This window comes from Rhodoferax sp. (genome assembly GCF_028689305.1).
In the GTDB taxonomy this organism is placed as follows: Bacteria; Pseudomonadota; Gammaproteobacteria; order Burkholderiales; family Burkholderiaceae_C; genus Rhodoferax.
Map to the genome: position 1 here is coordinate 1 of NZ_JAQTWM010000009.1, position 49,752 is coordinate 49,752.

Annotated in this window: 58 protein-coding genes and 1 tRNA gene; 39 read left to right on the forward strand and 20 right to left on the reverse strand. The window is 60.4% G+C overall.

Going from position 1 to position 49,752, the window contains the following annotated elements; genetic code table 11:
* The first annotated feature begins 44 nt into the window (after nt 1–44).
* Genes PHW99_RS03285 through PHW99_RS03300 form a run of 4 tightly spaced genes read left to right on the forward strand, consistent with a single transcriptional unit; the run spans nt 45 to nt 3,179 of the window.
* Complete coding sequence (locus PHW99_RS03285) at nt 45–1,082, forward strand: RluA family pseudouridine synthase (RefSeq protein WP_300173779.1); 1,038 nt, start codon at nt 45–47, stop codon at nt 1,080–1,082.
* A 6-nt stretch (nt 1,083–1,088) separates the two neighbouring features.
* Complete coding sequence (locus PHW99_RS03290) at nt 1,089–1,748, forward strand: HAD-IA family hydrolase (RefSeq protein ID WP_300173781.1); 660 nt, start codon at nt 1,089–1,091, stop codon at nt 1,746–1,748.
* A gap of 10 nt (nt 1,749–1,758) precedes the next feature.
* The gene (locus PHW99_RS03295; RefSeq protein WP_300173887.1) at nt 1,759–2,127 is read left to right on the forward strand and encodes a Rieske 2Fe-2S domain-containing protein; all 369 of its coding nucleotides are present in this window, start codon (nt 1,759–1,761) and stop codon (nt 2,125–2,127) included.
* Complete coding sequence (locus PHW99_RS03300) at nt 2,124–3,179, forward strand: S49 family peptidase (RefSeq protein ID WP_300173783.1); 1,056 nt, start codon at nt 2,124–2,126, stop codon at nt 3,177–3,179. Before PHW99_RS03295 ends, PHW99_RS03300 begins: the two co-directional genes overlap by 4 nt.
* A gap of 30 nt (nt 3,180–3,209) precedes the next feature.
* Here the strand turns inward: PHW99_RS03300 and PHW99_RS03305 are convergent, their stop codons facing one another.
* Nucleotides 3,210–3,992, reverse strand: a complete 783-nt coding sequence (locus tag PHW99_RS03305) for an SAM-dependent methyltransferase (protein WP_300173785.1) — start codon at nt 3,990–3,992, stop codon at nt 3,210–3,212.
* Nucleotides 3,989–4,582 carry a Maf family nucleotide pyrophosphatase gene (locus PHW99_RS03310; protein ID WP_300173787.1) on the reverse strand — a complete coding sequence of 198 codons (594 nt, stop codon included), beginning with the start codon at nt 4,580–4,582 and terminating at the stop codon, nt 3,989–3,991. Before PHW99_RS03310 ends, PHW99_RS03305 begins: the two co-directional genes overlap by 4 nt.
* Nucleotides 4,583–4,608: 26 nt before the next feature.
* On the opposite strand from PHW99_RS03310, the gene PHW99_RS03315 reads away from it, so the two are divergent.
* From PHW99_RS03315 to nagZ, 23 genes are all read left to right on the forward strand, one after another.
* Nucleotides 4,609–5,157: a YceD family protein gene (locus tag PHW99_RS03315; protein ID WP_300173789.1), complete on the forward strand. Its 549-nt coding sequence runs from the start codon at nt 4,609–4,611 to the stop codon at nt 5,155–5,157.
* A 115-nt stretch (nt 5,158–5,272) separates the two neighbouring features.
* Nucleotides 5,273–5,455, forward strand: a complete 183-nt coding sequence (rpmF, locus tag PHW99_RS03320) for a 50S ribosomal protein L32 (protein WP_105259923.1) — start codon at nt 5,273–5,275, stop codon at nt 5,453–5,455.
* 115 nt (nt 5,456–5,570) lie between these two features.
* Nucleotides 5,571–6,620 (forward strand): phosphate acyltransferase PlsX, encoded by a 1,050-nt coding sequence (plsX, locus tag PHW99_RS03325; RefSeq protein ID WP_300173790.1) that lies wholly within the window; start codon nt 5,571–5,573, stop codon nt 6,618–6,620.
* A 3-nt stretch (nt 6,621–6,623) separates the two neighbouring features.
* Entirely contained in the window at nt 6,624–7,601 is a 978-nt protein-coding gene (locus PHW99_RS03330; protein WP_300173791.1) for a beta-ketoacyl-ACP synthase III, read from the forward strand.
* A gap of 72 nt (nt 7,602–7,673) precedes the next feature.
* Complete coding sequence (fabD, locus tag PHW99_RS03335) at nt 7,674–8,630, forward strand: ACP S-malonyltransferase (RefSeq protein WP_300173792.1); 957 nt, start codon at nt 7,674–7,676, stop codon at nt 8,628–8,630.
* A gap of 5 nt (nt 8,631–8,635) precedes the next feature.
* Nucleotides 8,636–9,385: a 3-oxoacyl-ACP reductase FabG gene (fabG, locus tag PHW99_RS03340; protein WP_300173793.1), complete on the forward strand. Its 750-nt coding sequence runs from the start codon at nt 8,636–8,638 to the stop codon at nt 9,383–9,385.
* A 115-nt stretch (nt 9,386–9,500) separates the two neighbouring features.
* Nucleotides 9,501–9,740 carry an acyl carrier protein gene (gene acpP / locus PHW99_RS03345; RefSeq protein ID WP_300087285.1) on the forward strand — a complete coding sequence of 80 codons (240 nt, stop codon included), beginning with the start codon at nt 9,501–9,503 and terminating at the stop codon, nt 9,738–9,740.
* A 151-nt stretch (nt 9,741–9,891) separates the two neighbouring features.
* Nucleotides 9,892–11,139, forward strand: a complete 1,248-nt coding sequence (fabF, locus tag PHW99_RS03350; RefSeq protein ID WP_300173794.1) for a beta-ketoacyl-ACP synthase II — start codon at nt 9,892–9,894, stop codon at nt 11,137–11,139.
* A 46-nt stretch (nt 11,140–11,185) separates the two neighbouring features.
* A complete protein-coding gene (locus PHW99_RS03355) occupies nt 11,186–11,641 on the forward strand; it encodes a hypothetical protein (RefSeq protein ID WP_300173795.1) in 456 nt (151 codons plus the stop codon).
* Nucleotides 11,638–12,282, forward strand: a complete 645-nt coding sequence (gene rpoE / locus PHW99_RS03360) for an RNA polymerase sigma factor RpoE (protein WP_300173796.1) — start codon at nt 11,638–11,640, stop codon at nt 12,280–12,282. Before PHW99_RS03355 ends, rpoE begins: the two co-directional genes overlap by 4 nt.
* Before the next feature lie 64 nt (nt 12,283–12,346).
* Nucleotides 12,347–12,961 (forward strand): sigma-E factor negative regulatory protein, encoded by a 615-nt coding sequence (locus PHW99_RS03365; protein WP_300173797.1) that lies wholly within the window; start codon nt 12,347–12,349, stop codon nt 12,959–12,961.
* Nucleotides 12,958–13,965 (forward strand): MucB/RseB C-terminal domain-containing protein, encoded by a 1,008-nt coding sequence (locus PHW99_RS03370; protein ID WP_300173798.1) that lies wholly within the window; start codon nt 12,958–12,960, stop codon nt 13,963–13,965. Before PHW99_RS03365 ends, PHW99_RS03370 begins: the two co-directional genes overlap by 4 nt.
* Before the next feature lie 39 nt (nt 13,966–14,004).
* Nucleotides 14,005–15,471 carry a DegQ family serine endoprotease gene (locus tag PHW99_RS03375; protein ID WP_300173800.1) on the forward strand — a complete coding sequence of 489 codons (1,467 nt, stop codon included), beginning with the start codon at nt 14,005–14,007 and terminating at the stop codon, nt 15,469–15,471.
* 224 nt (nt 15,472–15,695) lie between these two features.
* The gene (lepA, locus tag PHW99_RS03380) at nt 15,696–17,507 is read left to right on the forward strand and encodes a translation elongation factor 4 (protein ID WP_300173802.1); all 1,812 of its coding nucleotides are present in this window, start codon (nt 15,696–15,698) and stop codon (nt 17,505–17,507) included.
* Nucleotides 17,507–18,472, forward strand: coding sequence for a signal peptidase I (gene lepB / locus PHW99_RS03385; protein ID WP_300173804.1), 966 nt, complete (start codon nt 17,507–17,509; stop codon nt 18,470–18,472). The genes lepA and lepB overlap by 1 nt, the downstream gene beginning before the upstream one ends.
* A 14-nt stretch (nt 18,473–18,486) precedes the next feature.
* Nucleotides 18,487–18,840: a DUF4845 domain-containing protein gene (locus PHW99_RS03390; RefSeq protein ID WP_300173806.1), complete on the forward strand. Its 354-nt coding sequence runs from the start codon at nt 18,487–18,489 to the stop codon at nt 18,838–18,840.
* Nucleotides 18,841–18,861: 21 nt separating this feature from the next.
* Nucleotides 18,862–19,548, forward strand: coding sequence for a ribonuclease III (rnc, locus tag PHW99_RS03395; RefSeq protein ID WP_300173808.1), 687 nt, complete (start codon nt 18,862–18,864; stop codon nt 19,546–19,548).
* 89 nt (nt 19,549–19,637) lie between these two features.
* Complete coding sequence (era, locus tag PHW99_RS03400) at nt 19,638–20,573, forward strand: GTPase Era (RefSeq protein ID WP_300173889.1); 936 nt, start codon at nt 19,638–19,640, stop codon at nt 20,571–20,573.
* Nucleotides 20,574–20,613: 40 nt separating this feature from the next.
* Nucleotides 20,614–21,126 (forward strand): N-acetyltransferase, encoded by a 513-nt coding sequence (locus PHW99_RS03405; protein WP_366912973.1) that lies wholly within the window; start codon nt 20,614–20,616, stop codon nt 21,124–21,126.
* Nucleotides 21,127–21,203: 77 nt separating this feature from the next.
* Nucleotides 21,204–21,953 carry a DNA repair protein RecO gene (gene recO, locus PHW99_RS03410; protein WP_300173812.1) on the forward strand — a complete coding sequence of 250 codons (750 nt, stop codon included), beginning with the start codon at nt 21,204–21,206 and terminating at the stop codon, nt 21,951–21,953.
* A complete protein-coding gene (locus tag PHW99_RS03415; RefSeq protein ID WP_300173814.1) occupies nt 21,950–22,723 on the forward strand; it encodes a pyridoxine 5'-phosphate synthase in 774 nt (257 codons plus the stop codon). The genes recO and PHW99_RS03415 overlap by 4 nt, the downstream gene beginning before the upstream one ends.
* 25 nt (nt 22,724–22,748) lie before the next feature.
* Nucleotides 22,749–23,156, forward strand: coding sequence for a holo-ACP synthase (gene acpS / locus PHW99_RS03420; RefSeq protein ID WP_300173816.1), 408 nt, complete (start codon nt 22,749–22,751; stop codon nt 23,154–23,156).
* A gap of 47 nt (nt 23,157–23,203) precedes the next feature.
* Nucleotides 23,204–24,286: a beta-N-acetylhexosaminidase gene (nagZ, locus tag PHW99_RS03425; protein WP_300173818.1), complete on the forward strand. Its 1,083-nt coding sequence runs from the start codon at nt 23,204–23,206 to the stop codon at nt 24,284–24,286.
* Nucleotides 24,287–24,298: 12 nt separating this feature from the next.
* On the opposite strand, the gene PHW99_RS03430 is transcribed toward nagZ, so the two are convergent.
* Complete coding sequence (locus PHW99_RS03430; protein ID WP_300173820.1) at nt 24,299–24,526, reverse strand: hypothetical protein; 228 nt, start codon at nt 24,524–24,526, stop codon at nt 24,299–24,301.
* A 94-nt stretch (nt 24,527–24,620) separates the two neighbouring features.
* Nucleotides 24,621–25,739: a GGDEF domain-containing protein gene (locus PHW99_RS03435; protein ID WP_300173822.1), complete on the reverse strand. Its 1,119-nt coding sequence runs from the start codon at nt 25,737–25,739 to the stop codon at nt 24,621–24,623.
* A gap of 78 nt (nt 25,740–25,817) precedes the next feature.
* Between PHW99_RS03435 and PHW99_RS03440 the strand changes: the two genes are divergently transcribed.
* Together PHW99_RS03440 and PHW99_RS03445 are read left to right on the forward strand one after the other, a co-directional pair.
* Entirely contained in the window at nt 25,818–26,120 is a 303-nt protein-coding gene (locus PHW99_RS03440) for a VF530 family protein (RefSeq protein WP_300173824.1), read from the forward strand.
* Nucleotides 26,121–26,188: 68 nt separating this feature from the next.
* A complete protein-coding gene (locus PHW99_RS03445) occupies nt 26,189–27,610 on the forward strand; it encodes a coniferyl aldehyde dehydrogenase (RefSeq protein ID WP_300173826.1) in 1,422 nt (473 codons plus the stop codon).
* Nucleotides 27,611–27,614: 4 nt separating this feature from the next.
* On the opposite strand, the gene PHW99_RS03450 is transcribed toward PHW99_RS03445, so the two are convergent.
* Nucleotides 27,615–28,571: an HDOD domain-containing protein gene (locus PHW99_RS03450; RefSeq protein ID WP_300173828.1), complete on the reverse strand. Its 957-nt coding sequence runs from the start codon at nt 28,569–28,571 to the stop codon at nt 27,615–27,617.
* 168 nt (nt 28,572–28,739) lie between these two features.
* Between PHW99_RS03450 and selD the strand changes: the two genes are divergently transcribed.
* Complete coding sequence (gene selD, locus PHW99_RS03455; RefSeq protein WP_300173891.1) at nt 28,740–29,813, forward strand: selenide, water dikinase SelD; 1,074 nt, start codon at nt 28,740–28,742, stop codon at nt 29,811–29,813.
* On the opposite strand, the gene PHW99_RS03460 is transcribed toward selD, so the two are convergent.
* Complete coding sequence (locus PHW99_RS03460; protein WP_300173830.1) at nt 29,814–30,926, reverse strand: FAD-dependent oxidoreductase; 1,113 nt, start codon at nt 30,924–30,926, stop codon at nt 29,814–29,816.
* A 188-nt stretch (nt 30,927–31,114) separates the two neighbouring features.
* On the opposite strand from PHW99_RS03460, the gene PHW99_RS03465 reads away from it, so the two are divergent.
* Complete coding sequence (locus tag PHW99_RS03465) at nt 31,115–31,336, forward strand: zinc ribbon domain-containing protein (RefSeq protein ID WP_300173832.1); 222 nt, start codon at nt 31,115–31,117, stop codon at nt 31,334–31,336.
* A gap of 93 nt (nt 31,337–31,429) precedes the next feature.
* Here PHW99_RS03465 and PHW99_RS03470 read toward each other — a convergent pair.
* Together PHW99_RS03470 and PHW99_RS03475 are read right to left on the reverse strand one after the other, a co-directional pair.
* Nucleotides 31,430–31,506, reverse strand: a tRNA-Pro gene (locus tag PHW99_RS03470).
* A gap of 23 nt (nt 31,507–31,529) precedes the next feature.
* Entirely contained in the window at nt 31,530–32,459 is a 930-nt protein-coding gene (locus tag PHW99_RS03475) for a polyprenyl synthetase family protein (protein ID WP_300173893.1), read from the reverse strand.
* A gap of 226 nt (nt 32,460–32,685) precedes the next feature.
* Here PHW99_RS03475 and rplU point away from each other — a divergent pair, with 226 nt between their 5' ends.
* The 4 genes from rplU to proB all read left to right on the forward strand — a co-directional run bounded on the left by rplU (nt 32,686) and on the right by proB (nt 35,599).
* Nucleotides 32,686–32,997, forward strand: coding sequence for a 50S ribosomal protein L21 (gene rplU / locus PHW99_RS03480; RefSeq protein ID WP_300173834.1), 312 nt, complete (start codon nt 32,686–32,688; stop codon nt 32,995–32,997).
* A gap of 12 nt (nt 32,998–33,009) precedes the next feature.
* On the forward strand, nt 33,010–33,267 hold the full coding sequence (gene rpmA / locus PHW99_RS03485) for a 50S ribosomal protein L27 (protein ID WP_300173836.1): 258 nt from the start codon (nt 33,010–33,012) through the stop codon (nt 33,265–33,267).
* A 66-nt stretch (nt 33,268–33,333) separates the two neighbouring features.
* Nucleotides 33,334–34,416, forward strand: a complete 1,083-nt coding sequence (cgtA, locus tag PHW99_RS03490) for an Obg family GTPase CgtA (protein ID WP_300173838.1) — start codon at nt 33,334–33,336, stop codon at nt 34,414–34,416.
* A 46-nt stretch (nt 34,417–34,462) separates the two neighbouring features.
* Complete coding sequence (gene proB / locus PHW99_RS03495) at nt 34,463–35,599, forward strand: glutamate 5-kinase (protein WP_300173840.1); 1,137 nt, start codon at nt 34,463–34,465, stop codon at nt 35,597–35,599.
* A 56-nt stretch (nt 35,600–35,655) separates the two neighbouring features.
* Here proB and PHW99_RS03500 read toward each other — a convergent pair whose 3' ends face one another.
* Nucleotides 35,656–36,168, reverse strand: coding sequence for a CNP1-like family protein (locus PHW99_RS03500; RefSeq protein ID WP_300173842.1), 513 nt, complete (start codon nt 36,166–36,168; stop codon nt 35,656–35,658).
* Nucleotides 36,161–36,778, reverse strand: a complete 618-nt coding sequence (locus tag PHW99_RS03505) for an RNA pyrophosphohydrolase (RefSeq protein WP_300173895.1) — start codon at nt 36,776–36,778, stop codon at nt 36,161–36,163. The genes PHW99_RS03500 and PHW99_RS03505 overlap by 8 nt, the downstream gene beginning before the upstream one ends.
* A gap of 101 nt (nt 36,779–36,879) precedes the next feature.
* On the opposite strand from PHW99_RS03505, the gene PHW99_RS03510 reads away from it, so the two are divergent.
* Together PHW99_RS03510 and PHW99_RS03515 are read left to right on the forward strand one after the other, a co-directional pair.
* A complete protein-coding gene (locus PHW99_RS03510; RefSeq protein WP_300173844.1) occupies nt 36,880–38,622 on the forward strand; it encodes a proline--tRNA ligase in 1,743 nt (580 codons plus the stop codon).
* A 98-nt stretch (nt 38,623–38,720) separates the two neighbouring features.
* A complete protein-coding gene (locus tag PHW99_RS03515) occupies nt 38,721–39,284 on the forward strand; it encodes a lytic transglycosylase domain-containing protein (protein ID WP_300173845.1) in 564 nt (187 codons plus the stop codon).
* A gap of 7 nt (nt 39,285–39,291) precedes the next feature.
* Here the strand turns inward: PHW99_RS03515 and grxD are convergent, their stop codons facing one another.
* The 5 genes from grxD to hemA form a co-directional block, all read right to left on the reverse strand.
* Nucleotides 39,292–39,615 carry a Grx4 family monothiol glutaredoxin gene (gene grxD / locus PHW99_RS03520; RefSeq protein WP_300173846.1) on the reverse strand — a complete coding sequence of 108 codons (324 nt, stop codon included), beginning with the start codon at nt 39,613–39,615 and terminating at the stop codon, nt 39,292–39,294.
* Between the two features lie 112 nt (nt 39,616–39,727).
* Nucleotides 39,728–39,946, reverse strand: a complete 219-nt coding sequence (locus PHW99_RS03525) for a SlyX family protein (RefSeq protein WP_300173847.1) — start codon at nt 39,944–39,946, stop codon at nt 39,728–39,730.
* Complete coding sequence (gene prmC, locus PHW99_RS03530; RefSeq protein WP_300173849.1) at nt 39,943–40,803, reverse strand: peptide chain release factor N(5)-glutamine methyltransferase; 861 nt, start codon at nt 40,801–40,803, stop codon at nt 39,943–39,945. Before prmC ends, PHW99_RS03525 begins: the two co-directional genes overlap by 4 nt.
* A 74-nt stretch (nt 40,804–40,877) precedes the next feature.
* Nucleotides 40,878–41,972 (reverse strand): peptide chain release factor 1, encoded by a 1,095-nt coding sequence (gene prfA / locus PHW99_RS03535; protein WP_300173851.1) that lies wholly within the window; start codon nt 41,970–41,972, stop codon nt 40,878–40,880.
* 139 nt (nt 41,973–42,111) lie between these two features.
* Complete coding sequence (hemA, locus tag PHW99_RS03540; RefSeq protein ID WP_300173853.1) at nt 42,112–43,371, reverse strand: glutamyl-tRNA reductase; 1,260 nt, start codon at nt 43,369–43,371, stop codon at nt 42,112–42,114.
* 133 nt (nt 43,372–43,504) lie between these two features.
* Between hemA and PHW99_RS03545 the strand changes: the two genes are divergently transcribed.
* The gene (locus tag PHW99_RS03545; protein ID WP_366912966.1) at nt 43,505–43,711 is read left to right on the forward strand and encodes a hypothetical protein; all 207 of its coding nucleotides are present in this window, start codon (nt 43,505–43,507) and stop codon (nt 43,709–43,711) included.
* Here PHW99_RS03545 and ugpQ read toward each other — a convergent pair.
* The 5 genes from ugpQ to ugpB form a co-directional block, all read right to left on the reverse strand.
* Complete coding sequence (gene ugpQ, locus PHW99_RS03550; protein WP_300173857.1) at nt 43,700–44,470, reverse strand: glycerophosphodiester phosphodiesterase; 771 nt, start codon at nt 44,468–44,470, stop codon at nt 43,700–43,702. The genes PHW99_RS03545 and ugpQ overlap by 12 nt on opposite strands.
* Nucleotides 44,467–45,495, reverse strand: a complete 1,029-nt coding sequence (locus tag PHW99_RS03555) for a sn-glycerol-3-phosphate import ATP-binding protein UgpC (RefSeq protein WP_300173859.1) — start codon at nt 45,493–45,495, stop codon at nt 44,467–44,469. The genes ugpQ and PHW99_RS03555 overlap by 4 nt, the downstream gene beginning before the upstream one ends.
* Before the next feature lie 71 nt (nt 45,496–45,566).
* Nucleotides 45,567–46,418, reverse strand: a complete 852-nt coding sequence (gene ugpE / locus PHW99_RS03560) for a sn-glycerol-3-phosphate ABC transporter permease UgpE (protein ID WP_300173861.1) — start codon at nt 46,416–46,418, stop codon at nt 45,567–45,569.
* Between the two features lie 15 nt (nt 46,419–46,433).
* Nucleotides 46,434–47,315 (reverse strand): sn-glycerol-3-phosphate ABC transporter permease UgpA, encoded by an 882-nt coding sequence (gene ugpA / locus PHW99_RS03565; protein WP_300173863.1) that lies wholly within the window; start codon nt 47,313–47,315, stop codon nt 46,434–46,436.
* A gap of 9 nt (nt 47,316–47,324) precedes the next feature.
* Nucleotides 47,325–48,632, reverse strand: a complete 1,308-nt coding sequence (ugpB, locus tag PHW99_RS03570; protein WP_300173865.1) for a sn-glycerol-3-phosphate ABC transporter substrate-binding protein UgpB — start codon at nt 48,630–48,632, stop codon at nt 47,325–47,327.
* Between the two features lie 256 nt (nt 48,633–48,888).
* Between ugpB and PHW99_RS03575 the strand changes: the two genes are divergently transcribed.
* On the forward strand, nt 48,889–49,752 hold an 864-nt coding region (locus PHW99_RS03575; RefSeq protein ID WP_300173867.1), incomplete at its 3' end, for a DUF3683 domain-containing protein.

The window sequence follows — 49,752 nt, forward strand, 5'->3', positions numbered from 1 at the left end:
AATCAACTTTCAGTTAAATCAACCACTTAACAAGCGCATCACCAGTGAAAGTCATTATAGGGGGCAAACCCGCTCCAGCCACCCCCGAGGTGAAAACCGTTTGTGTTGATGAGGATTCGGCCGGGCAGCGTGTCGACAATTTTCTGATGCGTCAGTTCAAGGGGGTCCCCAAAACCCACATTTACCGCATGATCCGTAGTGGAGAGGTGCGGGTCAACAAAGGCCGGGTTGCGGCCGATACCCGTCTCGAAACTGGGGATTTGGTGCGGCTGCCGCCGGTGCGTCTGTCCGAGCGGGTTGCTGAGAAAGAGCAGGCGATGGCTGACCGGGTGGCGCGCGGGGTCCCGGCGCGGGACTTCACGGTGTTGCTGGAAGACGAGTACCTGATGGCCTTGAACAAGCCGGCCGGAGTGGCCGTGCACGGTGGCTCGGGCGTGAGTTTTGGCGTGATTGAACAGCTGCGTATGGCGCGTCCCGCGGCCAAATTTCTGGAATTGGTGCACCGACTGGATCGGGAAACCAGCGGAATCTTGCTGGTGGCCAAAAAACGCAGTGCCCTGAAAGCCCTGCAGGACCAATTCCGTGAACGCCAGACCGGCAAAACCTACCTCGCGATGGTGCGCGGCCAATGGCCGGCCCGGCTCAAGGTCCTGGACAAGCCGCTGCACAAGTATTTGCTTGATGGCAACGAGGCCCAGGCCGGTGAGCGCCGGGTCAAGGTCGTGAGCCGGGATGATCCGAATGGCATGCCCTCGGTCACGCTGGTCAAGGTGTTGGCCTCTTCGCCGGATTATTCGCTGCTGGAGGTCACCATCAAGACTGGCCGCACGCACCAGATCCGGGTGCACTTGGCCAGTGAGGATCATCCGATCCTGGGGGACGACAAATACGGAGACTTTGAACTCAACAGGGCGCTGGCGCGTGCCGGTGCCCAGCCTGCTCTCAAACGCATGTTTTTGCATGCCTGGCGTCTGCAGCTCAATCACCCGGTGACCGGTGCGCGGCTGGAACTGCTGGCAGACCTGCCGCCGGAGCTGGCGCAATTTTCCGCGGCGGCCTTGCCGCAGCAACCTTCTGCCTGATACACCATGACCCGACGCCGCTTTGACCTGATTGCTTTTGACTGGGATGGCACCCTGTTTGACTCCACCGCCATCATTGCCCGCTGTATCCAGGCGGCGGTGCGCGATGTGGGTGGCCAAGAACCCACCTACGAGGCAGCTTCTTACGTGATTGGCATGGGCCTGATGCAGGCTCTGGCGCATGCCGCCCCCGATGTGCCTCAGGACCGCTACCCGTTGTTGGCGGATCGGTATCGACACCATTATTTTGCCATTCAGCATGAAATCAGCCTGTTTGACGGGGTGTTGCCCCTGTTGGCTGACCTGAAGGCGCGCGGTCACTTGCTGGCCGTGGCTACCGGCAAAAGTCGGCGTGGCTTGAATGAAGTTTTGAGCACGGTGGCGCTGGCGGGTGTGTTTGATGGCTCACGCACCGCCGATCAGACCGCTGGCAAGCCGGACCCCTTGATGTTGCGGGAACTGATGGCCGAATTTGATGTGCTGCCAGAGCGGGTGCTGATGATTGGCGACACCACCCATGATTTGCAGATGGCACGCAATGCCGGCTGCGCCAGTGTGGCGGTCAGTTATGGTGCTCATGAGCGTGAGGTGTTTGATGCCTTGCAACCCCGGTTTGTGGCCCATTCGGTCAGGCAGCTGCATGACTGGCTGCTGGTGAATGCCTGAATGGTCAGCCATGTCCGAGGCGGTTTTCCTTTGTGAGTCGGGTCAATTGCTGGACAGTGGCCGTGCCGTGCCATTTGAGGTGCGCTATTTCGGGCAGAGTTGCGCCGCCTTTGCCATCCGTTATCGGGGGCAGGTGTACGCTTATCTCAACCGCTGCTCACATGTGCCCATGGAGATGGATTACCAGCCCAATCAGTTTTTTGACACCAGCGGGCACTGGCTGATTTGTGCCACCCATGGTGCCATGTATGCGCCGCAGACGGGGCAATGCCGCATGGGGCCGTGTCGTGGCGCGCTGGTCCGTATTGAAGTCACGGAAGCCGGTGGCGCGGTGCACTGGCATACTTCCGATAAATTTCAACCCGACAACACTTTATGACCACGCCGCTCAATACCGATGATGACAGCCGGAAAACCTCTGAAAATGAGCCATCAAATCAGGGTCAGGCCCAGGTAGATCAAAAGAATGTTGCTCCTGAAAATATAGCTAACGGAGCACCTGGCAGCACCAGCTGGGAGCGGGTGACGCTGGAAAAGCTGGCGTTTGCAACGCTGCATGAACAACGTCTGGCGCGGCGCTGGCGGACGGCGTTCCGACTGGCTTGGCTGGGGGTGTTTGTGGCGCTGATCTGGCTGGGCTTCAGTGAAGGCGCTGGCAACAAGAATGTGACATCGCCGCACACGGCGGTGGTGGAAATCAAGGGCGAAATTGCTTCGGGGGCAGAAGCCAGTGCCGAGCTGGTGTTGTCGGCGGTGCGTGCAGCGTTGGAAGACTCTGGTGCCCAGGCCCTGGTGCTGCTGATCAATTCCCCGGGGGGCAGTCCGGTGCAGGCGGGCATCATCAACGACGAAATCCGGCGGCTGAAGGCCCTGCATCACAAACCGGTGTACGCCGTGGTGGAGGAATCCTGTGCTTCAGCAGCCTACTACATCGCCGTGTCGGCCGACAAGATCTTTGTTGACAAGGCCAGCATTGTGGGCAGCATTGGCGTGCTGATGGATGGTTTTGGTTTCACTGGCCTGATGGACAAACTCGGGGTGGAACGGCGGCTGATGACGGCGGGTGAAAACAAGGGTTTCCTGGACCCGTTCAGTCCGCAGACCGAGGCGCAGCGCGTCTACGCCCAATCCATGCTCAATCAGATTCACCGGCAGTTTATCGATGTGGTCAAGGCCGGACGTGGTCAGCGCCTGAAAGAGTCCCCGGAGATGTTCAGCGGCCTGTTCTGGACAGGTCAGCAGGCGGTTGAGATGGGGCTGGCTGACCAGTTGGGCAGCCTGGACTTTGTCGCGCGTGAGGTGGTCAAGGCCGAGGAACTCATTGACTACACCCGGCGTGACAACGTGGCGGAACGCCTGGTCAAGCGTTTTGGCGCGGCGATCGGCTCTGGTGCGGTGCAGGCGACCAAGTCTGCGGTGGTGCTGCGGTAAGGGCGGCGAGGTCAGGCCGCAGCAGGCGGCTCAGCGGCCAATGGCAAACACCGTGGGTGTGGCGTTGTCCAGCGGGTTGGGCTGGCGTTTCCAGTCTTTCACGCTGTGGCAGGCCAGCTGAGCACGTGTCAGGGTCAGCCCGCTGCTCAGGGACAGGCGGGTGTTGGGCTGCAGTGTCAGCAGCAGGGTTTGCAGCATGGCCAGATTGCGGTAGGGGGTTTCAATGAACAGTTGGGTTTGGCCACTGCGCTGGGCCAGGGTTTCCAGCTCACGAACGCGTTGGGCTCGCTCGGCCGGGTCCTGTGGCAGATAACCGACGAACGCAAAATTCTGGCCATTGAGGCCACTGGCCGCCAGCGCCAGCAACAATGACACCGGCCCGACCAGCGGCACCACGGCGATACCCAAATCGTGGGCGGCGCGCACCACCGACGAGCCTGGATCGGCCACCGCTGGCATACCGGCTTCACTGATCAGGCCCAGATCGTGTCCGTCGAGTGCGGCTTGCAGCAATGCTTGGGCATTGAAGGTGCCATGATGGTCGCCTTTTTTATGCACTTCGCGTGGCAATTCCACCAGTGACTGGGTCTGGATGCTTTGACTCAGGGGGACAATGTCATGAATCCGCTTGAGGTAGGCACGGGTGGATTTGGCGTTTTCACACACCCAGTGGGTCAGGCGGGCGGCCACCTGAAGTGTGCCCATGGGCAGCGTGGCCTGCAGATCCAAGGTTTCATCGCAACCAAAATCCAGCGGTGCCGGCACCAGGTAGAGCTTGCCTTTGGTGTGCTGTGGGGACGGACGCATGGTCATAAGACCCGAATGCCGGCGGCTTCGATCAGCCGGCAAGTGCGGATCAGTGGCAATCCCACCAGCGCCGTCGGGTCATCGTTGTCAATACGCTCCAGCAGGGCAATGCCCAGTCCTTCGCTTTTGGCGCTGCCGGCGCAGTCGTAGGGTCGCTCAGCCAGCAGGTAGGCTTCAATCTGGGCGTCGCTGAGATCACGGAACTTCACTTTCACCTGCGCCAGCTCGGTCTGGGTAAAGCCTGTTGCCAGGCAGACCACGGCCATGGCGGTCTGGAACACCACGGTTTTACCGCGCATGGCCTGCAATTGGGCGACGGCGCGGGTATGGGTGCCGGGTTTGCCCAGGGCCTGTCCGTCAAGATCGGCGACCTGGTCGGAGCCGATGACGACGGCGTTGGGGTACCGTTCGGCCACCGACCTGGCTTTGGCCAGTGCCAGTCGGCAGGCGATGTATTCCGGGGTCTCATTCGGCAGTGGGGTTTCGTCAACGTCGGAGGCCACGACGCTGAACGGCAAATGCAGCCGCTCCAGCAGTTGGCGCCGATAGGCCGAGGTGGAAGCCAGGATCAGGGGGCGTTGTTGCAATTGGGTCATATGGCGATTCTCTTACACTGCTCCCCATGAGTGAACATAAATCCCCCCCGAAACTGGATGTCAGGCATGCGGCCCAATCGTCGCTGCGTATGGAAGGTTATGATTTGCTATCAAATTATGAGCGATTGATGCAGGAAACACATGGGCTAGGTGGCGAAAATGTTGTCAATTGGACGGCGATGACCGAATGGCGCCCGAATCCATCTGGTCAACCGTTTGCCTGGCTTCACCTGACGGTGCAGACCTGTTTCCCACAGGTTTGCCAACGGTGCCTGACGCCGGTGGACATCACGGTGCAGATTGACCGGGAATTCCGTTTTGTCGAGAGCGAGGCGGTAGCTGAACAGCAGGATGACGAGTCCGAGGAAGATTTGCTGGTGGCGAGCCGTGAGTTTGATCTGGCGGGCCTGATTGAAGATGAGATCCTGATGGGCCTGCCGTTGGTGCCGCGGCACGACAACTGTCCGGTGAGGGTCAAATTGACGGCGGTGGACGAGCAGTTCGACCAAGCCGCTCAAAAACCGAATCCCTTCTCGGTCTTGTCGCAGCTCAAGGATAAGGATTCAGCCGAGTAGACGATCTATCGCCCGATCAGTTATACTCTGCAGTCTTTGCGCACAGCTGCTGTGTGCAGCTTCACAAACCCAATTTGCCGCGAACAAGGCGGCTCACAGTCTTTAGGAGCGGAACATGGCCGTCCAGCAAAACAAAAAGTCACCTTCGAAACGCGGTATGCACCGTTCACACAACGCTCTGGTTGTGCCAGGCATCGCCGTGGAATCCACCACCGGTGAAACGCATTTGCGTCACCACATCAGCCCGACCGGTTTTTACCGCGGTCGCAAAGTGCTCAAGACCAAGTCTGAAGCCTAAATCAGCTTAAGCATCCGGGCCCGAGGCTACCTTTGTGTGTAGCCTCGGGCCTTTGCTTTTGTGAGTCTCTTTTTGTCGTTTCTGTCCTTGATGCCTGCTGGTTGATTGCTTATTCATGATCACTATTGCTGTTGATTGCATGGGGGGTGACCATGGTCCCCGTGTTACCTTGCCTGCCTGTACGCACTTTCTGGATCAACATCCCGATGCGCGGCTGATCGTGGTGGGGCTGCCGGAAAGCATGCAGGCCTATAGCCATCCGCGTGCCACTGTGGTGTTGGCCAGCGAGGTAGTCACCATGGAAGATCCGCTTGAAGTGGCCTTGCGCCGTAAAAAAGACTCCTCAATGCGGGTGGCGATTGCCCAGGTCAAAGAGGGTGCCGCTCAAGCTGCTGTATCTGCTGGTAATACGGGTGCTTTGATGGCGATTTCGCGCTATCTTTTGAAAACACTCGACGGAATTGACCGCCCGGCGATTGCCGCGCAAATTCCGAATGCCAAAGGACTAGGGACCACGGTGCTGGACATGGGGGCCAATGTCGATTGCACCGCCGAACATCTGGTGCAGTTTGCGGTGATGGGCTCGGCACTGGTGTCGGTGCTGAGTGGCGATGAAAATCCGACGGTTGGCCTGCTCAATATCGGAGAAGAAGCTATCAAAGGCAACGAAGTCATCAAAAAAGCAGGTGAACTGCTGCGTATTGCTTCTAAAACAGGTGACCTCAATTTTTATGGCAATGTCGAGGGAAATGATATTTTCAAAGGCACGGCCGATATTGTGGTGTGTGATGGCTTTGTTGGCAATGTGGCACTCAAGGCCAGTGAAGGTCTGGCGAAGATGATTGTGGATTTCTTGAAAAAAGAATTTTCTTCGAATATTTTGACGAAATTGTCGGCAGTTATTGCTTATCCGGTTTTATCTGCGCTTAAAAAGCGGATGGATCATCGGCGTTACAACGGTGGCGCATTGTTGGGCCTGCGTGGTCTGGTGTTCAAGAGCCATGGTTCGGCGGATGAGCTGGCTTTTGGGGTGGCTTTGGCCCGGGCGTATGATGCGGCCCGAAATGATTTGTTGGAGCGGGTCCGGGTGCGTATCGCCCATGCGGCGCCGCTATTGGCTGCAGCCGATAGCCCGGTGTCACCTGAAGTCGCCGTATTGGGTTGAATGATGAATAAATATGCACGTATCACCGGCACCGGCAGTTACCTGCCGCCGCGCCGTCTCACCAATGCTGATCTGGTGAGTCAACTGGCCGCACAGGGTATCGAGACCAGCGATGAATGGATTGTCGAGCGCACGGGTATTCGGGCACGGCATTTTGCTGACGCGGGTATGACCAGCAGCGACATGGCTTTGGAGGCCGCCCAAAAGGCCTTGCAGGCCGCCGGGGTGGATGCGGCAGAAATCGACTTGATCATTGTGGGGACGTCCACACCGGACATGGTGTTCCCGTCCACGGCCACCATCCTGCAGGGCAAGCTGGGTACGCGGGGTGGCGCGGCGTTTGACGTGCAGGCTGTGTGCAGCGGGTTTATTTATGCACTGACCATTGCCGACGCCTTGATCAAGGCCGGGTCTGCCAGCAAGGCGCTGGTGATCGGCTCCGAGGTGTTTTCCCGCATTCTGGATTTCAAGGACCGCACCACCTGTGTGCTGTTTGGCGATGGTGCCGGCGCCGTGGTGCTGGAAGCCTCTGCCGAACCAGGCATTCTGGCCACGGATATTCACGCCGATGGCAAATACACCGACATTCTGTGTGTGCCAGGCCATGTGAATGGTGGTCAGATTCTGGGTCTGCCCCTGCTGCGCATGGACGGCCAGGCGGTGTTCAAGCTGGCGGTGGGGGTGCTGGACGAAACCGCTCGCACTGTATTGGCCAAGGCGGGCAAGACCGAGGCTGACATTGATTGGCTGATTCCCCATCAGGCCAACATCCGTATCATGCAAAGCACGGCGCGCAAGCTCAAACTGCCGATGGATAAAGTGGTCATCACGGTGGATCAGCATGGCAATACGTCAGCGGCGTCGATTCCGCTGGCGCTGGACGCGGCAGTGCGCAGCGGTCAGGTCAAGCCCGGCCACACCTTGCTGCTTGAGGGGGTTGGGGGGGGCTTTACCTGGGGGTCTGTACTTCTGAAAATGTAGCAATAATTGCTTGTTTTATGTGGGCTAGAGTCTTGTTTTGTCTATAAATATTCCAACATTCCATACCAAGAGATGAAACCGTTTGCTTTTGTATTTCCGGGTCAGGGGTCGCAATCCGTCGGCATGCTTGACGGTTGGGGTGATCATCCTCAGGTGCGTGCTGCCGTGGCCGAAGCGTCCGATGCGCTGGGCGAAGATGTGGGTCTGCTGATCAAGGAGGGGCCCAAGGAGGCGTTGGCCTTGACGACCAACACCCAGCCGGTGATGCTGGTGGCCGGCGTGGCGGCTTACCGGGTCTGGATGGCCGAGACCGGGGTGGCGCCGCAGGCGCTGGCCGGGCATTCTCTCGGTGAATATTCTGCGCTGGTGGCTGCCGGTGTGTTGACACTGTCGCAGGCTGCGCCGCTGGTGCGTTTCCGGGCCCAGGCGATGCAGGACGCGGTGCCGGTCGGACAGGGCGCCATGGCCGCCATCCTGGGCATGGAGGCCGCCAAGGTCACGGCAATTTGTGCTGAAGTGACGGCTACTTTTGGCCCGGATTCGCGCGAGGTGGTGGAGGCGGTCAACTTCAACGACCCTGGCCAGACGGTGATTGCCGGCTCCAAGGCCGCGGTGGAGCAGGCCTGTGCGGCACTCAAGGCGCAAGGTGCCAAGCGGGCCCTGCCGTTACCGGTGTCGGCACCGTTTCACTCCAGCCTGATGCAGCCGGCTGCGCTCAAACTCAAGGACAAGCTTGACGCCACCGAATTTGCCGCACCGAAAATCCCGGTCATCAACAACATCGATGTGGCGGTGGAGCAGGATCCGGCGCGTTTGCGTGATGCGTTGGTGCGCCAGGCATTTGGTCCGGTGCGCTGGGTGGAGTGTGTACAGGCGCTGGGTGTGCGGGGATTGTCGACGCTGGTCGAATGTGGCCCGGGCAAGGTGCTGGTCGGCATGACCAAACGTATTGCCCCCGAGATGCAGGGCCTGGCCCTGTATGACACGACCAGTCTGGCTGAAGTCAAGACCTACATTCTGGAGGCCTGAGCGACATGGGTGAAATCAAATTTGAAGGACAGGTGGCATTGGTGACCGGCGCCTCGCGCGGCATTGGTGCCGCCATTGCGCTGGAGTTGGCGCGTCGGGGCCTCAAGGTCATCGGCACCGCCACCACGGACGATGGCGCCGCCAAAATCAGCCAGAACCTGGCCGCTTTTGCCGGCTGCAGTGGCCGAACCCTGAACGTCAATGACGCGGCCGGGGCTGAAGCCCTGATTGACGGCGTTGTCAAGGAGTGTGGCGGCTTGCAGGTGCTGGTCAACAATGCGGGCATCACGCGTGACAACCTGGCCATGCGGATGAAAGACGATGAATGGGACGCGGTGCTGGACACCAACCTGAAGGCCGTGTTCCGGATGAGCCGCGCCGTCATGCGGACCATGATGAAACAGCGGTATGGCCGCATCATCAACATCACCTCGGTGGTCGGTGCTTCCGGCAACCCCGGGCAGGCCAATTACGCTGCAGCCAAGGCCGGCGTGGCGGGCATGACGCGGGCGCTGGCCCGTGAACTGGGATCGCGCAACATCACGGTCAACTGCGTGGCGCCAGGTTTCATTGAAACCGACATGACCGCCCAGTTGGCCGATGATCAGCAAAAAGCTTTGCTTGGCCAGATTCCGTTGGGGCATCTGGGCAAACCATCCGACATCGCCCACGCGGTGGCCTATCTGGCCTCGCCGCAGGCCGCCTATGTCACCGGTCAGGAACTGCACGTCAATGGCGGTATGTTCATGGCGTGATCGGTGTTTAAATCACTGGAATCAAGCCGCAGTGTCCGTTCGGCAGCCGGGTTGAAGAGACTTTTTCAAGCCCGGCTAAAATCACGGATCTTTTTACAACCCTTTGAGGGATCTCATGAGCGATATTGAAGCACGCGTTAAAAAAATCATTGCCGAACAACTCGGTGTTGAAGAGTCACAAGTGACCAATGAAAAGGCCTTTGTGGCTGATCTGGGCGCTGATTCCCTCGACACAGTTGAATTGGTGATGGCACTTGAAGACGAGTTTGGTATTGAAATCCCGGACGAAGATGCTGAAAAAATCACCACGGTGCAAAACGCTGTGGACTACGCCAATACGCACAAAAAGGCGTAAGGGTTGCAGGGCCGCTCCACCGAGCTGCCCGGCCTGATCAGGGGGCATGGTTTATGGACCACCATGAAGACCTGCTCACGGCACCACATTTCAAGATGGCGTCCCCTGGTGGGGCTGCTCTCTCCAGATTAATCACTGATTGTTCATCACCATGTCCCGTCGCCGCGTAGTTGTCACCGGTTTAGGTTGTATCAGTCCCGTTGGAAACTCGGTCGACGTGACCTGGGCCAATCTTTTGGCTGGTCAGGCCGGTGTTGGTCTGATCACCAAATTTGATGCCTCCTCTTTCAATTGCAAAATTGCGGGTGAGGTCAAGAATTTTGACGTGGAGGCCTATATGAGCGCCAAAGAAGCGCGCTCGATGGATGTCTTCATTCACTATGGTATTGCCGCTGCGGCACAGGCGGTGGCCGATGCCGGTTTATCCACTGGTGAGGCACTTGGTGAGGAAGAGGCGACCCGCATCGGTTGTGTGATTGGTTCCGGCATTGGTGGCCTGCCGATGATCGAGAGCACTTATGCTGAATACATGCAACGCGGCGCCCGACGGATTTCACCGTTTTTTGTCCCCTCAACCATCATCAACATGATCTCCGGTCATGTGTCTATCCGTTATGGTTTCAAAGGGCCGAATCTGGCGGTGGTCACGGCTTGCACCACGGGTTTGCACTGTATTGGCCAGGCTGGCCGGATGATCGAGTATGGTGACGCCGACGTGGTGGTCGCTGGTGGCGCCGAAGCCTCCGTGTCGGCCTTGGGGATTGGTGGTTTTGCCGCCATGCGGGCACTGAGTACCCGCAATGATGATCCCGCCACTGCCTCACGCCCGTGGGACAAAGACCGTGACGGGTTTGTACTGGGTGAAGGTGCGGGTGTCATGGTGCTGGAAGAATACGAACACGCCAAGGCCCGTGGCGCCAAAATCTATGCGGAACTTGCCGGTTTTGGCATGAGCGCCGACGCCGGTCACATGACGGCACCCAACATGGACGGCCCGCGCCGCGCCATCGTGAGCGCACTGCGCAATGCCGGCGTCAATGCCGATCAGGTGGACTATGTGAATGCCCACGGTACCTCCACACCGCTGGGTGACATCAATGAAACCAATGCGATCAAGGCCGCCCTGGGTGATCAGGCCAGGAAGGTTGTGGTCAATTCCACCAAGTCCATGACCGGCCACCTGCTCGGTGGTGCCGGCGGTCTGGAGTCGGTGGTGACGGTGCTGGCGCTGCATCATCAAAAGAGTCCGCCAACCACCAACATCTTCAACCAGGATCCCGAATGTGACCTGGATTACTGTGCCAACACGGCACGTGACATGAAGATAGACGTGGCCGTCAAGAACAACTTCGGCTTTGGTGGAACCAATGGTTCACTGGTTTTCAAACGGCTCTCCTGAGCCTGTCTGAAAACGGGTCAGTCCCGTTGCCATCGTTGCCCCAGTCATGCACCACGCCCCAGCGGTCAGTTATCCGGTGGGGCGTTCGCGCTTTCATGGCTTGCTGGTATGGGCTGTGATCATGGCGCTGGTTGCTGCGCTGACTGCCTGGACTCTCCAGGCCGACGCGGTGCTGGCGCGCCATGTCGTGGCGGCGGTGCTGGGGCTGCTGACAGCGGCCGGGGCGTTGCGGCAGTGGTGGCTCACACCGGTGGGCAACTTGACCTGGGATGGTCAGGACTGGCGCTGGACCTCCGGTGGTGACCCGCAGGTGGTTGATGTGGCAGTGGTGCTGGATGGTCAGAGCGCGCTGTTGTTGTGTTTGCGAACACCGCGCCAGCAACTCAGTCTGGTGTGGCCGGAGCGCCGGATGGCGCCACCGCGTTGGCTGGCTTTGCGCCGCGCCGTATTTGCCCGCCAATCCGCCCATTCGGGACGCGATGGCGAGCCGATGCCATCATGACGATTCTCCCCCCCTCTTCCGGCTTGGCCGAGACGCCGCCGCCCGATAGCGATACTTTGCTGGTGGAGCGCACGGTTGCCGGTGACCAACGTGCCTTTGAACTGCTGGTGATCAAGTACCAGCGCCGGGTCGAGCGGCTGATTGGCCGCATGGTGCGGGATGTGGATCTGGTGGAAGACATTGCCCAAGAGACCTTCATCCGTGCCTATCGGGCGCTGCACCAGTTTCGCGGCGATGCCCAGTTCTACACCTGGCTGTACCGCATTGCCGTCAATACCGCCAAGAAGTTTTTGCTGGAACTCAAGCGTGATCCAACGGTTTCTGACAGCGCTTTGGCGTCCAAAGACGATGACGATGAAACTTTCCGGCCCAGAAACGAACCAAGCACAGACGAGTCACCCGAGACCGTGATGGCCGCCAAGGAGATCGGGCAGGCGGTGAATGCCGCGCTGGCCGCCCTGCCGGAGGATTTGCGCCAGGCCATTACCCTGCGCGAGATTGACGGCTTGAGTTATGAGGACATTGCCGAGGTCATGAATTGCCCGATTGGTACGGTCAGGTCGCGGATCTTTCGGGCGCGCGAGGCGGTGTCGGCCAAAGTCCGCCCCTTGCTGGATAAACAGACGGGCAAACGTTGGTGAGGTGGGTGGTTCGTGGGGACATCAATGAAATGTTGGATGGAATGTGATGGAGGCAAAGTGGACCATGTCTGACAAGCTGCAGCCTAACGCCGAGCTGGTTTCCGCGTTGCTGGATGGTGAACTGCATGGGCAGGAGTTCGTTCGTGCGGTGGATTATCTGGGTGACTCCGAGGCGGCTCAGGCTGACTGGGATACCTACCATCTGGTGGGTGAACTGATGCGTGCCCCAAGCACCCCGGCGCAATCCCATGACCCGGTGTTCCTCCAGCGGCTACGTCGCGAGATAAACTCATTTGCTATTGAAAGTATAGCTAATGAGGCATATGGAAAGCGGGATGAAGGTCAAAATCGTTCACAAGAGCCAGCCGCCAACGATGCCTGGTGGCGACGTGTGGCGGGCCTGGCTTCGGTGGCGCTGGTGGGGGTGCTGGCGTGGCAGGGCTATGTTTTGCTGGCTGCTGATGGCGTCACGGGCAGTGGTGCCCAATTGGCGCAACGTCCGGTTCAGCCGCTGGTTGAGACCGCGCAACTGGCCCAGGGTGATGCGTCAGCCGTGATGATCCGTGACCCGCAACTTGACGCCTTGCTGGCAGCACACCGTCAGCTCGGGGGGGCCACGGCCCTGCAGACCCCCTCGGGTTTTTTGCGCAATGCCACTTTTAATGAGGGTGGCCGTTGAAGCGCACGATTAGCTTGGTGCTGCTGGTGCTGGGGGCACTGGCCAATGGCCTCGCCGCAGCCGAATCATCCAGCCTACCCGGTGGGGTCGCCGCCAGTGTGGAGCAATGGCTGATGCGCGGGCACGAGGCTGCCTGCCAGCGTGCCTACGTTGGCACTTTTGTGGTGACGACCGGGAACTACATGTCGTCCTCGCGCATCTGGCATGCAGGGGAAGGGCAGCAACAGATGGAGCGGGTGGATGCCCTGACTGGTCCACCGCGGTCCACGTTTCGGCACAACGACGAAGTGGTCACCTTCCTGCCTGATCGCCGCATCGTGGTTCAGGAGACACGGGAGGCGCTTGGGCTGTTTCCCAATTTGTTGAACCGGGCTGACGCGGCGGTGGCCCGGTTTTACCGTTTGAGCGCCGTTGGCCAGGGGCGTGTGGCTGGACTGGAGGCTGACATCGTTCAGTTGACTCCGGTTGACGCTTTGCGTTTTGGTTACCAAATCTGGTCGGAGCAAAAAACCGGCCTGGTGCTCAAGCTGCAGACCCTGGATGGCAACGGCCGGATACTGGAGCAGGCGGCTTTTTCTGAGTTGCAGCTGGATGCGCCGGTAAACATGGCCGATTTGAAAGCTTCCATGGGTAACACCCAGGGATATCGGGTGCGCACCCCGAACCTGGTGCGCACCACGGTAGAGCAGGAAGGCTGGACCTGGAGCGCCAGTGTGCCTGGTTTTCAGCCCCTGCGTTGTTACAAGCGTGTGCAGGGCGCCGCGCCGGCGGCAGGGCAGCTCCCTTTGCAATGCATCTTCTCGGATGGACTGGCTTCGGTGTCCCTATTTGTTGAACCATTTGACCCATCCCGGCATCTCAGGCTGGTCACTCACGGGCAACAGCCCATGGGCGCCACCCACATGCGGGTGCGCCAGCTTGGCAACTGGTGGCTGACCGCAGTGGGTGAGGTGCCGCCACAGACGCTGACAGCGTTTGTGCAGGCTCTTGAGAGAAAGAAATGAAACGCCATATGGCTTTTTTTGTTGACTGAAAGGTTGAACATGATTCGATTCAATTGGAAACGCTGGTCTGCTGTTACCCTCAGTGGGGTACTGCTGGGCACGGCTGTGACCACCCTGGTGCCAACCTCTGCTGCCTGGGCTCAGGCGCGTGCCTTGCCTGACTTTGCCGACCTGGTGGAGCAGGCCAGTCCCTCGGTGGTGAATATCCGTACCCTGGAAAAAATCAGCCCCAGACAGGGGCCGGGTGGTCAGATGGACCCTGACATGTTGGAGTTTTTCCGGCGCTTTGGCCTGCCCATGCCCAATGTCCCGCGCCAGACGCCACCGCGCAATCATGGCCAGCCGCAGGACGAAGAGCAGCCGCGTGGTGTGGGTTCGGGTTTTATCCTGACCGCAGACGGCATGATCATGACCAATGCCCATGTGGTGGACGGCGCGGATGAAGTGATCGTCACGCTGACGGACAAACGCGAATTCAAGGCCAAGATCATCGGCGCTGACAAGCGCAGCGATGTGGCGGTGGTCAAGATCGAAGCCACCGGCCTGCCGGCCGTCAAGGTGGGTGATGTTGGTCGCCTGCGCGTTGGTGAATGGGTCGTCGCCATTGGCTCGCCGTTTGGCCTGGAGAACACCGTCACCGCTGGTATCGTGAGCGCCAAACAGCGTGACACCGGGGACTACCTGCCGTTCATCCAGACCGATGTAGCCATCAATCCGGGTAACTCGGGGGGACCGCTGCTCAACATGCGTGGAGAAGTGGTCGGTATCAACAGCCAGATTTACTCGCGTTCGGGGGGCTCCATGGGCATCTCGTTTGCCATCCCGATGGATGAAGCCGTCCGGGTGAGCGAGCAGCTGCGTGCCAATGGCCGCGTGACGCGTGGCCGCATCGGTGTGCAGATTGACCAGGTGACCAAGGAGGTGGCCGAATCGATTGGTCTGGGTAAACCTCAAGGGGCGCTGGTGCGGGCGGTGGAGGCGGGTGCGCCTGCGGACAAGGCCGGGGTCGAAGCGGGTGACATCATCATCAAGTTTGATGGCAAGCCAGTTGAAAAATCGTCTGATCTGCCGCGCATGGTGGGCAGCACCAAACCCGGGACCAAGAGCAAGTTGACGGTCTTCCGCCGCGGCTCGACCAAGGAGCTCAATGTGGTGATCGCCGAGATCGAGCCCGACAAACCTCTGGTGAAAACCACGGACAAACCCGGCAAATCGCCCAAAACCAGTGCGGCGCAAAGTATCGGCCTGGTGGTCAGTGACCTGAATGAGACTGCGCGCAAGGAACTCCAGGTCAAAGGCGGCGTGCAGGTCGACAGTGCGGCCGATGCCGCCGCGCGTGCTGGCCTGCGCGAGGGGGATGTCATCATGGCGGTGGCCAATACCGCAGTGGCCAACGTCAAGGACTTTGAAACCGTGGTGGCCGGCCTGGACAAGAGCAAACCGATCAATGTGCTGTTTCGGCGTGGTGAATGGTCGCAATACACGGTGATTCGCCCCAGCAAATGAGGGGTGCTCCGGTGAACAATTGTGGATAAGTTGTGTAAAAAATCGCTCTCCATGATGGCTTGATGGGTGTAAATTGGGCTGGTAGCGGCTTGTGAGTCCTTTTTACTTACAATACGTCCCCAGCTTTCGCAGTTGCCAAAAGAGAGTTGGTTCAGGGCGCGTTTGACAGGATCGCGCCCTTTTTTCTGCTCCGCAGCTTTCACACACTTTGTCGGTTTCTCCGAATGAATCACATCCGAAACTTTTCGATCATTGCCCATATTGACCACGGCAAGTCGACCTTGGCCGATCGCCTGATCCAGCGCTGTGGTGGCTTGCAAGAGCGTGAGATGGAAGCCCAGGTGCTCGACTCGATGGACATCGAGAAGGAGCGTGGCATCACCATCAAGGCCCAGACCGCCGCCTTGCAATACAAAGCGAAGGATGGCAAGGTCTACAACCTGAACCTGATCGATACCCCTGGCCACGTGGACTTCTCTTATGAGGTCAGCCGGTCCCTGTCGGCTTGTGAAGGCGCCCTGCTGGTGGTGGATGCCAGTCAGGGGGTTGAGGCGCAGACGGTCGCCAACTGTTACACGGCGCTGGATCTCGGGGTGGAAGTGGTACCGGTGCTCAACAAGATGGACCTGCCCAATGCCGACCCGGACAACGCCAAAAGTGAAATTGAAGACGTGATTGGTATCGACGCTTCCGATGCCATCCCCTGTTCGGCCAAAAGCGGCATGGGGGTGGAGGATATTCTGGAGGCGGTGGTGGCGCGTATTCCGCCGCCCAAGGGTAATCCGGATGGCCCCTTGCGCGCCATGATCATTGACAGCTGGTTTGACAGTTATGTGGGCGTGGTGATGCTGGTGCGGGTGGTGGACGGTCGGCTGGCCAAGGGGGAGCGCATCAAGATGATGGCGACCCAAACCACCTATACCGCTGAAAATCTGGGCGTGTTCACGCCGGCCAATCAACCGCGTGATTCACTGGAAACCGGCGAGGTGGGTTACATCATTGCCAATATCCGCGAGCTGCAGGCCGCCAAGGTGGGTGACACCATCACGCTGGTGAAGAGCGGCACGGGTGGTGCCGCCTTTACCGCGCAAGAGCCGCTGCCCGGCTTCAAGGAAATCCAGCCCCAGGTGTTTGCCGGGCTCTACCCCACCGAAGCCAACCAATACGAAGGTCTGCGTGACAGCCTGGAAAAACTCAAACTCAATGATGCCTCCCTGCATTATGAGCCGGAGGTCTCGCAAGCCTTGGGTTTTGGCTTCCGATGCGGCTTCCTGGGTCTGCTGCACATGGAAATCGTGCAGGAGCGTCTGGAGCGCGAGTTTGACCAGGACCTGATCACCACGGCACCCAGCGTGGTCTACCAGGTGGTGCAGGCCGATGGTGAGGTGAAGATGGTTGAAAACCCCTCCAAGATGCCTGATCAGGGCCGTCTGGATGAAATCCGCGAGCCCATCGTCACCGTGCACCTTTACATGCCGCAGGAATATGTCGGGCCGGTCATGACGCTGGCCAACCAGAAACGTGGTGTGCAGCTGAACATGGCCTACAAAGGCCGCCAGGTCGTGTTGACCTATGAAATTCCGCTGGCTGAAATCGTGATGGATTTTTTCGACAAGCTCAAGAGCGTGTCACGTGGCTACGCGTCCATGGACTACGAGTTCAAGGAATACCGTGCCGCAGATGTGGTCAAGGTCGACATTTTGCTCAACGGCGAGAAGGTGGATGCGTTGTCCATCATCGTGCACCGCGCGCAGTCGCAGTACCGCGGCCGCGCCGTGGTGGCCAAGATGCGTGAAGTGATTTCACGCCAGATGTATGACGTGGCCATCCAGGCTGCCATCGGGGCCAATGTGATTGCCCGTGAGACAATTAAGGCACTGCGCAAAAACGTGATTGCCAAGTGTTATGGCGGTGATATCACCCGCAAACGCAAGCTCCTGGAAAAACAAAAAGAAGGTAAAAAACGCATGAAGCAAATTGGCTCGGTCGAGGTTCCCCAAGAGGCCTTCCTGGCCATCCTGAAGGTGGACGCGTGATGCAGGCGCTGACCTCTTTTGTCCTCGCCGCCTTTGCCTCCTATGTGGGGGCCTGGTACTTCGGTCTGGTGGAGGGCAACTTTGCCTTGCTGCTGTTTCTGGCCACCGTGGTCACCGGCCTGTATTGGCTGGCCGAGCGTTTTTACTTTTTACCGCAGCGCCTGAACGCCGCAGCTGAGTTGGAAGCACAGACCATCAGGCGCAACGAAGAACTGGGCAAGCTGGGCATCAGCAAGGTGGATGGCGATATCTCGCAAGCCAAGGCGCGCCTGCTGGAACAGCCTTGGTGGCTGGACTGGACGGCTGGACTGTTCCCGGTGATCATTGCCGTGTTCATCCTGCGCTCGTTCTTGTTTGAGCCGTTCAAGATCCCCTCGGGTTCGATGATCCCCACGTTGCTGGTAGGAGACCTGATTCTGGTCAACAAGTTTCACTATGGCATCCGCTTGCCGGTGCTCAACACCAAGATCACCGAAGGCACGGCGCCGAAACGTGGTGATGTGATGGTGTTCCGTTACCCGCCCCAACCCAGCCTGGACTACATCAAGCGCGTGGTGGGGGTGCCCGGGGATGAGGTGGCCTACCTGAACAAGCGTCTGACCATCAATGGCAAGCCGCTGGAAACCAGCGCGCTGCCCGAGTTCTTTGACGAAGACACCATGCGTTACTTCAAACAGTTCGAAGAAACCATGGGTGATCAAAAACATCGCTTGCTCAATGACGACGGACGCCCTGCCTTTGTGCCGGGTGCCAGTGAATTTGAGTTCAAGAACAATTGCCGCTACAGTGTCGAAGGTGTGGTTTGCAAGGTGCCCGAAGGCCATTACTTCATGATGGGCGACAACCGGGACAACTCCCTGGACTCACGCTACTGGGGGTTTGTGCCGGACAAGAATATTGTGGGCAAAGCCTTTTTTGTCTGGATGAACTTTGGCAATCTCCGGCGTATCGGCTCGTTCAACTGATCAGGAGGCAGGGTATGGCTCGCTCGTTCAAATCCGGTCAACGTGGCCTGTCTTTCATCGGGCTGGTGTTGGTGGCCGTGGTGCTGGCTGCCACAGGCGCGGTGGTGGCGCAGGTGATCCCGACCCTGATTGAGTACCAGGCGATTCTGAAGGCCTCGAAAAAGGCGGCTGAAGGCAGCACGGTGGCCGAGGTTCGCGCTATTTTTGACCGGGCTGCCAACATTGACAACATCAAGACCATTACCGGCAAGGACCTGGATGTGTCCAAAGACAATGACACGGTGGTGGTCAGCTTTGCCTACCAGCGTGAGATTCATCTGGCTGGCCCGGCCTACCTGACGTTGAAATACAGCGGCCAGTCCCGTTAATCTGAAAGCACAGGTGATTGTTTGAAGGCAGGTTTGGCGGCGTTGCAACAACGCTTGCAATATGAGTTCTCCGACGTCAAGCTGCTGGCCCGGGCGCTGACCCATCGCAGTTTTTCGGCTGATCACAATGAGCGCCTGGAGTTTTTGGGCGATTCGGTGCTGGGCCTGTGTGTGGCGGATTTGCTCTACCGGCGGCTGAGTTCCCGGCCGGAGGGCGACTTGTCGCGTGTGCGGGCCAGCCTGGTCCGCCAGGAAGCCTTGCACCCGCTGGCTGTGACGCTGGGCCTGCCGCAGGTGATACAACTGGGTGAAGGTGAAATGCGTTCGGGTGGCCAGAAGCGCCCGTCCATTCTGGCCGATGCGCTGGAAGCGGTGATTGGTGCGGTTTACCTTGATGGTGGTTTTGCCGCTGCCCAGGCCTTGGTGAATCGGCTGTACCAGGCGGTCGAGATCAATCCCGCCATGGAGGCCATCGGCAAAGATCCCAAAACCGAACTGCAGGAGTGGCTGCAGGCCCGCCGCCTGAAGTTGCCAGTTTACAAAGTCATTGCTACGCTGGGGGCAGCGCACAAGCAGACTTTTGACGTTGAGTGTGAAATCCCCGAACTCAATCTGACCGAAAGAGGCATCGGTGGCTCTCGCCGTTCTGGTGAACAGGCTGCCGCCACCGCCATGTTGCAAACACTCAAGTCCCAAGGACAACCATGACCAGCACCCAAAAACCAGCCCAGCCAGAAGACACTGGGGCTGATGGCCAAGACAACCTTGAAGCCTTGCTGGCCGGCCTGCGCCGCGACATGCGCCCGGCCGGTCCGGCCGCGCTGGCTGCTGACGGTCAGCGGTGTGGTTTGATCGCCATTGTCGGCAAACCCAATGTCGGTAAATCGACGCTGCTCAACGCCTTGGTTGGACAAAAAATCAGCATCACCTCGCGCAAGGCGCAAACCACGCGCCACCGTATCACCGGCATGCGTACCGTGGGCGCCTCCCAGTTCGTGTTTGTCGACACCCCCGGTTTCCAGACCCTGCACGGCAATGCGCTCAACAAGTCACTGAACAAGACCGTGGTCGGTGCGGTGGCTGATGTCGACTTGATTTTGTTTGTGGTGGAAGCGGGTAGCTTCACCCCGGCCGATGCGCGCGTGCTGGCGCTGCTGGGCAAAAACATCCCCACACTGCTGATCGCCAACAAGCTCGATAACGTGCACCGCCGTGGCGACATCGCGCCCTGGCTGCAAGACATGCAGGCCAGACACAGTTTTGCCGAATTTGTGCCGATGTCCGCCAAAAACGCCAAAGACATCGAGCGGCTGCTCGACATCTGCGCCAAATACCTGCCCGAGCAAGCCTGGTGGTATGCCGCCGACGAGTTGACCGACCGCAGCGAACGGTTCATGGCCAGCGAAATGGTGCGTGAAAAGCTGTTTCGCCTGACCGGTGACGAATTGCCCTACACCTCCACCGTGGTCATCGACAAGTTTGAAGAAGAGCCGCCGCAGAAAAAGGGGCAAAAGCGCCTGCTGCGCATTGCCGCCACCATCGTCGTCGAACGCGACAGCCACAAGGCCATGGTGATTGGTGACAAGGGTGAGCGCATCAAGCGCATCGGCATGGAAACCCGGGTCGAACTGGAAAAACTGATGGACGCCAAAGTGTTCATCGAGATGTGGGTCAAGGTGCGCTCCGGCTGGGCTGACGACGAAGCCCGCGTGCGCTCATTTGGTTACGAGTGAACGGCCGCTGCGCCGTGTGTCGGAGAGGGCGCCCCCGATGATCACCATTCGCTCCGAATGCCCGGCTGACCGGCACATGGTGGAGGCTGTCACGCGCCAGGCTTTTCTGAACCATCCGCATAGCGGCCATACCGAGCATCTGATCGTTGACGGCTTGCGTCTGGCGGGGGCGTTGACGATTTCCCTGGTGGCCGAGCGTGCCGGCCAAGTGGTGGGGCATATCGCATTTTCCCCAGTCACGGTCAGTGACGGATCGACCGGCTGGTATGGTCTGGGACCGGTCTCGGTGGCGCCGGCCTGTCAAGGACAGGGCATTGGCCGGACGCTGGTCGAACACGGACTGGCGTGCCTGCGGGATGGAGGTGCGCAAGGCTGTGTGTTGTTGGGTGAGCCGTCCTTTTATGGCCGGTTTGGCTTTGTCCACCAGCCAGGACTGTATCTGGCGGGTGTTCCGCAGGACTTTTTCCTGGCGCTGCCCTTCGGAACCACCCTGGCACAGGGGCAAGTTGTCTACCATGCGGCTTTTGGTATCGACGCCGAAACAGTGTCATGACACCGCGGTCTTGATCAGGTTTTGGTATCCTGGCCCAGATAAACATTGTATTGATAGCTCTATTTTTTATAGCAACTTTGGCCACCAAACGCATCTCTGACGAACCCGCTTATGTGTTGCACCGCTACGATTGGAGCGAGTCCAGCCTGATCTTGGAGGTGTTCACCCGCCACCATGGCCGCATGGCGCTGGTTGCCAAGGGGGTCAAGCGGCCCAGCTCCAGCTTCCGCCCGATCCTGCTGCCCTTGCAACCCCTGCACCTGGCCTTTGGTGGGGATGCCGAGATCAAGACCCTCAAAGCCGCCGAATGGCAAGGTGGCCACGTCATGCCCACGGGTGACGCGCTGATGTCGGGCTATTACCTCAACGAACTGTTGCTCAATCTGCTGGCGCGTGAAGACCCGCATCCGGTGCTGTTTGATGTCTACGCCAGCGTGGTGCAGGTGATTGCCAGCGAACACGGCGAGGTGCTGGAGTCGGCGCTACGCACCTTTGAACTGCTGCTGCTGCGTGAAATCGGTCTGCTGCCGCAGCTTGACGCCCAGACCATGACGCTGCTGGCGCTGCACCCGGCTGAACGCTACAGCCTGGTGCCTGAAGGTGGCCTGCGCCAGGCCAGCGAGATCGACCGCACCAGCCTCAGCGGTGCGCAGTGGACCGCGCTGCAGCAGGCGCTGGCGCAGCGCGCGCCCCTGACCGCCACGCTGCGCGCCTGCGCCGAGGTGGCGACCGAACTCAAACCCCAGTTGCGCACGCTGCTCAATTACCATTGTGGTGTTCCGGCCCTGCGTACCCGGCAAATGATGATCGACCTGCAAAACCTATGAACCCGACCCGCCCCACCACCGCCCTGTCCGTCAACCTCAACAAGGTCGCCCTGGTGCGCAACACGCGTCACCTGGGCATTCCCAGTGTGACCCGTGCCGCCACGCTGTGCCTGCAGGCCGGGGCCCATGGCATCACCGTGCACCCGCGCCCGGACGAGCGCCACATCCGCGCCAGCGATGTGCCCGAACTGGCCACCTTGTTGCAGGCCTGGCCACAGCGTGAATTCAACATCGAGGGCAACCCGTTTCACAACCTGATGGATGTGGTGGGCCAGCTGGTGGCGCAGAAGCTGCCCGTGCACCAGGTCACATTTGTGCCCGATGCCGAAGGCCAGTTCACCAGTGACCACGGCTGGAGTTTGCCGCAGGATGCGGCGCGCCTGCGTCCGCTGATCGAGCAGGCCCATGCCTGGGGCCTGCGCGTGAGCCTGTTCATGGACGCCGAGCCGACTGCCATGGCCGCGGCCAAAGCCGTTGGTGCGGATCGCATCGAGCTCTACACCGAACCCTATGCCGCTGCCTGGGGCACTGCCGGGCAAGCCACCCAGCTGGCGCGGTTTGCCGCCGCCGCGCAGGCGGCGCTGGACGCCGGGCTGGGTGTCAATGCCGGCCATGACCTCAATCGTGACAACCTCACGGCGTTCATCGCCCACGTGCCTGGCGTCAGTGAGGTGTCGATCGGCCACGCCCTGATCGCCGACGCGTTGGAGCTCGGTTATGAGCGCACGGTGCAGGACTACCTGCGCTGCATCCGCGCCGGGCAGTCGTGACCGGTCTGACGCCGCTGGGCAGCGCATGATCTACGGCATTGGCACTGACATCTGTGACGTACGGCGCATCCAAGACAGTCTGGCGCGCCATGGTGAACGCTTCGCCCAAAAAATCCTCTCCGATGCCGAATACGCCACCTGGCTGGCGCGCAGCCAGCGCTGGCCCGAACGCGGGCGGCGTTATCTGGCCACGCGTTTCAGTGCCAAGGAGGCGTTCAGCAAAGCCATTGGCCTGGGCATGCGCCTGCCGATGAGCTGGCGGGCCTGTGAAATCGGCAAGTTGCCCAGCGGCAAGCCCACGCTGGTGCTGCATGGGGCGCTGAAAGACTGGTTCGAGGCCCGCGGCCTGCGCGCCCACATCAGCGTGACTGACGAAACCGACTACGCCGCCAGTTTCTGTGTTGTGGAGTTTGATGGTAAAAATGACCTCTAGCCCGGATAAACAAATCAGTTGTAGCTATTAAATTCATAGTAAATGCCATGACCTTCCATGCCCCCCTGATCATCGACATCGCCGGCACCACGCTGAGCAAAACCGACAGACAACGCCTCAAACACCCGCTGGTGGGGGGCTTGATCCTGTTTGCCCGCAACTGGCAGGACCGTGCCCAGCTCACGGCGCTGTGCCGCAGCATCAAGGCGCTGCGCGCTGACCTGTTGATTGCCGTGGATCACGAAGGCGGACGGGTGCAGCGCTTCAAGACCGATGGTTTCACCCACCTGCCGCCCATGCGTGCGCTGGGTGAGCTTTGGCGTCACGATGGCCGGGGCACCCCCGGTGAGGGCGCCATGCGCGCCACCCGTGCCGCCACCGCCTGTGGTTATGTGCTGGGTGCCGAGCTGCGCGCCTGCGGGGTGGATCTGAGCTTCACCCCGGTGCTGGACCTGGACTATGGCAGCAGCAGCGTGATTGGTGATCGCGCCTTTGACGCCGACCCACGCGTGGTCAGCCTGCTGGCCAAGAGCCTGATGCAGGGCTTGCTGCAAAGCGGCATGGCCAATTGCGGCAAACATTTTCCCGGGCACGGTTTTGTCAAGGCCGATTCCCACACCGAGATCCCGGTAGACCGGCGCAGTCTCAAGGCCATTTTGGCCGCTGACGCAGCGCCCTACCGCTGGCTGGGCACGGCCCTGACCAGCGTGATGCCGGCCCATGTGATCTACCCCAGGGTGGACGCTCGCCCGGCCGGGTTTTCCGGCAAGTGGCTCGGCGACATCCTGCGTGGCCAGCTGGGATTCACCGGTGCCGTGTTCAGCGACGACCTGTCCATGGCTGGTGCCCGAGTGGTCGACGGCCAGCCGGTCAGCACCACCCAGGCGGCTGTGGCGGCACTGAACGCGGGCTGTGATTTGGTGCTGTTGTGCAACCAGTCGCTGGGGGATGGTGCCGAGGTGGATGCGCTCATCAACGGTCTGACCGAAGCCCAGCTCAAAGGGCAGTGGCAGCCGATGGAGGCCAGCGAGGCCCGCCGACAGGCGCTGCTGCCCACCAGCCCGGCCACCCCGTGGGACGAGCTGATGGTGCAGCCCGGCTACATGCAGGCGCTGGATCTCTTGCCCTGAGTCGGCGGCGGGTCAGGGGGCGCGGTGCAGGCGCGGCGCCGACAGCGCGGCCACCATGTCGTCGATGACCTCTGCCACCTGAGGATGGGCGGCCATCAGCCTGGCCGTGGTCAGCAGCTTGCGCAGTTCCTGCAGGTCCTTGACCGTGGGCGCCACCTTGATCTGGGCGATGGCTGCGGTGCTGTTGCCACCCCGGATCAGGGCCAGTACCTTGGGCGCCCAAATGCTTTGACGTGACATCGCGTGTTTCCTGTGGTCGTTGAAGATGATGAATGATTTTGGCCTCTAACCCAGACAAACATTGCTTCGTTAGCTTCTGTTTTAGTAGCAAAATTCATGCAGTGGTCTGAACACTGGCGACACAATTGCGGCCATTGGCCTTGGCGGCATAAAGCCCCTGGTCGGCAACCTTGAGCAAAGTTTCGGCACCGCTCATGCCGGCGTCGCGCGCGGCGACCCCGACGCTGATGCTGCCGCACCACTGGCCGGCACCTGCGGCAACGCGCAGGGCGGCGACTTCGCGCCGCACTTTTTCGGCGGTCAGCAAGGCGCCATCCAGTGGCGTGTTGCCACAAATGATCAGGAACTCGTCGCCTCCCAGGCGGCAGACCACATCGTCGTTACGCACCGCGTGTTGCAGGCAATGGGCCAGTTCGCGCAGCACGGCGTCACCGGCGTCGTGGCCGTAGCGGTCGTTGATTTGTTTGAAGCCGTCGGCGTCGATCATCATGCAGGCCATTGGGGCCGTATTTCGGCTGGCCTGCTGCCATTCGCGTTCCAGCACCTGCAGGGCCTGGCGGCGGTTGGGCAGGCCGGTCAGCGCGTCGGTCATGGCAATGGTTTCCAGGCGCTGGTTCATGTCCGACAAGGCCTGGGTGCGTTCGGCCACCCGGGCTTCCAGGGTCTGGTTCAGTTCAAACAGGGCCCGGCTGCGCTCAGACACCTGGCGCACCAGTTGGCTGGTGGCTTGCAGCAGGGTGGCGGTGGCCGGGTCGCGGGTCTGGTAGAACGCACTGGACGCTTCCTCGCCGGGGGTCCCAGCCGCAGCGGCCTTCAGCAGCCAGGTCATGAGCAGATCGGTGCCCAGAATGTGATAGGCCAGCCAGTTGCACAGGAAGTTGAGCAAGGCAGTGGCGGCCTGGCGGTCACCACCGGCCATGTCGGTGTGCATGTGCAGAACATCCTGCAGGAACTGGGCGTGTTCTTGTTTGTGGTGCCGAATGTGCACCGGGTAGAGCCCGGAGCGCGCCATCAGCGCTTCTTCTTCGCCGAAGTGGTATTCGGTATAACGCAGCAACTCCTGGAACAGAGCCTCGATCTCGTCGTGGCTGGCGCCCTCGGGACGCATCAGGGCGTCGCCAAACTGGTTGATGGTGTCAACCAGATAGTGGTGTTGCTCGTCAACGGTGGGCAGTCCCGTGACAAAACATTGATCCCAGCGGAAGGCTTCCATGTTTCAGGCTCTTGGGTGTGGTTTGGCAAAGCGACAATGTGCTCTCATTGTTGCACCAAGTCAGGTCAAAATATCACCATGCCAAGGCCATCATCACCGTTACCGTCCGCCCCGGAGGTTTTGCATCCGCCTGCAAGCCAGGTACAGCCACGCAATCCTCTGCATGGGGTGACGTTGGAGGCCATGGTGACGGCTCTGGCCGCCCACTATGGCTGGCCCGGCTTGGCCGAACGTATTCCTGTGCGTTGCTTCAGCCATGAGCCCAGTGTGCCGTCCAGCCTGAAGTTCCTGCGCAAGACGCCGTGGGCGCGTGACAAGGTTGAGGGCTTGTACCTCTTCATGTTGCGGGAGCTGCGTCGCGACATGCCACGGGGTCGTTAGAGGGCTGCGTTCAATCGTCAACCGGATGCTTGTCGGGGTGTGGGTTCGGCCATAAACTGAAACACATGATGAGTGAACCTGAAACTTCTGCCCCCAGCCTGTTGGACGCCACCCTGGCGTTGCAACGCCAGGCTTATCACGCCCATCCGGTGCCGACTTTGCAGGAGCGCCGGGCTGACCTGCGCACCTTGCAGCGTTTTATCCGTGAGCACAAAGACGCCTTGTGTGATGCCATCAGTGCCGACTACGGTCACCGTTCGCGCCATGAGACGCTGCTGGCGGAGGTATTCCCGGCGGTGGACGGGATTGACCATGTGCTGCGCCACCTGCGTGGCTGGATGAGGCCGCAGCGCCGGGCGGTGGACTGGCGCAATTTTTTCGGTGCCCGCAACCGCGTCATGGCCCAGCCGCTGGGCGTGGTCGGGGTGATCGTGCCATGGAATTTCCCGCTGAACCTGAGCCTGATTCCGCTGAGTTACATCTTTGCCGCCGGCAACCGCGCCATGGTCAAGATGAGTGAAAACTCGCGCCATTTGGCGGCTTATCTGATCAAACACATGCCGGCCTATTTCCCTCCGGAGAAGCTGCAGTTTTTTGACGAAACCGGTGGTGTGGGGGTGGCCTTTTCGACGTTGAAATTCGACCACCTGCTGTTCACCGGCTCGGGCCAGACCGGGCGTGCCGTGATGACGGCAGCAGCGCAGAACCTGTGCCCGGTAACGCTGGAGCTGGGGGGCAAGGCGCCGGCCATTGTCTGCGACGACTTCCCGCTGGCCACTGCGGTGGAGCGCATCATGTTTGTCAAACTGCTCAACGCCGGTCAGATCTGTACCACGGTGGACCATGCCTGGTTGCCGGCGGGCAAGGTCGATGAATTTGTGGCACTGGCGCGCCGCATCGTGGCGGTGCGTTACCCGCAATTGAGCTCGCCGGACTACACCGCCATCATTGATGAACGTGCGTTTGAGCGTCTGCTGGCGGCGCTGGACGATGCGCGCAACCGGGGCGCCAGGGTGTTGCCGTTGTTGGATGGGCCGGCGTTTGACCGCCAGCTTCGCAAGATCGCACCGCACATCGTGCTGGACGCGCCGTCAGACAGCGTGTTGATGCAGCGGGAGATCTTTGGCCCGATCCTGCCGTTGCGCAGTTACAGCACGCTCGATGAGGTGGTGACGGCGATCAACGCCGGACCCCGTCCGCTGGCGGTGTATCCGTTCAGTCATGATGCGCACCGGGTGCAGCACCTCATTGACCACGTCATGTCGGGTGGGGTGTCGGTCAACGATGCGTTGTTTCATGTGGGGCAACACGACCTGCCATTTGGCGGCGTCGGGGAGTCCGGCATGGGCCATTACCATGGCCATGAAGGTTTTGAGACCTTTTCCAAAATGCGTCCGGTGTTTTACCAGGCACGTTTCAGTTCCCTGAGGTTTCTGTGGCCGCCGTATGGGCAGTTGGCTGACCGGGTGCTGGCGTTTCTGATCCGGTAAATGATCACGGTGTCGTGTTGGTTTCTGGGGGGGGCGCTGCCAAGCCATCACGCTGGCCGTTGATGGAGGCTGCCTCCAGGATCGGGTGGTCGATCTTGTGCAGAAAGGCCAGCGCCACCCGCGGTGGCGCGTTCAGCAATCTGGCAATGTCTTCCACATCGTCGGGCACGGCAGCGTTGTCCCAGCCCTGGGCGGTATGGCGCGCCAGTCGCACCGCCAACAGCACACATTGCACGTTGGGGCGATCACTGTGACGCGCGTCACTGATGCTGACCAGCAGCTCCGGCAGTTGCCACAATTTCATCAGTGCCTGGCGCATGTCGCTGATGTCAACGCCCAAAACGGCGCGTTGGGCCGCGTTAGAGCGCAGCGTGGTGTCGGCGGCCTGAGCCCGCTGGATCTTGAGGGCCAGTGTGGGCGCGTGTAACCACACCAGCATTTCGGCGAAGTCATTCAGGAACGCCGCCTGATGGATAACGGTGGCATCCGTGTCTCCGCGGTGCAGCGCAAAACCCAGGGCAAACTGGCCCGCCCGCCCGGCCCGGGTCAGCAGCACTTGCAGGCCTTGGAGGGCTTCGGGGTAACCGGCCAGCCATTCTTCCACGGTGCGTTGTGGCCCGAAGTGCCTGAAAAAAGGCGCAATGCCCATCATCACCAGCGCCGTGGTGATGGATTCGGTTTCCGTGCCCGCGCCGGGTCGGCGCAACTGGGCGATGCGCGACAGCAGCTTGAGTGTCATCAACGGATCAGCCTGGATCACGGTGGTCAGCCTATTGGCGTCAACGTCATCTTCGTTGGCGCGCAATTCCTCCAGCGCCCGTGCTGTGGCGGCCAGCACCGGAATTTCGGCATTGAGAAAGAAATGTGACCAGGCGCCGATGTGTGGCCAGGGTGTCTCCAGATGGGTCGGTGGTGGCCATGTGGGGGTGTTCACTTCAGGCTGGTTGACGGTGTCTGGCATGGTTTCACCTCTTATCAAGTGGTCGGGAGTATGGGTGAGCGCGCGAAACAGGTCAAGCGGGTGATTGCCGGGGTTGGGGGTAAGGGCATGGCGCCTTGATAATGGTGCTTTGCCCCTCAGGATGAGAGACCCATGGCCAACCCGATTTCCACCGCTCACGATCAGCCGATGTCCACCGAAACCGTCGCCCCGAAGGTGACTGAGCCGCGCCTGACCAGCCTGTCACACGGTGGTGGTTGTGGCTGCAAGATTGCGCCGGGTGTGTTGTCCAACATTCTCAAAGGCACCACGGCCATGCCGATCCCCAGGGAACTGCTGGTGGGGATCGAAACCTCGGACGACGCGGCGGTCTACCAACTCAACGATGAGCAGGCGCTGATTGCCACCACCGACTTTTTCATGCCAATCGTGGACGATCCCTTTGACTTTGGTCGCATCGCCGCGACCAATGCCATCTCGGACGTGTATGCCATGGGCGGTACACCGATCATGGCCCTGGCCCTGGTTGGCATGCCGATCAGTGTCTTGTCGGTGGAGACCATTGGCCGGATTCTGGAAGGGGGCGCCAGCGTTTGCCGGGCGGCGGGGATTCCGATTGCCGGTGGCCACACCATTGATTCGGTCGAGCCCATTTATGGCCTGGTGGCGCTCGGCTTGGTGCATCCGAACCGCGTCAAGCGCAACGCCAGCGCCCAGGTGGGGGATCGGCTGATTCTGGGCAAGCCGCTGGGGGTAGGTATCCTGTCGGCGGCCTTGAAAAAAAATCAGCTTGATGCGCCAGGTTATGCACAGATGATGTCGGTGACCACCCAGCTCAATACCCCAGGCCCTGCGTTGGCCGCGTTACCGGGAGTTCATGCCATGACCGATGTCACCGGTTTTGCCTTGGCCGGGCACGCCCTTGAGATTGCGCGCGGCGCGGCTTGTACGGTGGAAATTGATTGGGCCCGGGTGCCGTTGTTGCCAGGTGTGCGTGAACTGGCCCTGGCAGGCAACGTCACAGGCGCTTCCGGCCGTAATTGGGCCGCTTACAGTGGTGAGGTGAGTTTGCCAGTCGGTTTTGCACCCGTGGATCAGGCGCTGTTGACCGATCCGCAGACCAGCGGCGGCTTGTTGGTGTCTTGTGCCAGTGAAGCGGTTGACGCGGTGTTGGCGGTGTTCCGGCAACTCGGGTTCGAGGCGGCCTGCGAGATTGGCCGGATCACGCCGGCCGTTGGCGCGGCCAAGCTGGTGTTACGTTAGTCAGGGTTTGGCCGCCGGACGGTATTTCTTGATGAAACCTCGGTCAATCCAGTTCTTGAGCCACCAGACCCAATGCCCCTGGGCTGACCAGTTCCCCCAGCTGGCAATGGCATAACGATTGCCGCACGACAGCAGGTTCAGCGTTTTGTCCTGTGGCTGGTAGCGGCTGGGCTCAATGCCCGCCAATACCGCACGCAGGTTGTGGGCCAGGGGCGCTCCGGCACGCACTGCGTACACCCCGCTGCGCGCATGCGGACGGTCCATGCGGGTGCAGACATCGCCCGCGGCAAACACCTGGGGGTGACTGGTGGAGCGCTGACAAGCGTCGACGGCCATGAACCCTTGGCCATCCAGTGCCAGGCCACTTTCTTGCAGCCATGCGGGTGCCTGGGCACCTGTTGCCAGAATGGGGACATCACAGGTCAGCCGGGCTCCGCTGCCCAGTGTGACTTCACCTGCCGCCATGGCGCTGACTGATTCCTGAATCACCGTGATGTTGCGGTCTTTCAGTGCGTTGATCACCCGTGCCTGCACCTTGGCCGGGTAGTTGGCGGCCACCGGGGTGACGCCGCTGAGCAGGGTGACAGATGCGGTTTTGAATCGATAGGCCACGGCGCATGCCAGTTCGATGCCCGCGGCACCGCCGCCGATCACGGCTACTCGCAGGGGACGGCTTTGTGCCAGCATCACCACTTGTGGCCACAGTGCGCCAAAGGCCTCGATGGGGCGCACAAACAGGGCGTGTTCCCGGGCACCGGGCATCAGGTGCTCGATCTTCTGGCGGTCCTGCACCGGTCCGCTGTTGACCGACAGCACGTCATAACGGATTGTGCTGCCGTCGTCCAGTGTGAGTTCGCGTGTCTGGGCGTCCAGCGCCACGGCACTGCGCTGGAGCCATTGCACGCCACTGTTGGCCAGCAGTGGCTCCAGCGGGATCACACAGTCGTCCAATAGGTAGTGGCCGGCGACATATCCCGGAATCATGCCCGAGTACAGCTGGCGCGGGTGGGGGGCTACCAATGTGACTTGAACTCCGGCCAGCCCTTGGGACGCCAGGGTTGACAGCATGTGGACGTGGGCATGGCCAGCGCCGAGCATCACCAGATGTTTCATGGGACAACGAAGAAGGTATCAAGAAGTTGGATGCAGCCAGTCAGATCAGCCGGCCTGCTACAAGGTGTATTGTCGCTTCCAGCGTCTGTGAGGCGCACCACTTCGACGACGCACAGTGGTTGAGGGTTGGATGTGATGAATCATGCATCCGGGACAGCGATAATTTCCCCGCCTCCAGGAGAAACAACATGCCCATTTACGAATACGCCTGCCAAAACTGCGGCCACGAATTTGAAGCACTGGTTCGTTCTGATACGGTTCCGGTCTGTCCTGATTGCCAATCCACAGAGCTGGAAAAACGGTTGTCCGTCTTTGCCACCACCACCTCGGAGGCCGCGCTTATTCCGAGCAGCCCGTGCGCTTCCTGTCCGAATGCCGGCGCCGGGCCTGGCGGCTGTGGCATGAATTAGCGAGAGTATTGCGTGCTGTCGTTGAGCCACGGCCGGCTGACCCATGAAAAAGGCCGCTAATTGTCTGTCGTTAGCGGCCTTTGCCAGATGTTTTGGTCGGAATGAGAGGATTCGAACCTCCGACCCCTTCGTCCCGAACGAAGTGCGCTACCAGGCTGCGCTACATTCCGAAAATTGTTGCCTGCCAACAGCGTCAGGATTGACGCTCCAGCAGTTGAGCCGCTAATTGTAGCAAACACATTGTGTGGGGCCCATCAGGCAAATGTTTGGCGGCTTCAATGGCCCGTTGAGCCTCAGCGCTGGCAGCTTTGCGGGCAACGTCCAGGGCGCCAGTGACTTTGACAATCGCCACTACCTGATCAATCATGCCGACATCTCCGGTCTCGATGGCGGTTTTGATCAGCTCGCGTTGAGTGTCGCTGCCACGCTGCATGGCTGCAATCAGGGGAAGCGTGGTTTTGCCTTCGCGCAGGTCATCCCCCAGGTTTTTACCCATCACGGTGGCGTCGCCGGTGTAATCCAGCACATCGTCAATCACCTGGAAGGCGGTGCCCAAAGCCTGTCCGTAATCGGCGCAGGCTTTTTCGATGTCGGGGGACGCCCCCGACAAGATGGCACCTACCCGGGCGCTGGCCTCGAACAGTTTGGCGGTCTTGGAGCGGATCACCTGCAAATAACCCGCCTCATCCAGCGCGGCGTTGTGCATGTTCATCAGTTGCATGACTTCGCCTTCAGCGATGATGTTGGTGGCATCAGCCAGGACACTCATGATGGGCAGGCTTTGTGTGTCCACCATCATCTGGAAGGCGCGTGAGTACAGAAAGTCACCCACCAGCACGCTGGCCGGATTGCCGAAGGTTTCATTCGCGGTGGCATTGCCTCGCCGCATGGAGGACTCATCCACCACGTCGTCATGCAGCAAAGTGGCAGTGTGAATGAATTCCACCACCGCCGCCAGGTTGAAACGTTGTGCTCCCTTGAAGCCCAAAGCGCCACAAATCAACAATAACAGGGCCGGGCGCAACCGCTTGCCACCCGCAGAAATGATGTAACGCGACACCTGGCTGACCAGTGGTACATCGGAGTCCAGGCGCAGTGCAATAACTTGATCAACCTCACGCATGTCTGGCGCGATGATCGATAACGGAGACGGTGTGTTGGAGGTGGAAACTTGCAAGACAGTAGGCCCGGTAATGTGGTTGCAATTATAGAAAGCCCAGCGGATGGCAACGGTCCCGCCGGGCCGGCCTCGCGGTGTGTGCTCGCCAGATTTGCCTTGAATCCGAGTCTGTGACATAATTACGGGCTCTGCGAAAATTCGTTTGCAGAGAATTATTCAAGAGGTTCATATGTACGCGGTCATAAAAACCGGTGGCAAGCAATACAGAGTTGCTTCCGGCGAAAAAATTAAAGTAGAACAGATTGCTGCGGACGTTGGCCAAGAGATTGTGTTGGACCAGGTTCTGGCAGTCGGTAGCGGCGCAGAATTGAAGGTTGGCACGCCCTTGGTGTCCGGTGCAACGGTCAGTGTCACGGTGTTGGCACATGGTAAACACGACAAGGTCAGCATTTTCAAAATGCGCCGTCGCAAGCACTATCAAAAACGTCAAGGGCATCGCCAGCAATTCACAGAACTGCTGATCGGCGCGATTTCTGCATAAGGAGCAAGAGTCATGGCACATAAAAAAGGCGGCGGCTCGACGCGAAATGGGCGCGATTCCAAGCCCAAGATGCTCGGTGTGAAGTCCTACGGAGGCGAGTTGATCAGCGCTGGTTCGATCATTGTTCGTCAGCGTGGTACCCAATTCCACCCAGGCACCAATGTTGGTATCGGTAAGGATCACACCCTGTTTGCCTTGGTGGACGGGCATGTCTCGTTTGCCACCAAAGGTGCGTTGAACAAGCACACCGTGAGCGTCACTGCCGCGTAATTTGCTGGCGATCCCCCACAAGACCCTGCGCGCGGCGCGGGGTTTTTCGTTTATAAAGCCATCATTATGAAATTCGTTGACGAAGCCTACATTGACGTCTCTGCGGGAGACGGTGGCGCAGGCTGCGTCTCGTTCCGGCACGAAAAATACAAGGAATTTGGTGGTCCCAATGGTGGTGACGGTGGCCGTGGTGGCCATGTTTTTGCCGTGGCGGATCCCAACCTGAACACCCTGGTCGATTACCGTTTTTCGCGCCGCTACGATGCCCAGCGCGGTCAGCACGGCATGGGGTCGGACATGTTTGGTGCAGCCGGGGAAGACATTACCCTGAAGATGCCGGTGGGCACCATCATCTCCGATGCGGAAACGGGCGAAATTCTTTTTGAATTGCTCAAGCCTGGTGAGGTGATCACCATCGCCAAGGGTGGTGACGGCGGTTTTGGTAATTTGCGCTACAAGAGCGCCATCAATCGCGCACCCCGGCAAAAGACACCAGGCTGGCCGGGCGAGAAGCGCAATTTGAAGCTGGAACTCAAGGTGTTGGCCGACGTGGGCCTGCTGGGCATGCCCAATGCGGGCAAATCAACACTGATTTCGGCCATCTCCAACGCTCGTCCGCGTATTGCGGATTATCCATTTACCACTTTGCACCCCAATTTGGGAGTGGTTCGGGTCGGGCCTGAACAAAGTTTTGTGGTGGCCGATCTTCCCGGGCTGATTGAAGGTGCTGCGGAAGGGGCCGGACTGGGCCACCAGTTTTTGCGCCATTTGCAGCGCACCCGATTGTTGCTGCACGTTGTGGACATGGCCCCCTTTGACGACGCGGTCGACACCGTGGCCCAGGCCAAGGCCATTGTGAATGAGCTCAAGAAATACGACGCTGGCCTGTACAACAAACCACGTTGGCTGGTGCTCAACAAGCTGGACATGGTGCCGGTTGATCAGCGTGCTGCCTTGGTGAAAGACTTTGTCAAGCGGCTGAAGTTCAAGGGACCGGTGTTCGAAATTTCTGCGCTGACCCGCGAAGGTTGCGAGCCGATGATCAAGGCGATTTACCAGCACATCAGCGCCCAGCAGAAAATGGAGCAGACGCCTGAGGTGGTTGATCCGCGGTTTGCCACCTCTGTCGAGTCGAACGGATTGCTATAACTACCGGAGCGGCCTGCGCTGATGCCAAGCGGGCTAGGGCCTGAAAATGCTTAAAGAATTTGATGCCTCCATCCTACGTGATGCCCACCGGGTGGTGGTCAAGGTCGGCTCCAGCCTGGTGACCAACGACGGTCGCGGTCTTGATGACAGCGCGATCGGCGAGTGGTGTCGGCAAATGGCGGAGCTGGTGCGTCAGGGGCGTGAAGTCATCATGGTGTCCAGTGGCGCCATTGCCGAGGGCATGAAGCGCCTGGGCTGGGTGACCCGTCCGCATGAAGTCCATGAACTGCAGGCTGCTGCTGCTGTTGGGCAAATGGGCCTGGCGCATGTGTATGAAACCAAACTTCGTGAAAACGGCCTGGGCAGTGCCCAAGTGCTGCTCACCCATGCCGACCTGACGGATCGCGAGCGGTATCTCAATGCCCGCTCGACCTTGCTGACTTTGCTCAAATTGGGTGTGGTGCCGGTGATCAATGAAAACGACACCGTGGTCACTGACGAAATCAAGTTCGGCGACAACGACACTTTGGGTGCACTGGTGGCCAACCTGGTGGAGGCCGATGCCCTGGTCATCCTGACCGACCAGAAAGGCCTCTACACCGCCGACCCGCGCAAGGATCCGGACGCCAAATTTGTCCATGTTGCCCAGGCTGGCCTGGCAGCACTCGAAGCCATGGCTGGCGGGGCGGGGTCCAGCCTGGGTCGTGGTGGCATGATCACCAAAATCCTGGCCGCCAAGCGGGCGGCTGGCTCGGGAGCATCCACCGTGATTGCCTGGGGGCGCGAGCCCAACGCCTTGCTGCGCTTGTGCGAAGGTGAGGCGATTGGCACGCTGCTGGTGGCCCCCACGCAGAAAACCCAGGCGCGCAAGCAGTGGATTGCTGACCATCTGCAACTGCGCGGCTCGGTCATCGTGGATGCCGGGGCTGTGCACAGTCTGCGCAGTGGCGGCTCCAGCCTGTTACCGATTGGCATGATCGGGGTTGAGGGTGAGTTTTCACGTGGTGACGTGATTGCCATCCGCTCTGACGACGGTGTGGAGGTGGCCCGCGGCCTAGCCAACTATGCCAGCGCGGAAGCACGGTTGATCTGTCGCAAACCATCCAGCCAGTTCGACAAGCTGCTGGGTTATTCCGCTGAACCAGAGATGGTGCACCGCGATAACCTGGTGCTGAGCCGGTAAAGCTCGACAGGCTGCGTCAGTAGCCCTTGTTCAGCCAGGTGCAGGCCTGACTTCGACTACTTTTTCATGGCCCTGACGATGTCTGCCGGTGAACTGGGGGTGGCTGATCGACCATCACAACCGCCCTGGCGGGCAAAGGCGAGTGCATGTTTGGACGGGTGGTTGTCGTTCAAGCCACGCCACTGGGGCTCATTCAGCGGTTTCCAGACGCCGTCGCTGCCGGCACGCGCGTAGGTTTTGACCTGACCTGTGGCGCAGCGGATGCCCTCGTACATGGCGTTGATGGACCCGCCTGCATTGCGGGCCACGACCACGTAGCGTACGATGCCGTCGGGTGTGATGACCAGCGTGGCCGGGTCAATGCCAAACTGCAGGCTGACGTAGGGCGGCATGTCCAGTGGCAACAGCTTGTCGCGGCTGAACGCTGGTGGCGCGGGCGCCTCGGTTTCCTGCCAGTCCGGGTCTTCAGCGGCTAGCTGGGCATAGCCAGGGTTGGCCAGCAGCAACAGAGGCAGGCAGACGAGCAGGCCCGCGCGGTGCCAACGCCCCCGGCAGTTGAGTTCAGGCATGCTCATTTCCAGTTTGTTGATCCGGCTCCAGACTGGCACCCGGCGGTAATTCAAAGCAGGCATCCGGCATGTCGCCACAGGCGTTCTCGGCCGCCGACGGGCGAATGCCCTGGCGCAGGAAACGGTTGCGGTGGTCATTACGCGGCACATAACGTGCCAGCTCGGTCAGCGCCGTCACATAGACTTGGCGCTTGAACTCAACCACAGCATCCAGTGGCACCCAATAGTCGTTCCAGCGCCAGGCATCAAATTCCGGGTGATTGGTGGCACGCAGGTTCAAGTCCCAGTCATGCCCAATCAATTGGAGTAAAAACCAGATCTGTTTCTGGCCCTTGTAGAAACCACGTGAATCGCGGCGAATAAAACGGTCTGGCACCTCATAGCGCAACCAGTCACGAGTGCGGGCCACAATGCGAATGTGTTCGCGCTGCAGCCCAATTTCTTCGTGCAACTCCCGGATCATGGCCTGCTCCGGGGTTTCGCCCCGGTCAATGCCACCTTGCGGAAACTGCCAGGAGTGCGTACGGATACGCTTCCCCCAAAACACCTGATTTTTCTGGTTGAGCAGGACGATGCCGACGTTCGGCCTAAAGCCGTCGCGGTCAAGCATAATCAAACCCCAATTTTTAAATTGGTTCCATTATGCACAGCGTTGACGCTGCAGCAAGAGAAACAACCCTGTCTCCCTGTCTTATTGCCGGATTTCCAGTCATGAAAGCTTCCCAATTTTTTATTTCCACCCTCAAAGAAGCACCTGCCGATGCTGAAGTGGTCAGCCACAAGCTGATGATGCGCGCCGGCATGATTAAAAAGCTCGGCGCCGGGATCTACACGCTGATGCCCATGGGGCTGCGGGTGGTGCAGAAAGTCGAGGCTATCGTGCGCGAAGAGATGAACCGCGCTGGTGCCGTGGAACTCAGCATGCCCATCGTGCAGCCGGCTGAGCTGTGGCAGGAAACTGGCCGTTTTGACAAGATGGGGCCGGAATTGCTGCGCATTCGTGACCGCCACGCCAATGACTTTGTGATTCAGCCGACCAGTGAGGAAGTGGTCACTGACATCGCACGCCAGGAAATCCGCAGTTACAAGCAGTTGCCAAAAAACTTCTATCAGATCCAGACCAAGTTCCGTGACGAGCGCCGGCCACGCTTTGGCCTGATGCGCGGGCGCGAGTTCATCATGAAGGACGCTTACAGCTTTGACCGCGACCAGGCCAGTGCCAAAGCCAGCTACCAGGTCATGGCCCAGGCCTACCGGCGCATTTTTGACCGCTTTGGCCTGACTTACCGCGCCGTGGCGGCCGACAGTGGCGCCATCGGTGGTGATTTGAGCGAAGAATTCCAGGTGATTGCCGCTACCGGCGAAGACGCCATCGTCTACTGTCCGGGCAGTGACTACGCCGCCAACCTGGAAAAGGCCGAGGCGCTGGCACCGGTGGGCCCGCGGCCGGCGGCCTCCCAACCCATGGTCAAAACCGCCACGCCAGGCAAGAGCACCTGTGCCGATGTGGCCGAGCTGCTGGGGGTGCCACTGCAGGCCACGGTCAAGTCACTGGTGCTGGCCACCGACACCCTGAACGATGAAGGCGAGGTGATCAAAACCCAGATCTGGCTGCTGTTGCTGCGTGGTGACCACGACATGAATGAAGTCAAGGTTGGCAAGCTGCCAGGCCTGGGCGCCTTCCGTTTTGCCACGGTGCCCGAGATCCAGATGCACTTTGGCTGTCTGCCGGGTTACCTGGGGCCGATGGGTTTGCTCAAACCGGTCAAACTGGTGGTGGACCGGGAGGTGGCGGTGATGGCGGACTGGATTTGTGGTGCCAATGCGCTTGATTTTCACTTGACGGGCGTGAACTGGGGCCGTGACCTGCCCGAGCCAGACATGGTGGCTGACCTGCGCAATGTGGTGGCGGGGGATGCCTCACCCGACGGTCAAGGCGTGCTGGCGATCGAGCGCGGCATTGAAGTGGGCCATGTGTTTTATCTGGGCACCAAATACAGCCAGGCCATGAAAGCCACCTTTCTGGATCAGAACGGCAAACCCCAGTTCATGGAAATGGGCTGTTACGGCATTGGCATCACCCGTTTGCCGGCCGCAGCCGTGGAACAAAACCACGACGAACGCGGCATCATCTGGCCGGACGCGCTGGCACCCTTCACGGTGGTGGTATGCCCGATCAATGCCGACCGCTCACCCGAGGTGAAAGCCGCTTCTGACGCCTTGTATGCCGAGTTGCTGGCGGCGGGTGTGGACGTGATCCTGGACGACCGGGGGGAACGCCCGGGGGCGATGTTTGCCGACTGGGAATTGATTGGGGTGCCACACCGGGTGAATATTGGCGACCGTGCCCTGAAAGAAGGCAAGGTGGAATACCAGCACCGGCGTGATGCCACCGCCACGTCCGTGCCGTTGACGGACATCGCCAGCCTGCTGATCAGCCGCCTCAAGGTGTGAGTGGGGCGGTGCCATCCGCGGCGTCAGGCCAAGGACCACGCCGACGGCGGGTTCTTGCAAGGTTTTTTGGCCTTTTGCCCGCGTCCATTGGACTTGGATTGCTATCCTTTCAGGAGCAATGCTGGGCCGGTGCGCAGATTGAGGAACCCTTGGCCGACGCGGTGCGCACGGCACTGAGTTCGGCCATTGCCAATCACGCGCCGCCGGTGCCCGAGTTCGCTGACACCGAATCGCGTCTGGCCTATCTGCGCTGGCAGGTGGCCATGAGTGACCGGCTGAAGAAAAAAAAGCCCGACTTCAACACCCGCCAGGAGTTTCTGCAAACCGTCTGGTATGAGAGCAAACGCGCCGGACTGGACGTGTCGCTGGTGCTGGGTTTGATCCAGGTGGAGAGCAATTTCCGCAAATTTGTCGTCAGCCATGCCGGCGCGCGCGGCTACATGCAAGTGATGCCGTTCTGGACCCGGGTCATCGGTGACGGCGACGCCGGCAAACTGTTTCACATGCAAACCAACCTGCGTTTTGGCTGCGTCATCCTGCGCCATTACCTGGACCGGGAAAACGGCAACCTGTTTCTGGCGCTGGGCCGCTACAACGGTTCACGCGGCAAGGCCGCGTACCCGGATGCCGTGCTCGGCGCCCAGCGCGCCTGGCAGTTCTGAACCGGGCTCAGGCCGGGCTGCCCAGCAGGGCTTGCAGCTCGCCACTTTCGTACATCTCCATCATGATGTCCGAGCCGCCAATGAATTCCCCCTTGAGATAGAGCTGCGGGATGGTCGGCCAGTTGCTGTAGTCCTTGATGCCGGCGCGGATGTCGGCGTCTTCGAGCACGTTGACCGTGGTGATGGCCTTGGGGTCGACACCACAGGCCTTGAGAATCTGCACGGCACGACCGGAAAAGCCGCATTGCGGGAAACTGGCGGTGCCTTTCATGAACAGCAGGATGTCATTGTGTTTGACCAGATCGTCAATGCGTTGTTGGGTGTTGCTCATGTCAAAAAAATCCTCCAATGAATGGGCCTGATTATTTCATTTTTGGGGACGGCGCTTCGGGGTTGACCCTGATGGCAATGGTGTTACCACGCTGCGCCGGGAAACCGGTCTTTTAATAGTGTGGCGGCAGATCCTCGCGCAGGTCGCGCGGGGGCGCAGCGCCATCTTCGGGGCGCGGCTGGCGCAGGCGCAGCACTTCCCGCGTCAGGCGGTCGATCTGGTCCTGCTGGCGCACGATGATCTGCTCAAGTTTGTCGAGCAGGTCCTCGGTGAAACTGGCCTTGATTTCCAGATTGGTCAGACGCTCTTCGAGATGGGGGGGATGGGTCATGGTGGGGAGAGGGGGTGTTGGCCGCCGCTGCAGCGTTCAATGCCGGCCAGGTCGCAGCGTGACTGCACCTGGGTGAATCCTTGTTCGAGGAGCAGGCGGCGGACTGCGGCAGCCTGGTCGTAGCCATGCTCCAGCAGCAGCCAGCCGCCACCGCGCAGGTGCGCCGGTGCATGGCGGATGAGGTGGCGCAGGTCGTCGAGCCCGTCCAGACCGCTGGTTAGCGCCTGGGTCGGTTCATGGCGCAGTGCTGCCAGATGCGGGTCGTGTTCGGCGATGTAAGGCGGGTTGGAGACGATGCAGTCAAACCGCGGGGCATTGGCGGGCAGGGACGCGAACCATGCCCCATGGGCGAACTGCACCGGCAAGTGCAATCGCTCGGCGTTGGCCCGCGCCACCGCCAAGGCCGCCGTACTCCGGTCCGTGGCCCAGACGCTGAGTTCGGGGCGGGTGGCTTTGAGCGCCAGGGCAATGGCGCCGCTGCCGGTGCCCAGATCCAGCACACTGGCCGCGGCTGTCCTGGGCAACAGCGCCAGCGCCCAGTCCACCAGGGTTTCGGTATCGGGCCGGGGCACCAGCACATCAGGTCCGACCTGCAGCGCCAGCCCGTAAAACGCTTTGCTGCCGGTCAGGTAGGCCAGCGGCTCGCCGGCCCGGCGGCGTTGCGCCAGGGCCTGGAGTTGACGGTCTTGATCTGGCGGCAGGGGATCGGTGTCATGCGCCAGCAGCCAGCCGCGCTGGTGTGGCTGCACGCCCAGCACATGCAGCAGCAGCAGCTGGGCATCGAGCCGGTCCAGGCCGCTGAGCTGCAACTCATGCAGGGCCTGCCCTAGCGTTGACGGGGCGGTCGAAGAAGACATGAAATGCTATTAATAAAGGAGCTTAAGACGCTTGATTTATCCGGGCTGGAGGGCTATTTTTCTTCAAATTTTCTTCAACTGTTGAGTTCCAAGGCGGCCAGTTGCTGCGCCGCTTCATGAGCTTGCAGCGCACCGATCACGTCGTCCAGGTCACCTTCCATGATGGCCAGCAGCTTGTACAGCGTCAGGTTGATGCGGTGGTCGGTGAGCCGCCCCTGGGGAAAGTTGTAGGTGCGGATGCGGTCGCTGCGGTCGCCACTGCCAACCAGGCTTTTGCGTTCGGCCGATTCCTTGGCCGCCCGTTCGGCGCGGTCTTTTTCCTGGATGCGGGCCGTCAGCACCTTGAGCGCCTGGGCCTTGTTGCTGTGCTGGCTGCGGCCATCCTGGCATTCGGCGACGATGCCGGTGGGCAGGTGGGTGATGCGCACGGCCGAGTCGGTCTTGTTGATGTGCTGGCCACCGGCGCCACTGGCACGGTAGGTGTCAATGCGCAGGTCGGCCGGGTTGATCTGGATGGCCTGCGCCTCGTCCGGTTCGGCCATGACCGCGATGGTGCAGGCGCTGGTGTGGATGCGGCCCTGGGTCTCAGTCACCGGCACGCGCTGCACGCGGTGGCCGCCAGACTCGAATTTGAGTGCGCCATACACGTTGTCACCGTCGATGCGGATGACGATTTCCTTGTAACCACCGAGTTCGCTGGGTGATTCACTCATGATCTCATGCTTCCAGCCCTTGCGATCGCAGTAGCGCAGGTACATGCGCACCAGGTCGGCGGCAAACAGGGCGGACTCGTCGCCGCCAGTGCCGGCGCGGATTTCCAGAAACGCCGGACGGGCGTCATCGGGGTCCTTGGGCAACAGCATGCGCTGCAGCTCGGTCTCCAGTTGCTGCAGTTCGGCGCCGGCGCTGTCGATTTCTTCCTGCGCCATGGCACCCATGTCGGCATCGTCAGCTGCTGTTTTGAGCAGGTCCTGGGCGGCGGCAAGGTCGGCTTCGCGCTGCTGGTAACGCAGCCAGCGGCTGGCCACAGCGGCCACGTCGGTGTGCTCCCGTGACAGGGTCAGAAATTGCGTCATGTCGCTCATGATGTCCTGGCGCGACAGCAAAAATTCGAGTTCGCCAAGGCGGTCAGCGTAGCGGGCGAGTTGTTGGCGGAGAAAGGGTTTCATTGGAAATCGCTCAGACAATCAGCAAAAAGGGACGCAAGGGGCCAGGAGACACCTGGGTGGTCCGCCCCCCATTGGCAAGGGACTGACCCAGCTGGCGGGATGGCTGTGACCATCTGCCAGGGAGCGGCAGACAGCCCAGCTAACGCTCTTTGCGCAGGAAAAAGTGCTGGGCCGCGACGCTGGCGCGTTCACGCGTGGTCATGTCGCCGCCGCGCAGTTCCGCCATGGCGCCGTGCAGCATTTTTTGCGTCAGCCCGCGCGACAGCGCCTCCAGCACCGCGTCCACGTCTTCCCCCTTGGCCAGCAATTTGCGGGCGCGGGCGATTTCGATGGCCCGCCATTCGTCGGCTTGGGCATTGATCTGCTGGATCAGCGGCACGGTGCTGCGTTGCTCCAGCCAGTGCAGAAAGCTCTGCACACCGGCGTCCACAATCGCTTCGGCCTGCGCGACTGCCGCTTGCCGGTTGGCCTGCGCGGTCTGCACCACGCCGGCCAAGTCGTCAACGGTGTAGAGGTAGATGTCCTCCAGGGCCTTGACCTCGACTTCGATGTCACGCGGCACCGCCAGGTCGACCATGAACATTGGCCGCCGCCGCCGCTTCTTCAGGGCGCGCTCCACCGAACCCAGTCCGATGATGGGCAGGGTGCTGGCGGTGCAACTCACCACGGCATCAAATTCATGCAGGCGTTCAGGCACGTCGGCCAGGCGCATCACTTCGGCGCCAAACTTGGCGGCCAGTTCCTCGCCACGCGACAGGGTCCGGTTGGCAATGGCGATGCTTTTGGGGTTCTTGGCGGCAAAGTGGGTGGCGCACAGGTCAATCATCTCGCCAGCACCGACAAACAAAATCCTGACCTCGCCCAGGTCTTCAAACAACTGCCCGGCCAGCCGCACCGCGGCGGCGGCCATGCTGATGGAGTGGGCGCCGATTTCGGTCGAGGTGCGCACCTCCTTGGCCACGGCAAACGAGCGCTGGAACAACTGACTCAGTGTGGTGCCCAGGGCGCCGGCGGCCTCGGCCGCACGCACCGCGTCCTTGATCTGGCCCAGGATCTGTGGTTCACCCAGCACCATCGAATCCAGCCCGCTGGCCACCCGGAAGGCGTGGCGTGCCGCCAAGCCGTCTTCCAGGGCATAGGTGTGGGCGCGTAACAATTCGGGAGAGACGCCACCGCTGTGCGCCAGCCAGTCCAGTGTGGGCTGCAATTCAGTCTGCTCCCCGGCACAGTAGATTTCGGTGCGGTTGCAGGTGGAGATCAGCGCGGCCTCGGGTTGCCGCGTCAGGGCGCCGCGCAGGGCCCGTAACGTGGGTTCAACCTGGTCGATGGCGAAGGCAAACCGACCGCGCAGATCGAGCGGTGCGGTCGTGTGATTGATACCTAATGCCCAGACTGCCATGATGGAATTATAAAATCAGCGCCATGCGCTTTGACCTGCATCACTTTTTTAAGTCTAGGGCCTGTCACTGATGGGTGTTCTGGCGCTGATCAACCATGCCATCAACTTTTTGGCGCCAGCCCTATGGCTGGCCTTGCTGCTGCCCCTGACGGCCCGGTTTTTTGTAAAAAAATGGCCTCCAGCCCGCAAGTTATCTGCCTATGCAGCTATACATTTTGTAGTTGGCGGCGTCGTGCTCGGCCTCGGCTTGGTGCTGTTTGGGCGCGACGGGAAAATGCTGACCTATCTGGCGCTGGTGGTCATGGGGGCCACCAGCCAGTGGCTCATGTCACGCCGGTGAGAACAGGTCAACCCGGTCGGTGATGATGCCATCGGTGCCCAGGTCCATCAGCCGCTGGGCCGTCGCTTCATCATTGACGGTGTAGCTGAGGGTGCGCAAGCCGGCGTTCCTGGCCTGGGCGACACTGGCGGTATCCCACAACGCATGGTCACAGATCACTGCCACACAACCCAGGCGCAGGGCGGTTTCCAGCCAGCCGGTCCAGAGTTCTTCGAGCAGCAAGCCGCGCGGCAGATCGGGCTGGTCCTGCAGCGCCCCCTCAAGCGCCGGCACGTCGAACGAACTCAGCAGCGGCGGCACTGCGGCGCCATGCCAGAGCCGTGCCGCGTGGCGCGCCACCACCTGGCCGGTGTGGTATTCGGTGCCCGGGGTGGGTTTGATCTCGATGTTCAGGTGATAGCGGTTACGCACGCAATACCGGGCCACGGCTTCAAACGTGGGCAGGGGTTCACCGGCAAATGCCCGGGAGTGCCAACTGCCGGCGTCCAGCAGGGCCAGCGTGCCCCAGGGGTGTTCACCGGCCACTGAACTGAGACCGCTGCCAAGTGCGTCACCGGCGTTGGTGGTGCGTTCCAAGGTGGCGTCGTGCAACAGGAACGGCACGCCGTCCGCACTGAGCTTGACGTCGCACTCGAACATGCGGTAGCCGTGGGCGGCACCGCAGCGAAAAGCGGCCAGGGTGTTTTCCGGGGCCAGTTTGCCGGCACCGCGGTGGGCAATCCAGCGGGGGTAGGGCCAAGGGAATGGGGTTGATTTCATACAGTGTTGTCTTTGCGCTTGCCGGTCGCGGCGTCAAAGTGGTGGATTTTGTCAGGTCGGGGTGTGACACAGATGGTGCTGCCCAGTTCCGCTGCGGTGTGGGACTCCTCCGTGCGGATGATGACCAGTTCGTCGGCACTGCCGTGTTGCCAGCGGCCATAGGTCAGCCGTTCGGCACCCAGCATTTCAACGGCTTCCACCTGCAAGGCCCAGCCGCTGGGGCTGATGTCCAGATGCTCGGGGCGCACACCCACGATGGTGGCGGGCGGCGCACCGGGGGCGTCTTTGAGCAGGTTCATCGGCGGCGAGCCCATGAAACCGGCGACAAAAGTGGTGGCCGGTCGGTTGTAGACCTCTTCAGGCGTGCCAAACTGTTCCATCACGCCGCCATTCATCACCATCATGCGCTGGGCCAGGGTCATGGCCTCGACCTGGTCATGGGTGACAAACAGGCTGGTGATGCCCAGTTCGCGGTGCAGTTTCTGGATTTCCAGCCGGGTCTGGGCGCGCAGCTTGGCATCCAGGTTGGAGAGCGGCTCGTCAAACAGGAACACCTGCGGCTGGCGCACGATGGCGCGGCCCATGGCCACCCGCTGGCGCTGACCACCGGAGAGTTCTCGTGGTTTGCGTTGCAGGAATGGGCCGATTTCGAGAATTTTGGCGGCCTTGTCGACCCGGGCCTTGATTTCCTCCAGCGGCACTTTGGCGATCTTCAGGCCATAAGCCATGTTGTCGAACACACTCATGTGCGGGTAGAGCGCATAGTTCTGGAACACCATGGCGATGTCGCGCTCGGAAGGCTCCAGATCATTGACCACGCGCGGGCCGATCGAAATCTGCCCGTCGCTGATTTCTTCCAGCCCGGCGACCATGCGCAACAGGGTGGATTTGCCACAACCCGAGGGGCCGACAATGACGATGAATTCGCCATCAGCAATCTCGGCATTGACTCCGTGGATGACCTGATTGGCGGCCTTGCCGGAACCGTAGCGTTTGATGACGTTTTGAAGAGTGATGGAAGCCATGAGGATCAGTAACGCCGTTCAGCGAGTGCGGGGTAATGGGGTGTTGGGAGGGTGCTTGACAAGGATGGCGGTTATTTCTCGGTATCCACCAAGCCTTTGACAAACCATTTCTGCATCAGCATCACCACCAGCGCTGGCGGCAGCATGGCCAGCACGGCGGTGGCCATGACGATGTTCCATTGCATCTCGGAGTCACCGCCGGAGATCATGCGTTTGATGCCGATCACCACCGGGTACATGTCCTCGTTGGTGGTGACCAGCAGCGGCCACAGGTACTGGTTCCAGCCGTAGATGAACTGGATGACAAACAGCGCGGCAATCGAGGTTTTGGACAGCGGCACCAGCACGTCCTTGAAAAAACGCATCGGTCCGGCGCCGTCCATGCGCGCCGCTTCCACCAGTTCCTCGGGCACGGTCAGGAAAAACTGCCTGAACAAGAAGGTGGCAGTGGCCGAGGCGATCAGCGGAATCGTCAGGCCCGCATAACTGTTGAGCATGCCCAGATCGGACACCACTTTGTAGGTCGGGCCAATGCGCACTTCCACTGGCAGCATCAGGGTGATGAAGATGGCCCAGAAAAAGAACATGCGAAACGGAAAACGGAAATAAACGATGGCGAAGGCCGACAACAATGAGATCGCGATCTTGCCGAGCGAGATCACCAGTGCCGTGATCAGGCTCACGATCATCATCTGTCCAACCGGTGCCTTGGAACCCGAACCACCACCCGTGCCATTCCAGGCGGCGGCGTAGTTCTCCAGCAAATGCCCGCCGGGCAGCAGCGGCATCGGGGTTTGCACAATGGCTTGCGCGGTCTGGGTCGAGGCGACAAAGGTCAGGTAGAGCGGAAAGGCCACCACCAGCACGCCCAGAATCAGGATAACGTGGGCCAGAATGCCCAGCGTGGCGCGGCGTTCAACCATGGGGAAGGGCTTTCATCAGTAGGTCACCTTTTTTTCGACAAAGCGGAACTGCACCACAGTGAGCGCCACCACAATCACCATCAGCACCACCGACTGCGCTGCGGAGCCGCCCAAGTCCATCGCTTTGAAACCGTCAAAATACACCTTGTAGACCAGAATCGCGGTGTCCTTGCCGGGGCCGCCCTGGGTGGCTGCATCAATGATGGCAAAGGTGTCAAAAAAGGCGTAGACGACGTTGATCACCAGCAGGAAAAACGTGGTGGGTGACAACAGCGGGAAGATGATGCTCCAGAAACGCCGCCACGGCCGGGCGCCATCAATGGCCGCAGCCTCAATCAAGGATTTCGGAATGCTCTGCAGCCCGGCCAAAAAGAACAAAAAGTTGTAGGAGATCTGTTTCCAGACCGCCGCCATCACCACCAGGGCCATGGCGTGGTTGCTGTTGAGCAGGTGGTTCCAGTCGACGCCGACGGCGCGCAGCCAGTAGGACACCACGCCCACGCTGGGCGCAAACATGAACAGCCACAACACGCCAGCCACGGCAGGCGCCACCGCATAAGGCCAGATCAGCAGGGTTTTGTAGGCCAGCGCTCCTTTGACCACGCGGTCGGCAAATACCGCCAGCAGCAGCGACAGGCTGATGCCGACGATGGCCACCAGGGTAGAAAAAATGGCGGTGGTATAGAACGAGGCCAGATAGGTTTCGTCCTTCCACAGGTTGCGGAAGTTGTCCAGTCCGACCCAGTCCACCGAGGTGCCGAAGGCGTCTGACTGCTGCACCGACTGCAGCAGGGCCTGGCCCGCCGGCCAGAAGAAAAATACCGCAATGATGACCACCTGGGGTGCCATCAGCACCCAAGGCAGCCATCGGGAGCGGAAAAAAACGCGTTTTTCCACAGGCCGTGCTTAACTCTTCTTGTTGGCTTTTTCGAAACGGTCCAGCAGTTCGTTGCCGCGTTTCACGATCGAGTCCAGCGCGTCTTTGGGCGATTTTTTGCCACCCCAAACCTGTTCGAGTTCTTCGTCCTCGATGGTGCGGATCTGGACATAGTTGCCCAGTCGGATGCCGCGTGACTTGTCGGTCACCTTGCGGATCATCTGGTTCACAGCCACATCGGTGCCCGGGTTCTCCTTGTAGAAGCCGGATTTTTCGGTCAACTGGAAGGCCGCCGTGGTGATGGGCAGGTAGCCGGTGCGCTTGTGGCTGGCTGACTGCACTTCGGGACTGGAGAGGTAGGTGAAGAACTCGGCCACACCTTTGTACTCATCCGCCTTCTTGCCGGCCATGACCCACAGGCTGGCACCACCAATCACGGTGTTTTGCGGCGCACCGGGGACGTCCGGGTAGTAGGGCAGGGGAGCCAGGCCATAGGCAAACTTGGCGTTTTTCTTCACATTGCCATAAAAACCGCTGGAGGTGGTGATCATGGCGCATTCACCCGAGACAAAGGTGGCTTCCGGCACATTGGCCCGGCCCTTGTAGACAAACAAGCCCTGCTTGGCCATGTTGGAGAGGTTGTCAATGTGGCGCACATGCAAGTCCGAGTTGACCTTCATGCGGGCGTCCATGCCCGCCAGACCATTGGCCTTGCTGGCAAATTCCACGTTGTGCCAGGCCGAGAAGCTCTCCATCTGGGTCCAGCCCTGCCAGGCGATGGTCAATGGGCATTTGTGGCCATTGGCCTTGAGTTTGGCGGCAGCCAGCGCCACTTCGGGCCAGCTGCTGGGTGCTTTGCTGGCGTCCAGCCCGGCTGCCTTGAAGGCATCCTTGTTGTAATAAAACACGGTCGTGGAGCTGTTGAAGGGCATGCTCAGCATCTCTCCGCTGGGTGCCGTGTAATAACCGGCCACAGCTGAGATATAGGCCTTGGGGTCAAACTTCTGGCCGGCATCTTTCATGACCTTGCCCACCGGCACAATGGCGTTCTTGCTGGCCATCATGGTGGCGGTGCCGACTTCAAACACTTGCAGGATGTGGGGGGCGTTGCCAGCGCGGAAAGCGGCCACAGCCGAGGTCATGGATTCGTCGTAGGTGCCTTTGTAGGTTGGCACAATCTTGTAATTGCTCTGGCTGGCATTGAAGTTTTTGGCCAGGTCGTTGACCCATTCACCGTTGACAGCGGTCATGGAATGCCACCATTGGATTTCCGTCACAGCGTGAGCGGACAAGGCCAGGGAGGCGGCCATTGCTGCGGCTGCAAGTTTCAATTTCATGCGAACTCCTCAAAGGTTAAAAGGTAGAGCGTAAGTCGAAATCGTGAAGGATTCGTGACATCATCATGTCTATCTGCTCAAGCTTTGATTAAACGCAGAAACCCGGCTTGACCGCATCAGGGTTTACATGAGGGTGGTGTTGGCGCTCTCCATCAGAGCAGTAGGGTAATGCTGCGCTGCGGTAACATCGCCCACCCAGCCGGGACGCGCCTTTGACAGGGCGTCAAAGCGCCGTTTGGCTGCCATCACTCCACCCATGAACGCTCCCATCCAGCTTAAGTCTTTGTTGCCCGCAGGTGCTCCAGCGCCCCACGGGCCGGAACGCATTCGCGAAATTCCGTACAACTACACCTCGTTTTCCGACCGCGAAATCGTCATCCGCCTGCTGGGTGAGTCGGCCTGGGGCTGGCTGAACCAGTTGCGCGAAGAGCGCCGCACTGGCCGCTCGGCACGGATGTTATATGAGGTGCTGGGCGACATCTGGGTGGTGCAGCGCAACCCCTATTTGCAGGATGACCTGTTGGACAACCCCAAACGTCGGGTGTTGCTGGTGCAGGCCCTGCAGCACCGGCTAGGCGAGGTGGAAAAGCGCCGCACGCCACAGACTGACCCCGAGCGCGACATCCTGGTGGGGCGGCTGCTGGATGCAGCCCATCAGGCGGTGCAGGCGTTTGACGCCGCGTTTGTCGAAACCGCCATGCTGCGGCGCAAGGCGCAGCGCACGTTTGCCAAGCTCACCGCCAAGGACAACATCAAGTTTGATGGCCTGAGCCGGGTCAGCCATGTGACCGATGCGACCGACTGGCGCGTCGAGTACCCGTTTGTGGTGCTGACGCCCGACACTGAGGCCGAGATGGCGCATCTGGTCAAGGGCTGTATCGAGCTGGGCCTGACCATCATCCCGCGTGGCGGCGGCACCGGCTACACCGGCGGTGCGATTCCGCTGACCTGGAAGAGTGTGGTGATCAACACCGAAAAACTGGAGGCCATGAGCGAGGTCGAAATGCTCAAGCTGCCGGGCCTGGATCATGAAGTGGGCACGGTCTGGTCAGAAGCCGGGGTGGTCACCAACCGCGTGGCGCATGCCGCCGAGCGTGCCGGTTTTGTGTTTGCCGTGGAC

Excerpts from the sequence above, each read along its gene's own strand:
- PHW99_RS03290 (WP_300173781.1), top strand. The coding sequence starts at position 1,089 with ATGACCCGACGCCGCTTTGACCTGATTGCTTTTGACTGGGATGGCACC.
- PHW99_RS03295 (WP_300173887.1), top strand. The coding sequence starts at position 1,759 with ATGTCCGAGGCGGTTTTCCTTTGTGAGTCGGGTCAATTGCTGGACAGT.
- PHW99_RS03300 (WP_300173783.1), top strand. The coding sequence starts at position 2,124 with ATGACCACGCCGCTCAATACCGATGATGACAGCCGGAAAACCTCTGAA.
- PHW99_RS03305 (WP_300173785.1), bottom strand. The coding sequence starts at position 3,992 with ATGACCATGCGTCCGTCCCCACAGCACACCAAAGGCAAGCTCTACCTG.
- PHW99_RS03310 (WP_300173787.1), bottom strand. The coding sequence starts at position 4,582 with ATGACCCAATTGCAACAACGCCCCCTGATCCTGGCTTCCACCTCGGCC.
- PHW99_RS03315 (WP_300173789.1), top strand. The coding sequence starts at position 4,609 with ATGAGTGAACATAAATCCCCCCCGAAACTGGATGTCAGGCATGCGGCC.
- rpmF (WP_105259923.1), top strand. The coding sequence starts at position 5,273 with ATGGCCGTCCAGCAAAACAAAAAGTCACCTTCGAAACGCGGTATGCAC.
- plsX (WP_300173790.1), top strand. The coding sequence starts at position 5,571 with ATGATCACTATTGCTGTTGATTGCATGGGGGGTGACCATGGTCCCCGT.
- PHW99_RS03330 (WP_300173791.1), top strand. The coding sequence starts at position 6,624 with ATGAATAAATATGCACGTATCACCGGCACCGGCAGTTACCTGCCGCCG.
- fabD (WP_300173792.1), top strand. The coding sequence starts at position 7,674 with ATGAAACCGTTTGCTTTTGTATTTCCGGGTCAGGGGTCGCAATCCGTC.
- fabG (WP_300173793.1), top strand. The coding sequence starts at position 8,636 with ATGGGTGAAATCAAATTTGAAGGACAGGTGGCATTGGTGACCGGCGCC.
- acpP (WP_300087285.1), top strand. The coding sequence starts at position 9,501 with ATGAGCGATATTGAAGCACGCGTTAAAAAAATCATTGCCGAACAACTC.
- fabF (WP_300173794.1), top strand. The coding sequence starts at position 9,892 with ATGTCCCGTCGCCGCGTAGTTGTCACCGGTTTAGGTTGTATCAGTCCC.
- PHW99_RS03355 (WP_300173795.1), top strand. The coding sequence starts at position 11,186 with ATGCACCACGCCCCAGCGGTCAGTTATCCGGTGGGGCGTTCGCGCTTT.
- rpoE (WP_300173796.1), top strand. The coding sequence starts at position 11,638 with ATGACGATTCTCCCCCCCTCTTCCGGCTTGGCCGAGACGCCGCCGCCC.
- PHW99_RS03365 (WP_300173797.1), top strand. The coding sequence starts at position 12,347 with ATGTCTGACAAGCTGCAGCCTAACGCCGAGCTGGTTTCCGCGTTGCTG.
- PHW99_RS03375 (WP_300173800.1), top strand. The coding sequence starts at position 14,005 with ATGATTCGATTCAATTGGAAACGCTGGTCTGCTGTTACCCTCAGTGGG.
- lepA (WP_300173802.1), top strand. The coding sequence starts at position 15,696 with ATGAATCACATCCGAAACTTTTCGATCATTGCCCATATTGACCACGGC.
- lepB (WP_300173804.1), top strand. The coding sequence starts at position 17,507 with ATGCAGGCGCTGACCTCTTTTGTCCTCGCCGCCTTTGCCTCCTATGTG.
- PHW99_RS03390 (WP_300173806.1), top strand. The coding sequence starts at position 18,487 with ATGGCTCGCTCGTTCAAATCCGGTCAACGTGGCCTGTCTTTCATCGGG.
- era (WP_300173889.1), top strand. The coding sequence starts at position 19,638 with ATGCGCCCGGCCGGTCCGGCCGCGCTGGCTGCTGACGGTCAGCGGTGT.
- PHW99_RS03415 (WP_300173814.1), top strand. The coding sequence starts at position 21,950 with ATGAACCCGACCCGCCCCACCACCGCCCTGTCCGTCAACCTCAACAAG.
- acpS (WP_300173816.1), top strand. The coding sequence starts at position 22,749 with ATGATCTACGGCATTGGCACTGACATCTGTGACGTACGGCGCATCCAA.
- nagZ (WP_300173818.1), top strand. The coding sequence starts at position 23,204 with ATGACCTTCCATGCCCCCCTGATCATCGACATCGCCGGCACCACGCTG.
- PHW99_RS03430 (WP_300173820.1), bottom strand. The coding sequence starts at position 24,526 with ATGTCACGTCAAAGCATTTGGGCGCCCAAGGTACTGGCCCTGATCCGG.
- PHW99_RS03435 (WP_300173822.1), bottom strand. The coding sequence starts at position 25,739 with ATGGAAGCCTTCCGCTGGGATCAATGTTTTGTCACGGGACTGCCCACC.
- PHW99_RS03440 (WP_300173824.1), top strand. The coding sequence starts at position 25,818 with ATGCCAAGGCCATCATCACCGTTACCGTCCGCCCCGGAGGTTTTGCAT.
- PHW99_RS03445 (WP_300173826.1), top strand. The coding sequence starts at position 26,189 with ATGAGTGAACCTGAAACTTCTGCCCCCAGCCTGTTGGACGCCACCCTG.
- PHW99_RS03450 (WP_300173828.1), bottom strand. The coding sequence starts at position 28,571 with ATGCCAGACACCGTCAACCAGCCTGAAGTGAACACCCCCACATGGCCA.
- selD (WP_300173891.1), top strand. The coding sequence starts at position 28,740 with ATGTCCACCGAAACCGTCGCCCCGAAGGTGACTGAGCCGCGCCTGACC.
- PHW99_RS03460 (WP_300173830.1), bottom strand. The coding sequence starts at position 30,926 with ATGAAACATCTGGTGATGCTCGGCGCTGGCCATGCCCACGTCCACATG.
- PHW99_RS03465 (WP_300173832.1), top strand. The coding sequence starts at position 31,115 with ATGCCCATTTACGAATACGCCTGCCAAAACTGCGGCCACGAATTTGAA.
- PHW99_RS03475 (WP_300173893.1), bottom strand. The coding sequence starts at position 32,459 with ATGCGTGAGGTTGATCAAGTTATTGCACTGCGCCTGGACTCCGATGTA.
- rplU (WP_300173834.1), top strand. The coding sequence starts at position 32,686 with ATGTACGCGGTCATAAAAACCGGTGGCAAGCAATACAGAGTTGCTTCC.
- rpmA (WP_300173836.1), top strand. The coding sequence starts at position 33,010 with ATGGCACATAAAAAAGGCGGCGGCTCGACGCGAAATGGGCGCGATTCC.
- cgtA (WP_300173838.1), top strand. The coding sequence starts at position 33,334 with ATGAAATTCGTTGACGAAGCCTACATTGACGTCTCTGCGGGAGACGGT.
- proB (WP_300173840.1), top strand. The coding sequence starts at position 34,463 with ATGCTTAAAGAATTTGATGCCTCCATCCTACGTGATGCCCACCGGGTG.
- PHW99_RS03500 (WP_300173842.1), bottom strand. The coding sequence starts at position 36,168 with ATGCCTGAACTCAACTGCCGGGGGCGTTGGCACCGCGCGGGCCTGCTC.
- PHW99_RS03505 (WP_300173895.1), bottom strand. The coding sequence starts at position 36,778 with ATGCTTGACCGCGACGGCTTTAGGCCGAACGTCGGCATCGTCCTGCTC.
- PHW99_RS03510 (WP_300173844.1), top strand. The coding sequence starts at position 36,880 with ATGAAAGCTTCCCAATTTTTTATTTCCACCCTCAAAGAAGCACCTGCC.
- grxD (WP_300173846.1), bottom strand. The coding sequence starts at position 39,615 with ATGAGCAACACCCAACAACGCATTGACGATCTGGTCAAACACAATGAC.
- PHW99_RS03525 (WP_300173847.1), bottom strand. The coding sequence starts at position 39,946 with ATGACCCATCCCCCCCATCTCGAAGAGCGTCTGACCAATCTGGAAATC.
- prmC (WP_300173849.1), bottom strand. The coding sequence starts at position 40,803 with ATGTCTTCTTCGACCGCCCCGTCAACGCTAGGGCAGGCCCTGCATGAG.
- prfA (WP_300173851.1), bottom strand. The coding sequence starts at position 41,972 with ATGAAACCCTTTCTCCGCCAACAACTCGCCCGCTACGCTGACCGCCTT.
- hemA (WP_300173853.1), bottom strand. The coding sequence starts at position 43,371 with ATGGCAGTCTGGGCATTAGGTATCAATCACACGACCGCACCGCTCGAT.
- ugpQ (WP_300173857.1), bottom strand. The coding sequence starts at position 44,470 with ATGAAATCAACCCCATTCCCTTGGCCCTACCCCCGCTGGATTGCCCAC.
- PHW99_RS03555 (WP_300173859.1), bottom strand. The coding sequence starts at position 45,495 with ATGGCTTCCATCACTCTTCAAAACGTCATCAAACGCTACGGTTCCGGC.
- ugpE (WP_300173861.1), bottom strand. The coding sequence starts at position 46,418 with ATGGTTGAACGCCGCGCCACGCTGGGCATTCTGGCCCACGTTATCCTG.
- ugpB (WP_300173865.1), bottom strand. The coding sequence starts at position 48,632 with ATGAAATTGAAACTTGCAGCCGCAGCAATGGCCGCCTCCCTGGCCTTG.